The organism is Sagittula sp. SSi028, from assembly GCF_048553715.1.
Taxonomy (GTDB): Bacteria; Pseudomonadota; Alphaproteobacteria; order Rhodobacterales; family Rhodobacteraceae; genus Sagittula.
Genome location: NZ_JBLZNC010000002.1, coordinates 169,633 through 224,886 on the forward strand (window position 1 = coordinate 169,633; position 55,254 = coordinate 224,886).

At 63.5% G+C, this 55,254-nt stretch carries 54 protein-coding genes (2 of these 54 cut by a window edge); 32 read left to right on the plus strand and 22 right to left on the minus strand.

Annotation, left to right across the window (positions count from 1 at the left end):
- From argC to ACN5AZ_RS04310, 4 genes are all read right to left on the minus strand, one after another.
- A protein-coding gene (gene argC / locus ACN5AZ_RS04295; RefSeq protein WP_419427625.1) for an N-acetyl-gamma-glutamyl-phosphate reductase crosses the window boundary here: on the minus strand, positions 1-663 show its 5' portion. The gene continues 366 nt to the left of window position 1, outside the view; only the first 663 of its 1,029 coding nucleotides appear in the window; it begins with the start codon at positions 661-663; the stop codon falls past the left edge of the window.
- 198 nt (positions 664-861) lie between these two features.
- The gene (locus ACN5AZ_RS04300) at positions 862-1,674 is read right to left on the minus strand and encodes a glutamate racemase (protein ID WP_419427626.1); all 813 of its coding nucleotides are present in this window, start codon (positions 1,672-1,674) and stop codon (positions 862-864) included.
- A gap of 25 nt (positions 1,675-1,699) precedes the next feature.
- Complete coding sequence (locus ACN5AZ_RS04305; RefSeq protein ID WP_419427627.1) at positions 1,700-2,584, minus strand: lysophospholipid acyltransferase family protein; 885 nt, start codon at positions 2,582-2,584, stop codon at positions 1,700-1,702.
- Between the two features lie 120 nt (positions 2,585-2,704).
- A complete protein-coding gene (locus tag ACN5AZ_RS04310; protein ID WP_419427628.1) occupies positions 2,705-6,121 on the minus strand; it encodes an indolepyruvate ferredoxin oxidoreductase family protein in 3,417 nt (1,138 codons plus the stop codon).
- Positions 6,122-6,288: 167 nt separating this feature from the next.
- On the opposite strand from ACN5AZ_RS04310, the gene ACN5AZ_RS04315 reads away from it, so the two are divergent.
- From ACN5AZ_RS04315 to ACN5AZ_RS04335, 5 genes are all read left to right on the plus strand, one after another.
- The gene (locus tag ACN5AZ_RS04315) at positions 6,289-7,197 is read left to right on the plus strand and encodes a LysR family transcriptional regulator (protein WP_419427629.1); all 909 of its coding nucleotides are present in this window, start codon (positions 6,289-6,291) and stop codon (positions 7,195-7,197) included.
- A 357-nt stretch (positions 7,198-7,554) separates the two neighbouring features.
- Positions 7,555-7,911: a YbaN family protein gene (locus tag ACN5AZ_RS04320; RefSeq protein WP_419427630.1), complete on the plus strand. Its 357-nt coding sequence runs from the start codon at positions 7,555-7,557 to the stop codon at positions 7,909-7,911.
- 40 nt (positions 7,912-7,951) lie between these two features.
- Positions 7,952-8,521, plus strand: coding sequence for a DUF6151 family protein (locus ACN5AZ_RS04325; RefSeq protein ID WP_419427631.1), 570 nt, complete (start codon positions 7,952-7,954; stop codon positions 8,519-8,521).
- Between the two features lie 72 nt (positions 8,522-8,593).
- Positions 8,594-10,759 (plus strand): phosphoribosylformylglycinamidine synthase subunit PurL, encoded by a 2,166-nt coding sequence (gene purL / locus ACN5AZ_RS04330; RefSeq protein ID WP_419427632.1) that lies wholly within the window; start codon positions 8,594-8,596, stop codon positions 10,757-10,759.
- Positions 10,760-10,882: 123 nt separating this feature from the next.
- On the plus strand, positions 10,883-11,569 hold the full coding sequence (locus tag ACN5AZ_RS04335; RefSeq protein ID WP_419427633.1) for a M48 family metallopeptidase: 687 nt from the start codon (positions 10,883-10,885) through the stop codon (positions 11,567-11,569).
- A gap of 20 nt (positions 11,570-11,589) precedes the next feature.
- Here the strand turns inward: ACN5AZ_RS04335 and ACN5AZ_RS04340 are convergent, their stop codons facing one another.
- Together ACN5AZ_RS04340 and ACN5AZ_RS04345 are read right to left on the minus strand one after the other, a co-directional pair.
- Positions 11,590-12,741 carry a DNA alkylation repair protein gene (locus ACN5AZ_RS04340; protein ID WP_419427634.1) on the minus strand — a complete coding sequence of 384 codons (1,152 nt, stop codon included), beginning with the start codon at positions 12,739-12,741 and terminating at the stop codon, positions 11,590-11,592.
- Between the two features lie 2 nt (positions 12,742-12,743).
- Positions 12,744-13,523, minus strand: a complete 780-nt coding sequence (locus ACN5AZ_RS04345; RefSeq protein ID WP_419427635.1) for an SDR family oxidoreductase — start codon at positions 13,521-13,523, stop codon at positions 12,744-12,746.
- Between the two features lie 125 nt (positions 13,524-13,648).
- Here ACN5AZ_RS04345 and ACN5AZ_RS04350 point away from each other — a divergent pair, with 125 nt between their 5' ends.
- Complete coding sequence (locus ACN5AZ_RS04350) at positions 13,649-14,644, plus strand: Hint domain-containing protein (protein WP_419427636.1); 996 nt, start codon at positions 13,649-13,651, stop codon at positions 14,642-14,644.
- A 2-nt stretch (positions 14,645-14,646) separates the two neighbouring features.
- Here the strand turns inward: ACN5AZ_RS04350 and ACN5AZ_RS04355 are convergent, their stop codons facing one another.
- On the minus strand, positions 14,647-14,910 hold the full coding sequence (locus ACN5AZ_RS04355; RefSeq protein ID WP_419427637.1) for a DUF7218 family protein: 264 nt from the start codon (positions 14,908-14,910) through the stop codon (positions 14,647-14,649).
- A gap of 184 nt (positions 14,911-15,094) precedes the next feature.
- On the opposite strand from ACN5AZ_RS04355, the gene ACN5AZ_RS04360 reads away from it, so the two are divergent.
- On the plus strand, positions 15,095-16,705 hold the full coding sequence (locus ACN5AZ_RS04360) for a peptide chain release factor 3 (protein WP_419427638.1): 1,611 nt from the start codon (positions 15,095-15,097) through the stop codon (positions 16,703-16,705).
- Between the two features lie 112 nt (positions 16,706-16,817).
- Complete coding sequence (locus ACN5AZ_RS04365; RefSeq protein ID WP_419427639.1) at positions 16,818-17,243, plus strand: hypothetical protein; 426 nt, start codon at positions 16,818-16,820, stop codon at positions 17,241-17,243.
- Positions 17,244-17,310: 67 nt separating this feature from the next.
- On the opposite strand, the gene ACN5AZ_RS04370 is transcribed toward ACN5AZ_RS04365, so the two are convergent.
- The 3 genes from ACN5AZ_RS04370 to ACN5AZ_RS04380 all read right to left on the minus strand — a co-directional run bounded on the left by ACN5AZ_RS04370 (position 17,311) and on the right by ACN5AZ_RS04380 (position 21,751).
- Complete coding sequence (locus ACN5AZ_RS04370; RefSeq protein WP_419427640.1) at positions 17,311-19,392, minus strand: OmpA family protein; 2,082 nt, start codon at positions 19,390-19,392, stop codon at positions 17,311-17,313.
- A 123-nt stretch (positions 19,393-19,515) separates the two neighbouring features.
- The gene (locus tag ACN5AZ_RS04375) at positions 19,516-20,766 is read right to left on the minus strand and encodes a vWA domain-containing protein (RefSeq protein WP_419427641.1); all 1,251 of its coding nucleotides are present in this window, start codon (positions 20,764-20,766) and stop codon (positions 19,516-19,518) included.
- A gap of 76 nt (positions 20,767-20,842) precedes the next feature.
- Positions 20,843-21,751, minus strand: a complete 909-nt coding sequence (locus ACN5AZ_RS04380; protein ID WP_419427642.1) for an AAA family ATPase — start codon at positions 21,749-21,751, stop codon at positions 20,843-20,845.
- 199 nt (positions 21,752-21,950) lie between these two features.
- Between ACN5AZ_RS04380 and ACN5AZ_RS04385 the strand changes: the two genes are divergently transcribed.
- The 6 genes from ACN5AZ_RS04385 to ACN5AZ_RS04410 all read left to right on the plus strand — a co-directional run bounded on the left by ACN5AZ_RS04385 (position 21,951) and on the right by ACN5AZ_RS04410 (position 28,957).
- Complete coding sequence (locus ACN5AZ_RS04385) at positions 21,951-23,000, plus strand: glycosyltransferase family 2 protein (RefSeq protein ID WP_419427643.1); 1,050 nt, start codon at positions 21,951-21,953, stop codon at positions 22,998-23,000.
- Positions 22,997-23,626 (plus strand): hypothetical protein, encoded by a 630-nt coding sequence (locus tag ACN5AZ_RS04390; RefSeq protein WP_419427644.1) that lies wholly within the window; start codon positions 22,997-22,999, stop codon positions 23,624-23,626. The genes ACN5AZ_RS04385 and ACN5AZ_RS04390 overlap by 4 nt, the downstream gene beginning before the upstream one ends.
- A complete protein-coding gene (locus tag ACN5AZ_RS04395; protein ID WP_419427645.1) occupies positions 23,626-26,067 on the plus strand; it encodes a glycosyltransferase family 2 protein in 2,442 nt (813 codons plus the stop codon). The genes ACN5AZ_RS04390 and ACN5AZ_RS04395 overlap by 1 nt, the downstream gene beginning before the upstream one ends.
- A gap of 1 nt (position 26,068) precedes the next feature.
- Positions 26,069-26,776, plus strand: coding sequence for an FkbM family methyltransferase (locus ACN5AZ_RS04400; RefSeq protein ID WP_419427646.1), 708 nt, complete (start codon positions 26,069-26,071; stop codon positions 26,774-26,776).
- Between the two features lie 22 nt (positions 26,777-26,798).
- Complete coding sequence (locus ACN5AZ_RS04405; protein ID WP_419427647.1) at positions 26,799-27,848, plus strand: glycosyltransferase family 2 protein; 1,050 nt, start codon at positions 26,799-26,801, stop codon at positions 27,846-27,848.
- Positions 27,849-27,988: 140 nt separating this feature from the next.
- Positions 27,989-28,957, plus strand: a complete 969-nt coding sequence (locus ACN5AZ_RS04410; protein ID WP_419427648.1) for a phosphoadenosine phosphosulfate reductase — start codon at positions 27,989-27,991, stop codon at positions 28,955-28,957.
- Here the strand turns inward: ACN5AZ_RS04410 and ACN5AZ_RS04415 are convergent.
- Positions 28,954-29,217 carry a hypothetical protein gene (locus ACN5AZ_RS04415; protein ID WP_419427649.1) on the minus strand — a complete coding sequence of 88 codons (264 nt, stop codon included), beginning with the start codon at positions 29,215-29,217 and terminating at the stop codon, positions 28,954-28,956. The genes ACN5AZ_RS04410 and ACN5AZ_RS04415 overlap by 4 nt on opposite strands.
- A 96-nt stretch (positions 29,218-29,313) precedes the next feature.
- Here ACN5AZ_RS04415 and pyrC point away from each other — a divergent pair, with 96 nt between their 5' ends.
- On the plus strand, positions 29,314-30,348 hold the full coding sequence (gene pyrC / locus ACN5AZ_RS04420; protein ID WP_419427650.1) for a dihydroorotase: 1,035 nt from the start codon (positions 29,314-29,316) through the stop codon (positions 30,346-30,348).
- Positions 30,349-30,589: 241 nt separating this feature from the next.
- The gene (locus tag ACN5AZ_RS04425) at positions 30,590-31,060 is read left to right on the plus strand and encodes a DUF6647 family protein (RefSeq protein WP_419427651.1); all 471 of its coding nucleotides are present in this window, start codon (positions 30,590-30,592) and stop codon (positions 31,058-31,060) included.
- Here ACN5AZ_RS04425 and ACN5AZ_RS04430 read toward each other — a convergent pair.
- A complete protein-coding gene (locus ACN5AZ_RS04430; protein ID WP_419427652.1) occupies positions 31,045-31,518 on the minus strand; it encodes a thiol-disulfide oxidoreductase DCC family protein in 474 nt (157 codons plus the stop codon). The genes ACN5AZ_RS04425 and ACN5AZ_RS04430 overlap by 16 nt on opposite strands.
- A gap of 112 nt (positions 31,519-31,630) precedes the next feature.
- On the opposite strand from ACN5AZ_RS04430, the gene ACN5AZ_RS04435 reads away from it, so the two are divergent.
- Positions 31,631-32,296: an orotate phosphoribosyltransferase gene (locus ACN5AZ_RS04435; RefSeq protein WP_419427653.1), complete on the plus strand. Its 666-nt coding sequence runs from the start codon at positions 31,631-31,633 to the stop codon at positions 32,294-32,296.
- Positions 32,297-32,589: 293 nt separating this feature from the next.
- Positions 32,590-34,071, plus strand: coding sequence for a replicative DNA helicase (locus ACN5AZ_RS04440; protein WP_419427654.1), 1,482 nt, complete (start codon positions 32,590-32,592; stop codon positions 34,069-34,071).
- Here the strand turns inward: ACN5AZ_RS04440 and ACN5AZ_RS04445 are convergent.
- A complete protein-coding gene (locus tag ACN5AZ_RS04445) occupies positions 34,068-34,835 on the minus strand; it encodes an adenosylcobinamide-GDP ribazoletransferase (protein WP_419427655.1) in 768 nt (255 codons plus the stop codon). The genes ACN5AZ_RS04440 and ACN5AZ_RS04445 overlap by 4 nt on opposite strands.
- Positions 34,836-34,944: 109 nt before the next feature.
- Here ACN5AZ_RS04445 and alr point away from each other — a divergent pair, with 109 nt between their 5' ends.
- From alr to ACN5AZ_RS04505, 12 genes are all read left to right on the plus strand, one after another.
- Complete coding sequence (alr, locus tag ACN5AZ_RS04450; protein ID WP_419427656.1) at positions 34,945-35,982, plus strand: alanine racemase; 1,038 nt, start codon at positions 34,945-34,947, stop codon at positions 35,980-35,982.
- A gap of 67 nt (positions 35,983-36,049) precedes the next feature.
- On the plus strand, positions 36,050-36,436 hold the full coding sequence (locus ACN5AZ_RS04455; RefSeq protein WP_419427657.1) for a hypothetical protein: 387 nt from the start codon (positions 36,050-36,052) through the stop codon (positions 36,434-36,436).
- 204 nt (positions 36,437-36,640) lie between these two features.
- Positions 36,641-38,008 (plus strand): DNA repair protein RadA, encoded by a 1,368-nt coding sequence (radA, locus tag ACN5AZ_RS04460; protein WP_419427658.1) that lies wholly within the window; start codon positions 36,641-36,643, stop codon positions 38,006-38,008.
- A 51-nt stretch (positions 38,009-38,059) separates the two neighbouring features.
- On the plus strand, positions 38,060-38,620 hold the full coding sequence (locus ACN5AZ_RS04465; protein WP_419427659.1) for a CvpA family protein: 561 nt from the start codon (positions 38,060-38,062) through the stop codon (positions 38,618-38,620).
- 3 nt (positions 38,621-38,623) lie between these two features.
- Complete coding sequence (locus ACN5AZ_RS04470) at positions 38,624-39,289, plus strand: hypothetical protein (RefSeq protein WP_419427660.1); 666 nt, start codon at positions 38,624-38,626, stop codon at positions 39,287-39,289.
- Between the two features lie 15 nt (positions 39,290-39,304).
- Positions 39,305-40,825: an amidophosphoribosyltransferase gene (gene purF, locus ACN5AZ_RS04475; RefSeq protein ID WP_419427661.1), complete on the plus strand. Its 1,521-nt coding sequence runs from the start codon at positions 39,305-39,307 to the stop codon at positions 40,823-40,825.
- A gap of 81 nt (positions 40,826-40,906) precedes the next feature.
- Positions 40,907-41,455: a DUF2199 domain-containing protein gene (locus ACN5AZ_RS04480; protein ID WP_419427662.1), complete on the plus strand. Its 549-nt coding sequence runs from the start codon at positions 40,907-40,909 to the stop codon at positions 41,453-41,455.
- A 180-nt stretch (positions 41,456-41,635) separates the two neighbouring features.
- A complete protein-coding gene (locus ACN5AZ_RS04485) occupies positions 41,636-41,896 on the plus strand; it encodes an amidophosphoribosyltransferase (protein ID WP_419427663.1) in 261 nt (86 codons plus the stop codon).
- A gap of 53 nt (positions 41,897-41,949) precedes the next feature.
- Entirely contained in the window at positions 41,950-42,588 is a 639-nt protein-coding gene (locus ACN5AZ_RS04490) for an SDR family NAD(P)-dependent oxidoreductase (protein WP_419427664.1), read from the plus strand.
- Positions 42,589-42,723: 135 nt separating this feature from the next.
- Entirely contained in the window at positions 42,724-43,506 is a 783-nt protein-coding gene (surE, locus tag ACN5AZ_RS04495; RefSeq protein WP_419427665.1) for a 5'/3'-nucleotidase SurE, read from the plus strand.
- Positions 43,506-44,147, plus strand: a complete 642-nt coding sequence (locus tag ACN5AZ_RS04500) for a protein-L-isoaspartate(D-aspartate) O-methyltransferase (RefSeq protein WP_419427666.1) — start codon at positions 43,506-43,508, stop codon at positions 44,145-44,147. Before surE ends, ACN5AZ_RS04500 begins: the two co-directional genes overlap by 1 nt.
- 64 nt (positions 44,148-44,211) lie before the next feature.
- Positions 44,212-45,411, plus strand: coding sequence for a peptidoglycan DD-metalloendopeptidase family protein (locus tag ACN5AZ_RS04505; protein WP_419427667.1), 1,200 nt, complete (start codon positions 44,212-44,214; stop codon positions 45,409-45,411).
- Between the two features lie 64 nt (positions 45,412-45,475).
- Here the strand turns inward: ACN5AZ_RS04505 and ACN5AZ_RS04510 are convergent, their stop codons facing one another.
- The 4 genes from ACN5AZ_RS04510 to ACN5AZ_RS04525 are packed head-to-tail and all read right to left on the minus strand — an operon-like array spanning position 45,476 to position 47,939.
- Positions 45,476-46,318, minus strand: a complete 843-nt coding sequence (locus ACN5AZ_RS04510) for an ATP-binding protein (RefSeq protein WP_419427668.1) — start codon at positions 46,316-46,318, stop codon at positions 45,476-45,478.
- Entirely contained in the window at positions 46,315-47,244 is a 930-nt protein-coding gene (gene tatC, locus ACN5AZ_RS04515; RefSeq protein WP_419427669.1) for a twin-arginine translocase subunit TatC, read from the minus strand. Before tatC ends, ACN5AZ_RS04510 begins: the two co-directional genes overlap by 4 nt.
- On the minus strand, positions 47,241-47,714 hold the full coding sequence (tatB, locus tag ACN5AZ_RS04520) for a Sec-independent protein translocase protein TatB (RefSeq protein ID WP_419427670.1): 474 nt from the start codon (positions 47,712-47,714) through the stop codon (positions 47,241-47,243). The genes tatC and tatB overlap by 4 nt, the downstream gene beginning before the upstream one ends.
- A gap of 6 nt (positions 47,715-47,720) precedes the next feature.
- Complete coding sequence (locus ACN5AZ_RS04525) at positions 47,721-47,939, minus strand: twin-arginine translocase TatA/TatE family subunit (RefSeq protein WP_419427671.1); 219 nt, start codon at positions 47,937-47,939, stop codon at positions 47,721-47,723.
- A gap of 200 nt (positions 47,940-48,139) precedes the next feature.
- Here ACN5AZ_RS04525 and ACN5AZ_RS04530 point away from each other — a divergent pair, with 200 nt between their 5' ends.
- Positions 48,140-48,796: a helix-turn-helix transcriptional regulator gene (locus tag ACN5AZ_RS04530; RefSeq protein WP_419427672.1), complete on the plus strand. Its 657-nt coding sequence runs from the start codon at positions 48,140-48,142 to the stop codon at positions 48,794-48,796.
- A gap of 49 nt (positions 48,797-48,845) precedes the next feature.
- On the opposite strand, the gene ACN5AZ_RS04535 is transcribed toward ACN5AZ_RS04530, so the two are convergent.
- The 4 genes from ACN5AZ_RS04535 to ACN5AZ_RS04550 form a co-directional block, all read right to left on the minus strand.
- Positions 48,846-49,742, minus strand: a complete 897-nt coding sequence (locus ACN5AZ_RS04535; protein WP_419427673.1) for a fructose bisphosphate aldolase — start codon at positions 49,740-49,742, stop codon at positions 48,846-48,848.
- A 154-nt stretch (positions 49,743-49,896) separates the two neighbouring features.
- Positions 49,897-51,252: a cytochrome P450 gene (locus tag ACN5AZ_RS04540; RefSeq protein ID WP_419427674.1), complete on the minus strand. Its 1,356-nt coding sequence runs from the start codon at positions 51,250-51,252 to the stop codon at positions 49,897-49,899.
- A complete protein-coding gene (locus tag ACN5AZ_RS04545) occupies positions 51,249-52,508 on the minus strand; it encodes a hypothetical protein (RefSeq protein ID WP_419427675.1) in 1,260 nt (419 codons plus the stop codon). Before ACN5AZ_RS04545 ends, ACN5AZ_RS04540 begins: the two co-directional genes overlap by 4 nt.
- A gap of 58 nt (positions 52,509-52,566) precedes the next feature.
- Positions 52,567-53,316 carry a cytochrome c biogenesis CcdA family protein gene (locus tag ACN5AZ_RS04550; RefSeq protein WP_419427676.1) on the minus strand — a complete coding sequence of 250 codons (750 nt, stop codon included), beginning with the start codon at positions 53,314-53,316 and terminating at the stop codon, positions 52,567-52,569.
- A 93-nt stretch (positions 53,317-53,409) separates the two neighbouring features.
- Here ACN5AZ_RS04550 and ACN5AZ_RS04555 point away from each other — a divergent pair, with 93 nt between their 5' ends.
- Positions 53,410-53,631 carry a sulfurtransferase TusA family protein gene (locus tag ACN5AZ_RS04555; protein WP_419427677.1) on the plus strand — a complete coding sequence of 74 codons (222 nt, stop codon included), beginning with the start codon at positions 53,410-53,412 and terminating at the stop codon, positions 53,629-53,631.
- A gap of 83 nt (positions 53,632-53,714) precedes the next feature.
- Here ACN5AZ_RS04555 and ACN5AZ_RS04560 read toward each other — a convergent pair whose 3' ends face one another.
- Positions 53,715-55,254, minus strand: the 3' portion of a protein-coding gene (locus ACN5AZ_RS04560) for an Rne/Rng family ribonuclease (RefSeq protein ID WP_419427678.1). It continues 1,523 nt past the right edge of the window; the window shows 1,540 of its 3,063 coding nt (coding positions 1,524-3,063); its start codon lies beyond the right edge, outside the window; the stop codon is at positions 53,715-53,717.

Sequence of the window (55,254 nt, forward strand, 5' to 3'; positions counted from 1 at the left end):
CGCGCTGAACTCCTGATCGAATTCGCCCAAGTGGCGGTGGGTGCCCCCTACGGCATAGGCGTTGGTGCCCTCGGACAGTTCGGCATGCAGTAGATTCTCCTTGAGTGACCGCCCCGCCCCGGACACGCCGCATTGCAGGTCCAGAATGATCTCGTCGAGGTCGATCACGCCAGCCTGTATCAAAGGGCGGAGAATGTACTGGCCGGTCGCGGCATTGCAGCCTGTACCTGCGACCAGCCGCGCGGATTTGATGTCCTCGCGGTAGAATTCGGTCAGCCCGTAGACCGCTTCTTTTTGCAGGTCCGGCGCGGCATGGGTATTGCCGTACCATGTCTTGTAATCTTCCGGGTCGCGCAGCCGGAAATCCGCCGACAGATCCACGATCTTTACTGTTTTGGGCAGCTTGGCGATCACCTCTTGCGAGGTCTTATGAGGCAAGGCGCAAAAGCACAGGTCGATTTCGGAGAAATCGATCTGTTCCCATGTGACCAGATCCGGCAGGGTGAGATGGCGCAGATGCGGGAACACGGCGCCGACGCTTTGCCCGGCCTTGGAATTCGCCGCCAGTGCCGCGATCTCAAAAGAGGGGTGTGTGGCAATCAGGCGGATCAGCTCGGCCCCAGTGTAGCCGGACGCACCGATGATGGCGATGGAATGGGTCATGGGACACCTCGGATTTTCGAAAGAACAGGACAGGCAGCAGCGGCGCGCAAAGGCGCGCGGGGGGCGTTATCGTCGGCCAAGGGGGGCGGTTGCGCCATACATGCTGTGTCTCCTTGTCTCACCGCTTAGCCAAAACGACAGCGGGAATCAATGCACAAGCAAGTCGGCGCCCAGCCTTGGGTCGCGACACCTGCCCCCTTAGACGGATTCGAACGTAATCTGACGCTTGAGAAAGCTGGTGGCGTGGCGCGACACCTTCTCCGGCGTGCCCGTGGTCAGGAACCGTGTGCTTTGTCCCTGCCCCAGCATATTGGGATGGCGGCCGAGATAGTCCGCCAGACTGTCGGGCACCAGATCCGCCTGGCTGAGCAGTTGCACATCGGCGCCCAGCGCATCCTGGAAGATGTCGAACATCAACGGGTAATGGGTGCAGCCCAAAATCGCCGCCTGCGGCTTTGGCATCTTGCGTTTCAGCGCGTCCACATGACTGCGCACAAGCGCCTCTGCCAGGATCATGTCGCCTTCTTCGATGGCATCCACCAGACCGCCGCAGGCCTGCGCCTCCACATCGACGCCGATGGCGCGGAAGGCCAGTTCCCGCTGAAAGGCCCGGCTGCTGACGGTCGCGGGCGTTGCAAACAGCGCCACATGTTGCACGGCCACCTCGCGCGGGGGGGAGTTGTCGCCCCATTGGCGTTCGGTGAGCGCCTCGATCAGCGGAACGAAAACCCCCAGCACGCGCTTGTCCGACGGGATCCAGCTTTCCTGCATCCGGCGCAGCGCCGCAGCGCTGGCGGTGTTGCAGGCCAGCACCACCAGATCGCAGCCTTCGTCCCACAGACGTTCCACCGCGCGGGTCGTCAGGTCGTAGATGTCATCGGCATCGCGCACCCCGTAAGGCGCATGAGCGCTGTCGGCGAAATAGACAAAGGGCACATCCGGCAGGCGCCGCTGCACCGCATCCAGAACCGTCAAGCCGCCCAGACCCGAATCGAACACACCAACTGCCATCTGCCTGCCCTTTTTATGCGCGGATCTAATGCCGCGATCTGTGTCTTTCCTCGAACTCGAAGCCGTAGTCAAAGCTCGGCAAGGGAGTCGGCGACAACTCATAGGTGCTCTTGCGGAGGAAATCCATCATGGCGCGCGGATCTTTGGCGCGCGACGTGATGTCATCCTGTGCGATGGGTTCGCCGATGGCCACCCGCACCGGACTGTCGACGCGCTTGCGGAATTCCTTGATCAGCAGCCCCATGCGCAGCGTGTAATGCATGTGCGAAGCCAGCTGGAACAGGCGCGAGGTATGGCCGTCGAAGTAGATCGGCACCACCGTCGCACCTGATTTCGCGATCATCTTGGCGGTAAAGGTGCGCCAGCCCGGGTCCATCGGTTGACCAAAGGGTTTTTCCGCAGTGGCCACCGTGCCGCCGGGAAAGATGCCGATACAGCCGCCCTGCCCCAGATAGTTCAGGCAGTTGCGGCGCGTCTCGATGTTTTGGGCCACCGCCTCGCGGGTCTCGTCAAAGGAGATCGGCAGGATGATGCGATCCAGTTCAGCGGCCTTGCGAAACACCTTATGGGCCAGAATGCGGAAATCGCCCCGTGCCACGGACATGATATGGCCCAGCATCAGCCCGTCGAGAATGCCGTAGGGGTGGTTTGCGATGACCACCAGTGGCCCGTCTTTTGGCAGATTGGCAAGGCTGCCGCCAATCACCTCCAGCTGCAGACCGTAGCGGTTGACCATGACCTCCCAGAAATCGCGGCCCTGTGCCACTTCCTGATCGTAGCCGGCTGCGCGTTTGATCAGCCCCAGCCGCCCTGTGGCATTTTCCATCAGGCGGATCATGGCCCGCCCGCCACGGGACTGCGCGGAGTGGGCATAGGAAATGTCACGGGTGACATCGCGGTGGTTCTGCATCGTCAATATCTCATAGGCGGCCAAGGGGCCGAGTGTCGCGGTTCATGCGTTCTGGACATGTCATGTAACAGCTTCATGACAGTTTCATGACACATCCAGCAACCGCGACACCAGCTTTGCCTATTCTGCGGCCTTGGCCAAGCCTTTCCCGCCATCGCGCAAACTGGCCAGCAGCTCTTCGCGGCGTTTTTCGGCACGGGCGGCGTTCGCCTGTTTCACCGGACCAAAGCCACGGATCGTCAGCGGGAGTTCCGCAAGGGCGATCAGCGGCTCCATGATCTTTGGCGCCGCGCGCGGCAGCCATTCGGCCATATCCGCCTCGTATTGTGCGATCAGGGCGCGTTCCATGCGGCGCTCTTCAGTGCGGCCAAAGGGGTCAAGGGCTGTGCCGCGCAGCCCCTTCATCCGCGCCAGCCAGCGAAAGCCGGTCAGCATGCGCGGGCCAAAGGCTTTCTTGCGCGGACGACCGTCGCTGCCCTCCTCGCTCAGGATCGGCGGGGCGAGATGGAACTGCATCTCGAAATCCCCGTCAAAGGCGGCGCGGGCCTTGGCTTCGGTCTCCAGATGCAGGCGCGCGACTTCGTATTCGTCCTTGTAGGCCAGCAGCTTGTGGTATCCCAATGCCACAGCTTCTTTCAGGCGCGGGTCATCAATCGGGCGCAGCATATCACGGTAGCGCGCGGCGAGCGCCTCGTTCTGATAGGCGGTCAGATGGCGCGCACGAAAGGCGATGCGTTCGTCCAGCGTCTTTGGTTTGTCCACCACCACAGGGGCCATCACCGCCGCCGCCTGCTCAGGGTGCAGCACCGCCCAGCGCCCGATGTCGAAGGCGCGCAGGTTGCCCGCCACCGCCGCGCCATTGAGCTCAATTGCCTGCTGGATCGCGGACAAAGACAGCGGCACCAGCCCCTGCTGCCACGCCGCCCCAAGGATCATGACGTTGGAAAAGATCGAATCCCCCATGGTGGCCCGCGCCAGTTCCGAGGCATCGAAAAAGCGCACACGGTCTTTCAGACGCGCCTGAAGCGCCATCTGCAAGCGGTCCGTGGGCAGGGTGAATTCCGTGTCGCGGGTAAAGGCGCCGGTGACGATCTCGTGGCTGTTGACCACCGCGCCTGTGCGCTCTGTGCGGGTCAGGCCCAGCGTCTTGGCCCCGGCCGACACCACCAGATCGCCGCCGATCAGCGCGTCGGCCTCGCCTGTGGCCACACGCACGGCGCTGATGTCCTCGGGGGCGTTGGCCAGCCGCAGATGGATGTGCACCGCGCCGCCCTTTTGCGCCAGACCGGCCATCTCCATCATGGCAGCGCCCTTGCCGTCGATCTGCGCCGCCTGCGCCAGAACCGCGCCGATGGTGACAACGCCCGTGCCACCCACGCCGGTAACCACCACATTCCATGTGCCGTCAATCGCGGGCAGCACCGGTTGCGGCAGATCCGGCAGGTCCAGTTCGCGGGTCTGGGCCTTTTTCACCTTAGCCCCTTTCAGGGTCACAAAGGACGGGCAGAACCCCTTGAGGCAGGACAGATCCTTGTTGCAGGCGCTTTGGTCAATGGCGCGCTTGCGACCCAACTCGGTCTCTTGCGGGACGATGGCCACGCAGTTGGACTGCACCCCGCAATCGCCGCAACCCTCGCAGACATCGGTGTTGATGAACACCCGCGTGTCGAGGTCGGGAAAGGTGCCACGCTTGCGGCGGCGGCGTTTCTCGGCCGCACAGGTCTGGATGTACAGCAGCACTGACACCCCCTCGAAACCGGCCAGATCGCGCTGGACCGCGTCCAACTCGTCGCGCTCGTGCAGGGTGATCCCGTCAGGAAAGCCCGGGCCCAGATCCTCCTTGTCGTCATAGACGACGGCGAGCCGTTCCACGCCCATGGCGCGCACCTCGGCGGCGATGCGCTGCGGGCTAAGCCCGCCCTCGTTCGCTTGCCCGCCGGTCATCGCCACCGCGTCATTGTACAGGATCTTGTAGGTGATGTTCACATTCGCGGCCAAAGCCGCGCGGATCGCAAGCGAGCCGCTGTGGTTGTAGGTGCCATCGCCAAGGTTCTGGAAGACATGGCCGCGCTTGGAAAACGGCGCCTCGCCGACCCAGTTGACCCCTTCGGCCCCCATATGGGTAAAGCCCTCGGTCTCGCGGTCCATCCATTGCACCATGTAATGACAGCCGATGCCCGCATAGGCGCGCGATCCATCAGGCACCTTGGTCGAGGAATTATGCGGACAGCCCGCACAGAACCACGGGGTGCGCGTGGCAATCTCTTCGGCATTGTCGGCGCGGTTGGCCTCGGCAATTTGGGTCAGACCGGCCTTGATGCGGTCGGTGTCGCGCCCCTCTTCGATCAGGATCTCGCCGAGCTTTTGCGCGATCCATACGGGATCAAGCGCCCCTTTGGTGGGAAACAGCTCTTCGCGGTGCATGTTGCCTGCGCCGCCCTTGTACCAGCCATAGACCCGCCGCCCGCGCCGGTCGTCAAAGATCGCCTCTTTGACCTGCACTTCGATCAGCTTGCGCTTTTCCTCGACGATGACGATCAGTTCCAGCCCCTCGGCCCAGTCGTGAAAGCCCTGCATATCCAGCGGAAAGGGCTGGCCCACCTTGTAGGTGGTGATGCCCAGCCGCTCGGCCTCGGCCTCGTCGATGCCCAAAAGCGCCAGCGCGTGCTGCAGATCCAGCCAGTTCTTGCCCGCAGAGACAAAACCGATCTTGGCCCCCGGTTTGCCCCACATCCGCTTGTCCATGCCATTGGCGCGCGAGAACGCCTCGGCGGCAAAGCGTTTATGGTCGATCATGCGCGTTTCCTGCGCATGGGGCGTGTCGCCCAACCGGATGTTCAAACCCCCTTCGGGCATGGGGAAGTCGGGCGTGACCAGTTGCATGCGGTCCACCCGCCCATCGACCACGGCGGTGGCCTCGACCGTGTCCTTCATCGTCTTCAGCCCGACCCAAAGTCCGGAAAACCGGCTGAGCGCATAGGCGTAGATCCCGTAATCAAGGATCTCCTGCACACCGGCGGGCGAGACCACCGGCATATAGGCATCGACCAAGGCCCATTCCGATTGATGCAGCACGGTGGAGGATTCGCCCGTGTGGTCATCGCCCATCGCCATGATCACACCGCCAAACTGCGATGTGCCGGCCATATTGGCGTGGCGCATGGCATCGCCGGACCGGTCCACCCCCGGCCCCTTGCCATACCACAGGCCAAAGACACCGTCGTATTTGCCTTCGCCACGCAGCTCTGCCTGTTGGGCGCCCCATAGGGCCGTGGCGGCGAGATCCTCGTTCAGCCCCTCTTGGAAAAGAATGTCGGACTGCACCAGATGTTTCTCGGCCCGGCGCATCTGCAAATCAACCGCGCCCAAGGGCGAGCCGCGATATCCGGTGCAAAATCCGGCGGTGTGTAACCCTGCCGCGCGATCGCGGGCCTTTTGCGTCAGCAACAGCCGCACCAGCGCCTGCGTGCCGTTCAACAATACCCTACCCCGTCCCAGATCGAAACGGTCCTCCAGAGTGATGTTCTGCTTGTTCATCTCGCGCCTCCCAACGCTGAAATTACAAGCAGTGTACACCAGAATTAGGTCATTACTACTGACCTTAACGTAATTTTTTTTCGAGAGCGCTGGATGTTACGTCAACATAATGTTCCTTTGTTCCATTCGTGCTAGTATGTGGTGCCCAAAGGCGGAAAGTGGACGGTATGGACTGGGATAAGCTTCGAATATTTCATGCGGTGGCTGATGCGGGCAGCCTGACCCATGCGGGTGAGGCGCTGCATTTGTCGCAATCGGCGGTGTCCCGACAGGTGCGCGCGCTCGAAGAGGCGTTGAACACCACCCTGTTCCACCGGCATGCGCGCGGGCTGATTCTCACCGAACAGGGCGAGCTTTTGTTCGATGCCACGTCGTCGATGAACAAGCGCATCGACAGCGCCACCGCCCGCATCCGCGATTCCGAGGAAGAGGTGTTCGGCCAACTGCGCGTCACCACCACCCATGGCTTTGGCGCCATGTGGCTGGCCCCGCGTCTCGCGAAGCTCTACGAGAAATACCCCGAGCTCAAGATCGACCTGATGCTCGAGGAACGCGTGCTGGACCTGCCCATGCGCGAGGCCGATGTGGCCATCCGCATGAAGGAACCCAGTCAGGCCGATCTGATCCGCAAACGCCTGATGACCATTCGCATGCGCATGTATGCCTCGCCCGATTATCTCGCAGCCCACGGCGAGCCGAAGTCCATGGAGGACATGCGCGATCACAGGCTGATCTGTCAGAAACCCGGCGCGCCGCAGGTCATGGCAGGTGAACAACTGGTGGATTCGCTGCTGGCGCATGACGCGCAAACCGCGCTGACCGTGAACAACTACTTCGGGGTTTTGCAGGCTGTGGTCGCCAATTTGGGAATTGGCGTGCTTCCCGATTATATTATCGAGGACTTCCCGACGATGGTCCGCGTCCTACCTGATGTAGAAAGCATCGAAGTGCCTGTTTTTTTGGCATATCCAGAAGAGTTGCGCCAATCCAAGAGGGTATCGGCCTTCCGCGACTTCGTTCAGGAGGAAATCATAGCCCATCGCCGTCAGTTAAAGGCGATTGTCAGCGACACCTAACAACCCAGAGTTTACAAAATTCCTGTGTTATGCGCGCCACGCATGGCAGCAATGCTGCACTTGCGGCACGGTTTCTCTTGATCGACTCAACTTCGATGATTTAATCGGCACTCGACGGTGCGACGCAGGCTTCTGCGTAGCATCTTCAACCTCCCTGTTGGACTTCGGCCGAGCTTTGTGCTCGGCCTTTTTTTTGGCCAAAGGGAATCACACGCTGATTGTGGGCCTCAATGTCTTACCAAAGGCTTTCCACATTCGCCCTTCGCCCTAAGCTTTGCCATCATGTGACCGATAGGATCTGACCGCGTGCCGCCCCCGCCCCCACAGCCCACCCCACGCCACAAAAAGGCGCACCCGATGGCCCGCCCGCTTTGGGCCACAGCGGGGGCCGTTTGCGTGGTGCTGGGAGTGATCGGCATCGCCCTACCTATCCTGCCCACCACACCGTTTTTATTGCTGGCAGGGATCTGCTTTGGCAAAGGCTCCCCCCGCCTGCGCCGCTGGCTGGAAACCCATCCGCGATTGGGCCCGCCCGTGCTGGATTGGGAAACACGCGGCGCCATCGCGCGGCGACACAAGCGTATGGCACTAGGCATGATGGGCGTGACCTTTGCCTTGGGGCTGATACTGGGCCTGCCCGCGCATGTGCTGGCCATTCAGGCGGCCTGTTTTGCGGGTGCTGGCACTTACGTCTGGACACGCCCCGACGCATGATCCCTATTGGGCTGGCTCTAACCCGCCAAGGATCACGCCCATGCCCAATATCCACAGCTTTGAATGCGCCTGCCAGTCGATGGCATGGCAGGTCGATCTGGGACGAAGCGGGACCCATGTCGTGTGCTATTGTCGCGATTGCGCCAGCCACGCGCGTCATCTGGGGCACGGTGCCATGCTGGACGCCCACGGCGGGGCGCATATCTGGCAAACCCTGCCCGACGCCTTTCGCCTGACAAAAGGGGCCGAACATCTGGCTGCGCAACGCCTCTCGCCGCGTGGATTGCTGCGCTGGTACGCGGGCTGCTGCAACACACCTATCGCCAATACACTGCCGCAGAACCGGCTGCCCTTTATCGGCATTCTGGCACCCGCGCCCGCCCCCGCCTTTGGCCGCGCGGCGGGCCACGTCCAGACCGCACAGACACATGGCGCGGTGCGCGAGCACGGGTTTGCCGCGGCGGGGGCCAAGCTGATGCTGCGCGGTCTGGGCGCCCTGTGTCGTGGCGCGCGGGACAACCCGTTCTTTGACGCAGACGGCCAACCGATCCGCGAAGCGCGCATTCTGACGCGCGAAGAACGCACTGCCGCGCAAAGCCTGCGATCCTGACCGCCTTCCCTCTTTCTTCCTTGACGGCCATAGCTTAAAGAGCGCGGCAAATGCCATCTTAGGGGAAAGACCATGCAGGAACCGGCCATCACCGAAGAGCTTATCGAATCCCACGGCATCAAGCCTGATGAATACGCCGAAATCCTGCGCATCCTGAACCGGGAACCCACGTTCACCGAACTGGGCATCTTCTCGGCCATGTGGAACGAGCACTGCTCCTACAAATCCTCCAAGATCCACCTGAAAAAGCTGCCCACCACCGGCCCGCAGGTCATCTGCGGACCCGGCGAGAACGCGGGCGTGGTGGACATCGGCGACGGTCAGGCCGTGGTCTTCAAGATGGAAAGCCACAACCACCCCTCCTACATCGAACCCTATCAGGGGGCTGCGACCGGCGTGGGCGGCATCCTGCGCGACGTGTTCACCATGGGCGCGCGTCCCATCGCGGCGATGAACTCGCTGTCCTTCGGGGAAAAGGACCACCCCAAGACGCGCCAGCTTGTGCATGGTGTGGTCGAAGGCGTCGGCGGTTACGGCAATGCCTTTGGTGTGCCCACCGTGGGCGGCGAGGTCCGGTTCCACCCCGCCTATAACGGCAACTGCCTTGTGAATGCCTTTGCCGCCGGTTTGGCCGATGCGGACAAGATCTTTTATTCCGCCGCCTCCGGTGTGGGCCGTCCGGTGGTCTATCTGGGCGCCAAAACGGGCCGTGACGGCGTCGGCGGGGCCACCATGGCCAGCGCAGAATTCGACGAAACCATCGAGGAAAAGCGCCCCACCGTTCAGGTCGGCGACCCCTTCACCGAAAAACGCCTGATGGAAGCCACGCTGGAGCTGATGCAGACCGGCGCGGTGATCTCCATTCAGGATATGGGCGCGGCGGGTCTGACCTGCTCGGCGGTGGAAATGGGCGACAAGGGCGGCCTTGGCGTGCGACTGGATCTCGAGAACGTGCCGCAGCGCGAAACCGGCATGACCGCCTACGAGATGATGCTGTCGGAATCGCAAGAACGCATGCTGATGGTTCTCGATCCCGCCAAAGAGGCCGAGGCCAAGGCCGTTTTCGACAAATGGGATCTCGATTTTGCTATCGTTGGGGAAACCATCGCCGAAGATCGCTTTTTGATCATGCACAACGGCACGGTCATGGCCGATGTGCCCCTGTCGAAACTGTCGTCAAGCGCGCCGCAATACGACCGCCCACATGTGCCGACCCCGCAGGCAGAGCCGCTGGACGACAGCGACATCCCGCAGATCGATCCCATCGACGGGCTGCGCGCGCTGCTCGGCACGCCAAACTATGCCTCCAAATCATGGGTGTACGACCAGTATGACAGTCAGGTCATGGCCGACACCATGCGCACGCCCGGCTTTGGCGCCGGCGTGATCCGCGTACATGGCACAGACAAAAAGCTGGCCTTCACCTCGGACGTAACGCCCCGCTACGTCAAAGCCAACCCGGTCGAGGGCGGCAAACAGGCGGTGGCAGAGGCCTACCGCAACCTGACCGCCGTGGGCGCGCTGCCGCTTGCCACGACCGACAACCTCAACTTCGGCAACCCCGAGAAGCCCGAGATCATGGGCCAGTTCGTCGGTGCGCTGGACGGGATCGGTCAGGCGGTGGCCGCGCTGGACATGCCCATCGTGTCGGGCAACGTGTCGCTGTATAACGAAACCGACGGTCAGGGCATCCTGCCCACGCCGACCATCGGTGCCGTGGGCCTGATCAAGGCCGACGAGGAGCCGATCCTCGACACCCCGCGTGAGGGCCATGTGGCGCTGCTGCTGGGGGCCGCAGGCACCCACCTTGGCCAATCCGCCCTGCTGGCGGAAGTGTTCAACCGCGAAGACGGCGATGCCCCGCATGTGGATCTGGCCGTGGAAAAGGCGCATGGCGATTTCATCCGCGCCAACCGTGAGTGGATCAAATCCTGCACCGACCTCAGCGACGGCGGCTTGGCGATGGCGGCCTTTGAAATGGCTGCCGCGGGCGAGGTCGGCGTGCAACTCGACAGCGCCGACACCCAAGAGCTGTTTGGCGAGGATCAGGGCCGTTACCTGATCGCCTGCAACTTCGATCAGGCAGAGGCGCTGATGCTGGCCGCCGGTCAGGCCGGTCTGACGCTGACCACCGTGGGCAAATTCACCGGCGACAGCGTCCGCATGGGCAGCTCCGAGACCCCGCTGGCCGAGCTGGTCGAGGTCTCCAAGGCGACCTTCCCCACCGCCTTCGGCTAAGCGCGTCACTTACACAGCTTTGGAACAGCCGCCCCATCCACGGGCGGCTGTTTTGCATTTTGCCGCAGGGTTTCGCGCAGGCAGGGGCTTTCCCCGCCGCGCCGCAGGACCCATATTCACCACATGTTGAAATTCCTGCCGATCCTGCTTGCCATTCTCTATGGCCTCGCGATGTACCAGATCTCTGCCGGGCGCACGCGGCGCGAACTGGACCAGAAATCCTCTCCGCTGGTGGACCCGGTGCTCAAACGGCTGACCGACCAGATGGCGCAGGCTTTGGACCTGCCGCAGATCAAGGTAAACATCTACGAGATCGATCCGGTCAACGGCTTGGCCGCCCCCGATGGCCGGATTTTCATCACCCGCGGGTTCTATCGCAAGTATCAGTCGGGCGAGGTCAGCGCGGCGGAGATGGCCTCCGTCATCGCGCACGAACTCGGTCATGTGGCGCTGGGGCATTCGCGCCGCCGCATGATTGATTTTTCCGGCCAGAACGCGATCCGCACAGCGATGATGATGGTGCTGGGGCGGTTCTTGCCCTTCGGCTTTGGGGCCTATGTGGCCAATTTCGCGATGACATTGCTGATGGCGCGCCTGTCGCGCGGCGACGAATACGAGGCAGACGCCTACGCCAGCGCGCTGTTGCACAAATCCGGCATCGGCACCGCCCCGCAAAAGGATCTGTTCCGCAAGCTCGAGGCGTTGACCCAATCGCGTAGCGGCGCACCGGCATGGCTGTTGTCCCATCCCAAAACATCCGAACGCATCGCCGCCATCGAAGCCATGGAGGCCCGCTGGGCCAAGGTCTGACATTTACGTAGGTCGGGGTTTCACCCCGACACGGATGCCGGCAGCAAATCGAATGTTGCCTCCGCCACATCCTCGCCGTTGACCTGAACGATAATGCCATGCACGCCCGGATGCAGACGGTAGGTTGTGGCATCCCCCTTCAGCCTGTGACGCTTTTCCAGTCGCAGAGGCAGGCCGCCCGTCACCTGCGCCGCCTTCAGCTTGAACACCTTTTCGGCCTCCCCCTTCGGGCGGGCAAAGCGCAGCCGGTAGTCGACCATCACCGGCCTGTCCTGCACGGCCTCCAGCGTGACGGAAAATCGCAGGGTCTCCCCGATCCGCAGCCGCGCCGTCTCGACCGCAATTGCCGCTCGCACACCGCCCGGCCGGTAGCCCAACAGACCCAGCGCCGCTGGCTCCCCCCGCTTGACCGCCGTGCGCAGGGCGTGGCGGGTCATCCAGTCCAACTCGCGCGAGGCCTGCCGCCCTTCGGCCTGCCACGCGCCCAGCCGGTCAATCACCCGATCCGGCATCACCTTGGACAGATCATTCATGTGATTGGCCACCGAACGGGTGACAAACCGCGTGGGATCGCCATGCAGCGCATCCAGAAACCGGATCGGCAGCGCAGGGTCCAAGCTCAGGTTTTTCGCCCACGGCAGGCGCGGTCGCGTGCCCTCGCTCACCAAACGACGCACGTGGTAATTGTCATCTTCGACCCACCGATCAAGACGGCGCAGCGTCTCCTCCGGCCAGCGGTTCAGAAAGGGCCGAATGTAGAATTCCATCGAAAAGCGCTGCGTCGCCGCATGCAGCACGTCCAGCGCCCGCTGCGGATCCTCCATGCCATGGCGCACCACCAGCACGCCAAAGACCGCGTGGATAAACCGGCCAAAGTCATCGTCGCGCAAGCTCGGATCCAGCGGCGGCGGCAACGCGGTCTCAAGCGCCTCTGCCATCGCGGAAAAGTCGCGCGGCAGTTGCGGCTCCAGACAGTCCGCCATCCAGTCCAGACGCTCCAAAAGGCCGCGCCCCGCCAGACCGGGCACGACCTCGGCGCAAAACCGATCAGCATCAAATCCCGGCAGGCGACTGAAATCCTCTGCCAGATCGGCCACAGAGGCCGGATTGAACAGCTGATCGGCCAGCGAAAACCCCGCGCCGCCCCCTGCGCCATCCGGCCCCCGCGCCATCGTCAGATCGTCGCCACGGTGGCGCCGCCATCCAGCAGGATGTTCTGGCCGACCATAAAGCCCGCGTGCTGCGAACACATAAAAGCACACATCTGCCCGAACTCCTGCCGCGTGCCATAGCGCCGCGCGGGAATGCTGGCCTCGCGGTTGGCACGGGCCTGCGCCATCGGGATGCCTTGCGCCTTGCTCACACCGGTGTCCAGCGACAGCGCCCGATCCGTATCATGAATGCCCGGCAACAGGTTGTTCACGATCACACCGTGTTCCGCCACCTGACGCGCCGTGCCTGCGACATAGCCGGTCAGCCCGGTGCGCGCCGCGTTCGACAGGCCCAACACCGGAATCGGCGCCTTCACCGATTGCGAGGTGATGTTGACCACACGGCCCCAGCCCGCCTCGATCATCTTGGGCATCAGCTCCGACATCAACGCGATCGGGGTCAGCATATTCGAATCCAGCGCGCCAAGAAAATCCTCGCGTGACCAGTCCGACCACATGCCCGGAGGCGGCCCACCGGCATTTGTAACCAGAATATCGACGGCACCGGCAGCCTCCAGCACCTTGGCCCGCCCGTCCTCGGACACGATATCCGCCGCAACCGTTGTCACAGCCACCCCGAAACGGTCCCGGATATCCTGTGCTGCGGCCTCAAGCGCCTCCGCCCCGCGCGCATTCATCACCAGTTCAACCCCCGCCTCAGCCAATGCTTCAGCGCAGCCAAGGCCCAAGCCCTTGCTCGACGCACAGACCAATGCGCGTTTCCCTGCAATCCCAAGATCCATGAAATTTATCCCGTTTTGTCCTCGGTCAGCTTGCCAATCGACACAACTCACCTTTTTGATGCCACATTTATTTGTCATAGAGTGGCGGTTGTCACGATCTTGATTTCACTTGTTCAGGGACGTTCATGCCCAGTATCCGCCTTTCCGTCTATCCAGCTGCGGCGCTGCGCGTATCAAACGGCGCAAATCTGGGGGATGCTTTGTCCTGGGCGGATGATCTGGTGCCCGATGATATCTACCGCCTGTCCCCCGCCGCACGACCTCAGGACATCGCGGTTGCAAGCGGCAGCGCCCTGCCATTCCGCATCGCGCGCGGATCCGATCTTGGCGAGCCGGGGCACGAGGTGCATCTGGACTGCTGCGTGACCTTCATGTCCGGCGCGGGCGAAATCACCGAATGTCTGGTGCTCGTGGAAACCGATGCAGATGGCGGCGCGGCCGGTGTCTACGCCATGCCGCTGGCGGAAATGCTGCCAAAGACCGACTACGTCCTCGTCGGCATCTCGACGGAGACCGCGACCCAACGCTATGCCCAAAGCGTCTGCACATCTTTCACAGCGGGCACCATGATCACCCTGTCGAGCGGCGCCCAAAAACCGGTAGAGGAACTGACGGCGGGCGACCGCGTCCTCACCCGTGACGACGGCCCGCAACCCATCCGCTGGATCGGCCATCACACCGCGCGCGCCACCGGCAATTTCGCCCCCATCGTGATCGAGGCCGGCACCCTCAATAATGCGCGCGATCTCTATGTCTCGCCAGACCACCGGCTGTTCATCTACCAGCGCCGCGATGAAATCGGCGCCGGACGGTCCGAGCTACTGATCCGTGCCCGCCATCTGATCAACGGAACCACGGTCCGTCCCGCGCCCGGCGGCTTTGTCGATTACTACCAGATGCTCTTCGACACGCATCAGATCATCTACGCCGAGGGCATCGCCGCCGAATCGATGTTGGTCAACAGCCAGACAAAGGCCGCCCTGCCCGACGCCCTAACAGACCGGCTGACCACGCTGCTGCCCGGCCACAAGCGCAGCGACATTTCCGATCTCGAAATCGGCGAGGCGCTGCGCGACCACCCCGACCTTGTCGAGATGCTGCGCCGCTCCTCATCGGGGTGACGTCAATAGTTGCGCAGCGCGTCGATCAACGCACTCTTATCCATCGTCGACCGCCCGTCGATCCCGATCTCCTGCGCCCGCGCGTATAACTCTTCCTTTGTCCAGTCCTCATAGGCCCGAGCCTTGCCGCCTTTCCGGGACGGATGCATGTCGTCATTCGCCTTGGCATTCGCGATCCGCGCCGCCTTTTGCTTGGACATGCCCTCGTCGCGCAGGTCCTCATACAGTTTGTCATCCTTGATCGACGATCCGTGATCTTTGGTCATATCCGTCTCCCTCTGTCAGCTCACTGCAAACCCGCGGGCGCCGCCGCCGGTTCCCCGCGCGCACAGCCCCCGCCCTGAAAGCGACCCATTGGTTTTTCCTTGGTCCAAATACCTCTGTCCCACTGGCCCGCGCGCGCAACATCCCCGATGGACGACCGGCTGAAATCACGCTAATGGCTGCGCCATGCTGGACAATCGCCCCTCCCTTCCGCCCGAAATCGCCCGCCGCCGCACCTTTGCGATCATTTCGCACCCTGACGCGGGCAAGACGACGCTGACCGAAAAATTCCTCCTCTACGGGGGCGCCATCCAGATGGCCGGTCAGGTGCGCGCCAAGGGCGAGGCACGGCGTACGCGCTCTGACTTTATGCAGATGGAAAAGGATCGGGGCATCTCGGTCTCCGCATCGGCCATGTCGTTCGACTACGCCACCGGCGACCGCGACTTCCGTTTCAACCTTGTCGACACCCCCGGTCACAGCGACTTCTCCGAGGACACCTACCGCACGCTGACCGCCGTGGACGCCGCTGTGATGGTGATTGACGGCGCGAAAGGCGTGGAAAGCCAGACCCAGAAACTGTTCGAGGTCTGCCGCCTGCGCGACCTGCCGATCCTGACCTTCTGCAACAAGATGGACCGCGAGGCGCGTGACACCTTCGAGATCATCGACGAGATTCAGGAAAACCTTGCCATTGATGTGACGCCTGCGGCGTGGCCCATCGGAATGGGCCGCGATTTTCTGGGCTGCTACGACATGCTCAATGACCGTCTTGAGCTGATGGACCGCGCCGACCGCAACAAGGTCGCGGAATCCATTCGCCTCGACGGGCTCGACGACCCGCGGATGGAGGACCACATCCCCGCCGACCTGCTTGAAAAGCTGCGCGAAGAGGTCGAGATGGCCCGCGAATTGCTGCCTGCGCTCGACCCCCAGTCGGTGCTGGAGGGGCACATGACCCCGATCTGGTTCGGCTCGGCGATCAACTCGTTTGGCGTCAAGGAACTGATGGACGGCATCAGCACCTATGGGCCGGAACCGCAGATCCAATCGGCCAGCCCGCGCGAAATCGCGCCCGAGGAAAAGAAGGTCGCCGGTTTCGTCTTCAAGGTTCAGGCCAATATGGACCCCAAGCACCGCGACCGCGTGGCCTTTGTCCGGCTTGCCTCCGGCCACTTCCAGCGCGGTATGAAGCTGACCCATGTGCGTACCAAAAAGCCCATGGCGATCTCCAACCCCGTGCTGTTCCTTGCCGCCGACCGCGAACTGGCCGAGGAAGCCTGGGCCGGTGACATCATCGGCATTCCCAACCACGGCCAGCTGCGCATCGGCGACACGCTGACCGAGGGCGAGGCCATCAAGGTCACGGGCATCCCCTCCTTCGCGCCGGAACTGCTGCAAGGCGTGCGCGCGGGCGACCCGATGAAAGCCAAGCACCTTGAAAAGGCGCTGATGCAATTCGCCGAGGAAGGCGCCGCCAAGGTCTTCAAACCCATGATCGGCTCCGGCTTTATCGTGGGCGTCGTGGGCGCGCTGCAGTTCGAGGTTCTGGGCAGCCGGATCGAGCTGGAATACGGGCTGCCGGTGCGTTTTGACCAGTCGCAGTTCACCTCGGCCCGTTGGGTTCACGGGGAAAAGGACGCGGTGGAGAAATTCATCAACGCCAACAAGCAGCACATCAGCTATGACCACGACGGCGACGTGGTGTATCTGACGCGCCTGCAGTGGGACATCGACCGGATCGAACGGGATTATCCCGATGTCACCCTCTCCGCGATCAAGGAAATGATGGTATAACATCACTCCCGTCGGCCCACCTCGGTCGGCGGGTTTTCTCTACCGGATCGGTGGCCGGTTTCGCCCCGATCCGTGGCGGGCTATGCTTCCCCGTGCAACATCCGGAGACACCATGCGCCCCCTGCCCCTTCTTCTTGGCCTTCTGATCGCGGCCACCCCCGGTCTTGCCAACCCGTGGGAGCTAATCGTCGATATCGAATATGACGAGACGGAAACAGAAACCTCATGGCGGGTCGACAAAAAGATCCCCGAGGCCCTGCGCGCCCAAGCGGATGGGTTCACCATCACCGGCTTCTACGTCCCCGTCGAAGCACAGGCAAAAGTGAGCCAGTTCCTGATCGTCCCCGACCCCGAGGATTGCCCCTTTTGCGGCTCCAACGGCTATGGCCCGACGTTAGAGGTGCATCTGGCTGCACCGATGAACGATGTGCCGGAAGCCACAAAGATCACCGTGCAAGGGCAGCTTCATTTCGATGAAAGCCCTGAGACCTATCGCGCGGTGTTCCTGACGGAAGCGCGATTGGTCGCGAACAACTAGACGCCGACGGGCACGCACAGAAAAAGGGGCCACATCGCTGCGGCCCCCTGATTGACTGTATTGATGATCAATTGCTGCCTTGCAGCAGCGGCGTGATGCGGCGCACGGCGGCGCGACGGTTTTCGCGCGCGGCCTCTTCGGTGCGGATCAACAGATCGCCCTCGCCATAGCCTTGCAGCACCATGTTCTCTGGCGGCACGTCAAAGTATTCGGTCAGGGCCAAGGCCACGGATTCCGCGCGACGGTCCGACAGCGCAAGGTTATAGGGCGCCCGCCCGACAGCATCCGTATGCCCTTCGATCAGGAACACCTCTGACGGGTTTTGCGCAATCGCCTGACGCATGGCGTTGCCGAGGGCGGCAAGGTCGCGGGCCTCGTCAGGGCGGATGGCTGCGCTGTTGGTTTCAAAGTTGATCGTATCCACCGTGATCTCGGGCACCAACTGGCGGACCGCCTTGATGTTGCGGATCTGCGTCAACGAGAAACTGCGGGTCACCCCCTCGGCTTGGGTCGCAGCCAGCGCACGGGCCAGACTGTCCGCATCGGTGGTGTCGCGCAGGTTTGTCCGGGGCCGCGTGTTCGACACTTGCGGCAAGTCATTAACGACCACGGCCTGTGCCTGCTGGGTGTCGTCAAACAGGACCACCTCTTGCCCATCGGCGAGGGTACGGACACGGCGCAGCACCCGCCCGTCATTGGCGCGGATCGTTTCCACGGTGGTGCCGTTGTCATAGACCACCACATTGCGTGTCGACCCGTCGTCGTAACGATAAGTCGTCACGTCCGAGCCCGGACGGCGCAGAAGCACGTCATCGTCGCGCAGGATGCGGTAGCGGCCATTGTTGTCCTCGACCACCACGCGGTCACCGCTGTTGGTGACCACCTGTTCGTCGCCCTTGAGGATCTCGTTCAGCGCCAGCGCGCCAAAGCCCACCAAGGCCCCAGCGATCACCGGATCGATGCGGCGATCATCATCGTCGTCGTCATCCTCGGCCTTAGCGGTGTTTGTGTTGGCGGCAGCGGGCGGGGTGGTGGCCGTCACCGAGGTCGAGAAATCCTCGTCCGAGCGGCGCACCTCGCCCTCGGCCACGGTGTCCTCGGTCACCTCTGCTTCGGCCTGGTCGCCACTGGCGGCGGCGGCTGCGGGCGCTTGGGTTTCCAACTCGGCGGCGGCGTCCGCCTCTGCCTGCGCTTGCGCCTCGGCGGCTTCCTCGGGCTGAGCCTCGGACATGCTGGCCTGTGGCTCCGGCGCGGGGGCCGCGTCCTCTGTCACGGGTTCTGCGTTGCTTTCCGGCTCTGCGGCTTGCTGCTCTGCGCGCAGAGCGTCTTCAAGCGCTTGCGCATCGACCTCGTCCTGCGGGGCGGCGTCGGCAGGCGCTTCAGGGCCAGACGCGGGCGTCTGGCTGTCTGCCGCGTCCGCTCGTGGTGCTTCAGGCTGGGGTTCGGTCGGAGTCTCGGCGGTGTTATCGATTGCGCCCGCAGATGCAGGCTCTTCAGCATCTTGCTGCGCTTGCAGGGCCTCCTCCAACGCGGCCGCATCCGGCACCTCGCCTATCGCGGTGTTATTCGCTGCGGGCTGGGTATCGGCGGCCTCAGGCAAGGCGCCCTCGTCTGCGGGCGTTTCCGCGACACCGTCAGTTGGTGCGGGCGACACCTCAGCCTCAGCAGTTGTGTCATCGGTTGCACTGTCCGGGGCGGCATCCCCTGCGGAGGCCTCCCCGTTCGGGGCGGCCGCTGCTGGAGCGTCCTGTGCTGGCTCTTCCGGTGCCGCCGTCGCGGCTTCCGGCGCTTCGACAATCTCGGGCGCAGGCGGCGTGGGCACCACATCCTCGGCCACATCAGCGGGGGCGGCATCGCCCGACGCCACATCCGGCGAGGATGCCACATCGGCCTCAGCCGCTGCAGACGCACCTGCCAGTTCCGCCACCTCGGCCCGCAAATCCGGTGCGTCCTGCGCCGCTGTGATCATGGCACAGTCCACACCGGCGGCGGTTTCAGCACCGCCCGCGCATTGCTCCGCCAGACCGGCGACAAGCGCGTCGATCCGCGCGCGCTCTGCCTCTGCTCCGGTTTGCTGGGCTTGGGAAATGCTGCCCACGGTCAGGGCAATGGCGGCGGTGGACGCCGTGAATAGGTTGCGTGCAACCATTGTGTTCTCCTCTCACACCCGTCAGGCGGGCAGATCTGCATGTGGTGAAGGAGAACGCCGCCACAAGCCCCCGGGTTGCAAGTGCCGGATCGCACAGGCGCCTTTCCGCCCGTGCAGCCCGTCCTAGAGCAGCGCCATCAGCCGGGCCTTGTCGCCGCTGTCATCGCGAGACGAGATCACGGCCGCCAGATCTTCGAGCGATTGGATCGAATGCCCCGCCCGAAAGCTGTCCACATGCGGCAGCATCTGTCGGATGCCCGCAGCCTTTGGCGCAAAGCCCTGCCAGCGCAGCAACGGATTTAACCAGATCAGCCGCCGCGCCGACAGATGCAGGCGCTGCATTTCATGGCCGAGGTCATGATCGGTGGCGCGGTCCAGACCATCGGTGATCAGCAACACCACCGCCCCCTGCCCCATGACCCGCCGCGACCAGTCGTGGTTGAAGGCGTGCAGGCAATCGGCGATGCGGGTGCCGCCTTCCCAGTCCTGCGCCTGAGCCCCCGCAGCGGCCAGCGCTGCATCCACATCACGGGTGTCAAGATGGCGGGTGATGTTGGTCAGCCGCGTGCCAAAGGTAAACGCATGCACCCGTGCCCAGTCGCGGCCCTTTTCATTGGCGACCGCATGCAGGAAGTGCAGCACCATGCGGCTGTACTGGCTCATGGAGCCGGAGATATCGCACAGCACCACCAGATTGGGCCAGCGCAGGCGCGGCTTTGCCTTGGGCAGGCTGTGCAGATCCCCGCCGCGCCGCATCGCCGTGCGCAGCACCGCCCGACGGTCCAGCCGCGCGCCAGTGGTCGCCGGGGTCAGACAGCGGCTTTGCAGCGGTTTGACCGGCAGTGAGAGCCGGGCGATCATGCGCTTGGCGGTTGCGATCTCATCCACCGACATCTGTTCAAAATCCAGCGTCTTGAGCTTTTCCTCGGCCGAGAGCGTCAGCGTGGCGTCGATTTCTATTTGTTCGGCTGGCGGCTGGTCGTCGGTTTCCGGCAGCGCGGGGAGCTGGTCCCCCAAAAGCGCCTGGGCCGCGCGTTTTTCCGCCGCCTGCGCTGTGCGCTCCTCTGCCACGCCGCGCACAGCGGGCAGCATCATCGACATCATATGTTCGAGAAACTGCGGATCGCGCCAGAACAGCCGGAAGATCTGCGCAAAGATCACCCGATGTTCGGGGCGCGCGACGAAACAGGCGTGCAGCGTCCAGTAAAAGTCCATCCGGTCGGTGAACCCCGCCGCCTGCACCGCGCGGATCGCGTCGACCACCCGCCCCGTGCCCACAGGCACCCCGGCCCGGCGCAGCGCGCGGGCAAAATGCACGATGTTGCGGGCAAGGCGGGGATTTTGTGGCAGGTCTATGGGTGTGTGTTCGGCCACGGGCTGTCCAATGTTGAGGTCGGACCGGGGCGCTGCCCCGGACCCCGAGGTATTTGACCAAGGAAAAGCATGGCGTTCAGGCAGTTTGCAGGGATTGGCGCGCCTCATCGAGAAGGCGGGCGGCGTCAGATCCGGCGATGCGGGCGATGTCATCTTGGTATTTCAGAATGGCGCCAAGCGTGTCCGAGATGACTTCGGGGCTGAGGTCGATCACGTCGAGCGCGAGCAGGCATTTGGCCCAGTCGATGGTTTCGGCGACACCGGGCTTTTTGAAGATGTCTTCGGTGCGCAGCCGGTGGACGAAGGCGATGATTTCGCGGGAGAGCTGTTCGGGCAGCCCCGGGGCGCGGGTGTTCAGGATGGCGATCTCGCGATCCATGTCGGGGTAGTCCACCCAATGATAGAGGCAGCGGCGTTTGAGAGCATCGTGGACCTCGCGCGTGCGGTTGGAGGTCAGGATCACGATGGGAGGTTCGGGGGCTGTGAGCGTGCCGATTTCGGGGATGGTGAGTTGGAAGTCCGAGAGCGCCTCGAGCAGAAAAGCCTCGAACGGTTCGTCGGCGCGGTCGATTTCATCAATCAGCAAAACCGGCGCGCCCTGTTCGTCCGGTCGCATGGCTTGAAGCAGCGGGCGTTCGATCAGGAAGTCCGGCCCGAAAAGTTCGGCTTGTAAGGCCGCGCGGTCGCCGTGTTGCGTGGCCTCGGCGGTGCGGATGGCGATCATCTGGGCGGCAAAGTTCCATTCGTAGACCGCGCTGGCCGCATCGAGCCCTTCATAGCATTGCAGGCGGATCAGCTTGCGGTTCAGGCTTTGTGCCAGCGCTTTGGCGATCTCGGTCTTGCCGGTGCCGGGCGCCCCTTCGAGAAACAGCGGGCGGCCAAGTTTCAGCGACAAGAACACCACCGTCGCGAGGGGGCGCCCGCAGACATAGCCGGTTTCAGACAGCTCAGATTGCACGGCGTCGATGGAATTGGGCAGGGTCATCTTTGGTCTCCTCCGCCGCTGAGCGTCCCTTTTGCCCCGCGATGGGTCAATAGCGCCAAGGTCGCATAGCTGCGCGCTTGTCCCAACAGGTCGTTGACCTGTCGCGGGGGGAATGCGAAAGTGTTAAAAACCAAGACCCGCGCCAAGTCGGGTGATAGCAACAGGCCGAGCAGCCTCAGGACAAGGAAGCGGAGCGCCCATGCGCATCACCGCCGTGACATGCGTTAAAAACGAAGGCCCGTTCCTTTTGGAATGGATTGCCTTTAATCGCCTACTGGGCGTGACCGATCATCTGTTTTATTCCAACGATTGCAGCGATGGCACCGATACCTTGCTGGACGCCTTGGCGCAGCGGGAGGATCTTGGGGATCTGCTGGGGCGCATCGTGCATTTGTCCAACCCCGCCCAAGGGCGCAATTACCAGATGGAGGCGCTGAAGGATGCGGCGCGTCAAAGCGTGGTCAAGCAGGCGGATTGGGTCTGGGTCGCGGATGTGGACGAGTTCCTGAACATCCATGTGGGCGACCATACCATCCCTGCGCTGATTACGGCCTGCGGCGATCCGCAAGCGATTTCCGTGACCTTCCAGTTCTTTGCCAATGGCGGGGTCGAGGGGTTCGAGGACCGGCCAGTGATCGCGCAGTTCGATCGCTCACACAATCCCGATCTGTGGTGCGGTGAAAGCGCAATCGAGGTCAAATCCCTGATCCGCAAGGACTTTCCCTTGCAGTATTACGGGGCGCACCGGCCGTTTTTCAAAAAGGATACGGCCGCAGGGGATCGCCCTGTCTGGACCGACGGGTCCGGCCGCCCGGTGCAGCACAAGTTTCTGGTCGCCGCCAACCCCCGCCGCATTCGCAAGTTTCCCGCCGCAGGCGCGCGCGCCCATGCCACGCTGAACCATTATGCGCTGCGCTCGCTCGACAGTTATCTGGTCAAGAACGACCGTGGCGACGTGAACCGCGAGAACCGCGCCTTTGACGACACCTACTGGCGCGAGCGCAACGACCCCGCGTGGCAGGACCGGTCTATCCTGCGTTATCTGCCGAAACTCGAGGCGGCGCTGGCCGCGCTGAAAGCGGATGCGCAGATCGGCGCGCTGCATGAGGCCGCCGTCACAGCCCATCGCGCCAAGCGCGACGCGCTGATGGCCCAACCTGCCTATGCCGAGATGTTTGCACATCTGAAATCCCTGCCGACGTACCCTCCCGGAGAGTATGAGCTGATGCAGGAACTGGGTCTGGCATGATCAAACTGGTGAACCTCGGGCTGCCGAAGACGGGCACAACCACGCTGGCCTATGCGCTGGCGCAGGCGGGTTGGACCGCCGCCGACCACAAGGTGCGGCGCATCCACACGCGCGAAACCGGACTGGGCGGCACCTTTGTCGGGCGGCAGATGTACAACGGGTATTTCGAGTGCGGCGATCCCTTTGTGCATCTGGACCCCTATTACGATGCCCTGACCGAGATCAGCGCCCTGAACGGGGATGTCTCGCTTTGGCCGCAATGTGACTACGCCATGCTCAAGGCGATGCGCATGGCGCGGTCCGACATGCTGTTCGTGGCCACTTGGCGGCCCGCACAGGATGTGTCTGACAGCATGCGGCGCTGGAACAACCTTGGCACGGATCGCCTGCCTGCAGGCCATATCCCCGGCCTGCCCGGCGGCTTTGGCGCGACAGACAAGGAACGCGTACAGTGGATCGAGGGGCATTACGCCATGCTGCGCGATATTTTCGGCGATGACCCGCGGTATCTGGAACTGTCGGTGGGCGACGCGCGCGCACAGGACCAATTGGCCGCGCATCTGGGGCTGGACCTGCCGTGGTGGGGCCGCAAGAACGTGAACACGGATTTGGAGGGCGCGGCCTGATGCGCATTTATCTGCATATCGGTCCTGACGGGACAACCGCCGACCGGCTGCAACGCATTCTGGACGCAAAGCGCGATCAGTTGATCACCAAAGGCGTGCTGTATGCGCGCTCTCCCGGGGCCAAGAACCACACGCGGCTGTTCATGGCGGTCACCGATCCCGACAATGTGGACAGCCTGCGGTTCAACCGTGGCTATATCGCGCCGGACAAGCAGAAGGTTCTGCATGACGATGTGGCGCGGTCCTTGCGGGACGAGGTGGTGCGTTCCGGCTGTCAGACGCTGATCCTTTCGGCGCATCAGCTGGGGTCATCCCTTGTCAGCCGCAGCGAGCTGGAACGGCTGAAGGCGCTGCTGGCGCCGATCTCGACCGATATCCGCATCGTTGCGCATCTTGACGATCCGGCGCGGTTGGCGATCCGGCGCTATGCTGCGCAACTGCTGGAGGGGCGCAGTACTTCGCTGGAGGCGGAGCTGGCCTGTTGTGATGCGCCGTCCTTTTGGGAGGCCGCCCTTGCCACCCGCCCCGCGCCAGACCCGCAGGCGGGGCAATTCGGCGAGGTACAGGGCGCGCATTTCTGGCTCGATTTCAAACGCATGCAATACGAGTGGGAGGGTGTTTTCGGCCCCGGTTCGATGACCTTCCGCGCGACGGACATGGATCTATTACGTTCAGACAACGCGACCGAGGAATGTCGCGCGGCCTTTGGCATTTCCGATACCATCGGCAAGACCGAAGACTGGGTCCCACCGACCGAGCCTTCGGCGGCGTGGTTGACCCGTTGCCGGCTGTTCAACGACGCAGTTCTGCGGCTGTTGGCCACGAAACAGGTGATCCTGCCGCGCCAGTTGTGGCGAAAGTTTCTAGGCGAGATCAAGGTGCAAGGCCCCGCGATCGCCCCGGGCAGCCTGCATGCGCTGTCAGAACGGTTCGCCAAAGATATCAAACTGTTGTGCGTCGAACATGACCTGCCAGAACATCTGATGGCCCCGGACGCCGCACAAGACACATGGGTCGAGGCAGACCCCACACGGGGTTTCCGCGCCACGCAATATCTGATGGCCTTCCGCTGGCGGATCAATCAGGCCACCAAGGAAGAGCTTGCCAACAAGGCCGCCGATCTCGCGCAACTTGCGGCGACGCCCGCCCCCGTTCCAGCCATGGCCGGAGCAGAAGCCCCCGCGCCGGTGAACGCCACGTTGCGCGCCGCAATGGAGGATGCGCCCCCCACCGCGCCCACGGATGTGGACGCCCTGCTGACGCCCACGGCCCGCGCGCTGATGCCCGACCTGGCCAAGCAGAACTTTGTGAAACTGCAGACCTCGCCCTTTGCGCCGCACAACCGTCTGGGCCGCGTCAACGAAGAGATCCAAGGCCCCGATTTCACCGAAATCACACCGCGCGATTTGCCTGATGGCAACTCGGGCCGCGTGATCGTCGGCTGCATGAAAAACGAAGGCCCCTATATTCTGGAATGGGTCGCCTATCACCGCGCCGTGGGCTTTGACAATTTCCTGATCTACACCAATGACTGCTCTGACGGGACGAGCGAGATCCTCGACCGCTTGCAAGAGCTTGGCATCTTGCAGCATCGCAACAACGACAACTGGTCCGGCAATTCCCCGCAGCAATATGCGCTGGACAATGCGCTGGACGAGCCGGTGATCAAAAACGCCGAGTGGATCGCCCATATCGACGTGGATGAATTCGTCAACATTCGCGTGGGCAATGGCACGCTGGACGATGCCTTTGCCGCTGTGCCGGATGCGACCAATATTGCTATGACCTGGCGGCTGTTTGGCCACAATGATGTGACCACGCTGGTAGACCGTCCGGTGATCGAACAGTTCGACACCTGCGCGCCGAAATTCTGCCCCAAGCCCCATACGGTCTGGGGGTTCAAGACGATGTTCCGCAACATCGGCGCCTATGCCAAGATCTCGTGCCACCGGCCCAACAAGCTGACCGACGGGATGGAGGATAAGGTCAAATGGGTGAACGGGTCCGGTCAGGACATGACCGGCGAGGCGATCAAGAACGGCTGGCGGTCGTCCAAGAAATCCATCGGCTACGACGTGATCCAGTTGAACCACTATGCGCTGCGGTCTGCGGAAAGCTATCTGGTCAAACGCCAGCGCGGGCGCGCCCTGCACGTGGACCGCAACATCGGCATCAACTACTGGATCCGCATGGATTGGTCGGTGCACCGCGATGTCACGATCAAACGCAACCTGCCGCGCCTGCGGGCGGAACTCGACCGGCTGCACGCCGACCCGGTGTTGTCGGACTGGCATCAACGCGCCTTTAACTGGCACCGTGCCAAGGCGGATGAACTGCACGGCATGCCGGAATTCGAGGACCTGTATCAGCAGGCGCTGACGCTCAAGCTGACGGAAACCGAACGGGTCGCCTACGCGCTGTCGCTTGATCTGGAGAACTGACATGGATGGCATGCCCCCACCCGCAAACCGCAAACCGTTTATCATGTCGCGTGGGATGAAGATCCCCAAACACCCGGAATTGACCACGGGAATGGTGCGCGGGGCATTACGCAAAGACACCTATGAGCGAAAGGAATGTGACGCCGTCATGCGCATGGTGCACGAGGGCGACACCGTGCTGGAGCTGGGGGCAGGCATCGGCTACATGTCCACCCTTCTGGTCTCACAGGCCAAGGCGCAAAAGGTGGTGTCCTACGAGGCGAACCCGACGCTGATCGACTATATTGCCTCTGTCCATGCAGCCAACGACGTGTCCCATCGCACGGAGGTACGCAACGCTTTGCTGAACTCCGAGGGCGGCGATCCCGTGCCCTTCTACATCCGCAAGAACTTTCTCGCCTCCTCCATGGACGGCAATGTCGAACAACAGGGCATTATTGATACGGCGATGATCCCGCAGCACGCGATTGCCCCGGTCCTGGCGGAGGTGAAACCGGACGTTCTGGTTTGCGATATCGAGGGCGCCGAGGCCGAGGTACTGGCCGCAGGTGACTGGTCCTGCCTACGCGCGGCGATCATCGAATTGCACCCGCAGTGGATCGGCCAATCCGGCGTGCAGGCCGTGTTCGATGCGATGCATCGCGCGGGCCTGACCTATTTCCCGAAGGCCTCCGAACAGAAGGTCGTGACCTTCCGGCGCGGCTGGTAAGCGCTGCAGCCATGGCCGTGCAATGACCATCACCGCTGTTCTTTGCCTGCGCAACGAGGCCGCCTTTGTGCTGGACTGGATGGCGCATCACCTGACCTGCGGCATTGATCACGTGGTGGCGCTGAGCAATGACTGCGACGATGGCACCGATGCGATGCTGGACCGGCTGGCAGAGATGGGGCTGGTCACACATCTGCGCAACGATGGCCCCTATGACAAGGGCGGCATCCAGTTCACCGGCCTGAAACTGGCGGACAAATGCGACGCAGTGCGCCGCGCGGAATGGCTGCTGCCGCTGGATATCGACGAATACGTCAACGTGCATGTGGGCGACCGGCGGTTGCCTGCCCTGCTCGCGGCGCTGCCCGACGCAGACGCCATCACCCTGACATGGCGGCTGTTTGGCAATGCGGGTGTGGTGCGCTATGCCGACCGCCCCGTCACCGAACAGTTCACCCGCGCAGCACCCGAAATCATGCAATGGCCGTGGCGGGCTGCGATGTTCAAAACGCTCTACCGCAACGATGGCACCTATCGCAAACTGGGGGTGCACCGCCCGCGCAACCCCGATCCGGATCGGGTCGACAATGCCCGCTGGTTTGACGCCCAAGGGCGCGCGCTGGATGCGCAATTCCGCAACCGGCGGATCTTTAGCAACTACGGGCAGCCGATGTACGGGCTGGCGCAGTTGAACCACTATCCGCTGGGCGCGATGGAAAGCTATCTGCTCAAGGCCGATCGGGGCCGCGCCGTGCATTCGGACCACAGTCTCGGGATGGATTACTGGGTGGAACGCAACTGGTGCAGCGAGGACGACAGCAGTGTCCTCGGCCTAGCAGGCGTGGCAGAGCGCCGCGCCGACCTTCGCCGCGATCCCGTGCTGGCAGAGCTGCACGCGCAGGCGGTGCGCTGGCGCCACGCACGGTTCGAGACACTGCTGTCGCAAGAGCCGATGCGCGCCCTGTTTGCACGCCTTTTGATGACACCGCCCGCCCGCCCCGTCGCGCCGGAGGCCGCGCGCTTTCTGGCCCATCACGCCACATTGGCGCGACAGGCCGCAGACGACGCCTAAGGCCGGCGCATTAAATCTTCATAGCGCGGCCATAGTCTTGCCGCAGATCGCTGGCATTGTTTCCGAAGCTTCGCCCTATATGTGGCGTGTAACGGGATCGGCCACTGGTATGGCCACAGCAGACAGCCAAAGGATTTGGCATGACAGCAGAGAACGGCTTTGCTCCGGATTTGAGCGATTTGGGCCGCGGCGAATGGCTGGCGGCGATTAAAACAATTGGGGAAGAACACGGCTTTGCCGAACCTCTGGGCAAGCGCCACGCCGGCGTGTTTGTCGAGGATGGCGATACACTGCTTGTGTCCTTTGAGACCATGGCAGGGATTGAAACCCTGTCGGAAACCCACACACCGCTGGGCTTTGACATGGTGCGCGATCACGGCTGGTCGTCGCTGTCGCTGCTCAGTCACGGGGACACGTGGTTCCGCGACCCGGAGGTGGTGGAGTTCTTTGACCAGTTGCTGGACGACGGGTTCTTTGACGAATTCGACCGCGTGGTGTTTTACGGCGCGGGCCCTTGCGGCTATGCGGCGGCGGCCTATTCAGTTGCCGCACCCGGCGCGCGTTTGTTGCTGTTGCAGCCGCAGGCCACGCTGGACCCGCGTGTGGCCGATTGGGACGACCGGTTTACCGAGATGCGGCGCAGCGATTTCACCTCGCGCTACGGCTACGGGCCGGACATGATCGATGCGGCGGATCAGGTGTATCTGCTGGTCGACCCGCGCCAGCGGCTTGACGCGATGCATGCGGCGCTGTTCACCCGCCCCAACGTGCTCACCCATCGTCTGCCGTTCTTTGGCAGTGCGCTGCAGACAGACCTGCGCATGATGGATCTGTTACCGCGCCTGCTGACCAGCACCGCCGAGGGCAGCCTGACCGTGGCAGAGTTTGCCCAGATGTTTCGGGCGCGGCGCGACTACCCGCCCTATCTGCGACGCCTGTTGGCTCAGGTCGACCAAAACGAGCGCGAGACATTGGCCATCTGGCTGTGCCGCAATGTGGTGGGCCGCATGCATGCGCCACGCTTCCGGCGCAGGTTGGGTCAGCTGGACAACATGGCAGACGACGATCTGCCCGAGGACAGCCCCCCGCCGCAGCAGCAAAAGGGCTAGCCCCGCGTGCCGCGCAGCTCGGCCAGAAAATACCCCAAGGCCGCGCACAGAACATAGACAAACACCCGCCCCCCTTCGCCCAAAAGACTGAGCAGGGACGCGCCCGCAACCAGACAGACCAGCAAGGCCGCCACGCTGCGGTCTTGTTCGGCGATCACGTAACGCCTCCCCAGCCAGCGCGACAGTTGGTCGGTGATCTGCGGCTCGTACTGGCGGGCGGCCCATCCGGCGAGCGCGCCGAACAACAGGGTCAGGATCATCGCGGGCGTCCTTTTGGTCTGCCTCATACTCGTCCGATCAGGCTAACCCGCCTGCCCGCTCTGGTGAAGCCCCGCAGAGCGTGCTAGCGAAATCCCATGACCCAGATCACGCTTCCCCGCCCCGACGATTGGCACCTGCACCTGCGCGATGGCGCAATGCTGCGTGCCGTAGCCCCGGAGACCGCGCGCCATTTTGGTCGTGCGATCATCATGCCCAACCTTGTCCCGCCTGTCGTCACCGGCGCGCAGGCCAGCGCCTACCGTGACCGCATCCGCGCGGCCCTGCCCGAGGGGGCCGATTTCACCCCGCTGATGACGCTTTACCTGACAGAGGAAACAGATCCCGCGGATCTGGTGGCCGCGCATCGCGATGGCATTATCACCGCCGTGAAGCTGTATCCGGCGGGGGCCACGACCAACTCTGCCTCGGGCGTGCGCGATTTCGACAAGGTCCGCCCGGTGCTGGAGGCGATGGCCGAAAACGGTGTGCCGCTGTGTGTTCATGGCGAGGTCGTGGACAGCGACATCGACATCTTTGACCGCGAGGCGGTGTTCATCGACCGCATCCTTGATCCGCTGCGCCGTGCCACGCCCGGCCTGCGCGTGATCATGGAGCATATCACCACCTCGCAGGGTGCCGATTACGCGCGTGAGGGCGGCGACACCCTGGGTGCGACGGTCACCACGCATCACCTTGTGATCAACCGCAACGCCATCCTGGTGGGCGGGATCAAGCCGCATTACTACTGCCTGCCCGTCGCCAAGCGCGAGGAGCACCGGCTTGCCCTGCGCCGCGCCGCGACCTCTGGCGATCCCTCCTATTTCCTGGGCACCGACAGCGCGCCGCACATTGATCCGCTGAAGGAAAGCGCCTGTGGCTGCGCGGGCTGCTTCACCGCCACCAACACGCTGTCGATCCTTGCGGAAGTGTTTGAACAGGAAAACGCGCTGGATAAGCTTGCGGCCTTCGCCTCCGAGAACGGCCCAAGGTTCTACGGGCTGCCGGTCAGCGCGCAGACCGTCACGCTGGAACGGGGCGCGCCGGTGGCCTACCCCGACAAGATCGACACCGAAGACGGCCCCGTCACCGTGTTCGATCCGATGATGCCCCTGCACTGGCGCGTCGTGTAAATCTGCCTGACAGGTCCGCCTCGCGCGGGCCTGTCACCGCAGGGTTACGTTGCACCCCCTCCCCTTGATCGCGAATCTTTGCCACTTTGCGCGCCAAAAGCTGCGCATCGCTGCGGCACATTGTGCTCACGCGGTTGCGAGGTCGTGTGATCATGCGCTAGGCATGAATTACTAAACCTCTCAAACTAGGCTGACCAAAACAACAATCAACACAACAGCCGCATACCAACAGGAGCCGACGATGGAGGCTTTGATAGATCTCATGCTCGACCTTGTGGCCGAGCACACGGATTACGACACCACACGGCTGGACCCGCCCGTGGTCGTCGAGGTGGGGCGCGGTTTCATGACCGACCGGTTCTATGACGGGCGCGCGCACATGATGCCCGCCACCGGGGTCGAGGAACGTTTGAACGCCCTGTATGTCGAGGGGCGCAACGATTCCGCTGACATTATCTTTATCGTGCCTGCGGACCAATTCGCCGGGGCCAGTTACTTCGAGAACCCGCAGGACAATCCGCTGTGGCGCGAGGTGCTGCTGCACGAGATGGTCCACCACGCCCAGAAACACGCTGGCGGTGACACATGGACCTGCGTCGGTCGTGGCGAGGCAGAGGCCTATCAGGTGGGCGCGGCCTATCTTGCGGATCTTGGCCTGCCCGACCCGATGAAAGACCGCACCATCTGGAAGACGCTTTATACCGATTGCTGATCCGCATCGATCAGCCGCTGCCGGACCTGCGGGTCCGGTAGACCGCAAATATCCCCCTGCCCGAACACATAGCGGTTGCGCGCAACGCGGGCGTAAATCCAGTCCCGACAGGCAGGCGGCAGCACCCCCAACAGCCGCAGGGCGCGCGCCACATGCAAGGCGCGGGTGACCTCGACCACCGCATCCAGCGCGCCAAAGGCCCGTCCACCCCGCAGGACCAGCCAGCTTTGCGGATCCTCCGGGTCCAGCCCATAGTGGCGCAGCAAAGCCTGCCCCAAAGGCGTCGCCACCGGAACAAAGCGCACGCTCCGCCCCGGATCACGATGCGCCAGCCAGCGCGCGAAGCCGGAACACAAAGCACAGGCCCCGTCGAGCACCACAACCACGCCACCATCATCGAATGTCGGCACCGCTGGATCGGCACGGTAGCTGTGCAAGGGCTGGGGTTTTGGGTGCATCTTTGCCTCCTGAAGCGCGAAAATATCGCCGCAAAGGCCCAAGACAAGGTCATGAGGCTTCCGTCACGGCACAAAACCCGCTAACCCCGCGCCAAGCAAAGGAGTGCCGCCCATGATCCCCTCGACCTATCCCACCGCCGAAGAAATGGCCCGTCTCACCGCGCGCATGCTGTGGGAGATCGAGGCGGTCAACTTTATGCAGGATGAGCCGTTCAAGCTGGCCTCGGGCGCGCTGTCGCCGGTCTATATCGACTGCCGCAAGCTGATCTCCTACCCGCGGATCCGCGCCACCTTAATGGATTTTCTGACCGTCACGGTCATGCGCAACGCAGGGTTCGAGGCGTTCGACAACATCGCCGGGGGTGAAACCGCAGGCATTCCGTTTTCCGCGCTGGTGGCCGAACGCATGGGGCTGCCCATGACCTATGTGCGCAAAAAGCCCAAAGGCTATGGCCGCAACGCCCGCATCGAAGGCGTGATGACCGAAGGCCAACGGGTGCTGCTGGTGGAAGACCTGACCACCGATGGCGGATCGAAGCTGTCCTTTGTGGATGCGATCCGCGACACCGGTGCGACCTGTGCGCATACGGCGGTGATCTTTTACTACGGCATCTTCCCCGAGACGATCAAAACGCTGGGCGACCACGGGGTCGAACTGCACCACCTGTGCACATGGTGGGAGGTGCTCGCCGAGGCGCCCGCCAAACATCAGGCGGTGCTGGGCGAGGTCGAATCCTTCCTCAATGATCCACACGCGTGGCGCGCCGCCCGCAGCTAAGCTTGTCCGCGCCAGACCTGTGAACGCGGGGCATGACCCGCGCCCTGCTGGGTCCGGCCTATACAATGCGCCTAACGTTACGGCAGGCGCCCGCCCAAATCTCGACCGGCGCAACATTGCCGTTGTCAGATCCCACAGCCCCGGCATATTTTGGGGCTGCGGGTGTGGTCGGGACCAGATCCTGTGGGGTGGCATCCGCCCACAGGTTATCCCCAGAGATATACATTTTGCACCCGTCCGGCTCCATCTGCTAGGTGAGCCGTCTGACGAACAGGTGAGCATCGAGGGTAGTCATGAACGAGATCGCGGCGATCAATCCAACTGGCGTGCAAGTCGACGCAGCCGACACCATGCCGCATTCCATCGAAGCGGAACAACAGCTTCTGGGCGCGATCCTCACCGATAACGAGATCTTTGACCGCGTGGCCACGCTGATCCGCGCGGAGCATTTCTATGATCCCGTGCACGCCCGCATCTTTGAAATTGCCGCCGCGCGCATCGCGAAGAACAACCTCGCCTCGCCGGTCACGCTCAAGGCGTTCATGGCCGATGACGAAGGGCTGGAGGAGCTGGGCGGCGCGGCCTATCTGGCGCGTCTGGCGGCCTCTGCCGTCTCGACCTTTGCCGTGCGTGACTACGCGCAGATGATTTATGACCTATCGATCCGCCGCGACCTGATCCGTCTGGGCCGCGACATCGCCGATCAGGCGGCCAAGGTGGATGTGGCCTCGGAGCCGCGTGAACAGATCGTCTCGGCCGAACAAAAGCTGTATAAGCTGGCCGAACAGGGTCAGGCCGAAAGCGGGTTCCAGTCGTTCCTGCGCGCGGTCACCGAGGCGGTGAACGTGGCCAATGCCGCCTACCAGCGCGAGGGTGGTCTGGCCGGGATTTCCACAGGGCTGATCGACATGGACAAAAAGCTCGGCGGTCTGCATCCGTCCGACCTTTTGATCCTCGCGGGCCGTCCGTCGATGGGGAAAACCTCGCTTGCGACCAACATCGCCTTCAACGTAGCAAAAGCCTATAAAAAGGGGCAAAAGCCCGACGGCTCCAGCGGTGCGCTCGAAGGTGGGGTTGTGGGCTTTTTCAGCCTCGAGATGAGTGCGGAACAGCTCGCCGGTCGTATCCTTGCCGAAGCGTCGGAGATTTCGTCACACAAGATCCGCCAAGGTGACATGGAAGAGGAAGAGTTCCGCCGGTTCGTGCAGGCGGCCAAGGATCTCGAAGCCTGCCCGCTGTATATCGACGACACGCCTGCCCTGCCGATTTCGCAGGTGGCCGCACGGTCGCGCCGTCTGAAGCGGACGCACGGGCTGGACCTGATCATCGTCGACTATCTGCAGCTGCTGCGCGGCACCGCCGACAACCGTGTGCAGGAAATCGCGGAAATCTCCATGGGTCTCAAGGCCATCGCGAAGGAATTGAACATTCCGGTGATCGCCCTGTCGCAGCTGTCGCGTCAGGTGGAAAGCCGCGAGGACAAACGCCCGCAGCTGTCCGACCTGCGGGAATCGGGATCGATCGAACAGGACGCCGACGTGGTCATGTTCGTGTTCCGCGAGGAATACTACGTCGAACGGGAAAAGCCGGGCGAGCACGAGCTGGACAAGATGGTGGAATGGCAGGAACGCATGTCCCGCCTGCACGCCAAAGCCGAAGTCATCATCGGCAAGCAGCGTCACGGCCCGATTGGCACGGTCGAGCTGTCGTTCGAATCGCAATTCACCCGCTTTGGCAACCTTGTGAAGCCGTGGCAGGAGGGCGGTGGCGCTTAAATGGCGGCACCTGCCATCGCGCCCAGCATGGCCATCACCTGCACCGCGCCCAGCGTTTCGCGGGTGTAGCCGCCCATTTCACGCACGCTGAGCCAGCGCATGATCTGCCCGCCAAGAATAGCGCCGGCACAGGCAGACACGGCTCCGCCCGTGTCCAGCACCGGCAGGCACAGCGCCAGCGCAAGCGTGGTGGTTGCCAGCGCCACGCGGTAGCCGTCATCGGTGATCTCGAACAGCTTGGCCTGCATGCCTTCGCGGCGCACCGGCAACGTGGTGGCCTTGATATGGACCTGCGCCATGCCCCCCAGCATCAGTCCCGCCACCAGCAGCGCGCTCCCTTGGCGCAGCGGGACAGTGGCAAGGATCGCCACGATCAGCGCCAGCCCCAAAGCAACACCCATCACGCCGGACACGCCAAGCCGGTCGGTTTGCAAACGGTGCAGCATGCCGCTGTCGCCGGGTGCGGGGCTTAGCCCGTCCAGCGTGGCGGCAAAGCCTTGCCAATTGCGCGCGCCGCTCAGCAACACGATGGTCGCCACCGCCAGAACCGCCGCCACCGGCTGTGCCCAGATCTGTCCCGCCGCCCAAAGCACCACAGCCCCCGCCAGCCCGATGATCCCCTGTGCCAGCGCCAGATAACGCCGCGCGCGGATCTGCAGATCATCCGAGGGCAGAAGCCCGTGGCCCACGGGCAACCAACTGGCCGCCGCCCCCGCACGGCGCAGCAATTCCCATTCCAGCAACAGCTTGTCTTTGAGTGGCATATCGGCTCCACAAGGTTTTGCCCATTATCGCCGCGACGCTGCGCGATAACCAGATCGCAGGGATGCCTTTCCTCTTGACCGTGGCAGGTTTCCTGCGAAACACAGGCCCATGGCACAGGCAAGACTGACAATCGATCTCGACGCGCTCTGTTCTAACTGGCAGAGCCTTAACGCCCTTTCGCAGACGGACACCGGCGCGGTGGTCAAGGCCAATGCCTACGGGCTGGGCATGGACCGCGTGGCCCCCGCATTGGCCAAGGCCGGCGCGCGGAGCTTTTTCGTGGCCGTCGCAGAGGAAGGGGCCGCCTTGCGCCGTATCCTTGGCCCCGATGTGGAGATCAACGTCTTTTCCGGTCACATGGCCGGAGATGTCGCGCTGATCCGCGACGCGAAACTGGTGCCGATGATCAATTCGATCGACCAGATGCTGCTGCATGTGGAAAGCCTGCCCGGCCACCCTTTTGGTATCCAGCTTGACAGCGGGATGAACCGTCTGGGGATGGAGCCTGCGGAATGGTCGGCATTGCGCGACATCGCGCTGGCGCAGAACCCGCGGCTGGTGATGAGCCATCTGGCCTGCGCGGACGAGCCCGATCACGCGATGAACCGTCAGCAGTTGAATGCCTTTGTCGCCATGACCGACGGCATTGACGCGCCACGATCCTTGTCCGCGACGGGCGGTATTCTGTTGGGGTCGGACTATCATTTCGACATGACGCGCCCCGGGATCGGCGTCTATGGCGGCCAGCCTTTTGAGGATGCGCGCCCTGTGGTCGGCCTGCATGTGCCGGTCATTCAGACCCGTGACGTGCAGCCCGGCGAAAGCGTGGGCTACGGCAACACATGGATCGCACAGCAGCCCACCCGCGTGGCCACCATTGCAGGCGGGTATGCCGACGGCATCCTGCGCGCCATGGGGGCGGAAGCCTATGTCCGGGTTGGCGAGCAGCGCTGCAAGGTGCTGGGCCGTATCTCCATGGACCTGATCGGCATCGATGTCACAGAGGTCGATGGCCCCGTGACCGAAGTGTCCCTGCTGTCGCAAGATCAAGGCGTCGACCAACTGGCGGATTGGGCAGGCACCATCGGGTACGAGATTCTGACCTCGCTCGGTGCGCGCTACGCCCGCAGCTACACCGGTGGCTGAATGGGGCGTGTCGAGGCTGATGGCGTTTGGGCCTGGCCGTTTTAGGCACCGATAGGAGAGCCATAGCATGACCCCGTTGTTCCAGCCCCCGCCCGAGGTTCTGGCCTTTCTGTTCGTCAAAAAATTTCTCTACCTCGAGATCCTGACGGTATTGGCGCTGGTGCGGGTGATCGTCGGGCGCGGCATCGCCCGCTGGCCTGCATTGGTGACCCTGCTTTTGGCGGGGGGCGGCGTGCTGACGATCTTTGCCCCTGCGTTGGGGCTGAACGAGGGCAGGCTTTACGGGCTGGCGGCGCAGTACATGGCTGGAAACGGCGGTATGGCGGCGCTGTTGGTGCCGTCGGTGGTGTTTTTGATCTGCTCGGTCACGCCCCGCGCACGCTGGCGCATTCTGGATTGGCTGCATGGCGCCATGATGCTGGCCCTGATCGGTCTGTGGTGGTGGACGTCCTGACCGGCGATCATTGCCTGTCCGGCCTAGGCCATGCCGTCTGAGTTCTGCCTGTCCGCATATCGTGACCGCCTTGCCCGTGGCAACCGCTGTGCCAAGGTATTTTGACCAAGGAAAAACCAGGGCGGCGCCCCGCGCCTTAGGCGGGGGTGGTATTTGCCCGCGCACGGTGCCAAACAGGGGCATTGTCCAAGCGGGGAGTGTTCCATGGCCAAGGCTGCCGCCAGATTTGTCTGTCAGAAATGCGGTGCTGTGACCAATAAATGGGCCGGGCGCTGTGATGGCTGCGGTGAGTGGAACAGCATCGTCGAGGAGACGCCGCTGGCGCAGGGGCCTGCGGGCAAGTCGCTGGGGCAATCGCGCGGGCGCAAGCTGCCGTTGACGGATCTGTCGACCAAAGAGGCGCCGCCGCCGCGCACCGCCTGCAAGATCGACGAGCTCGACCGGGTGCTGGGCGGGGGGCTGGTGCCGTCGTCCGCTGTCCTAGTCGGGGGCGATCCCGGCATCGGGAAATCGACGCTGTTGCTGCAGGCTGCCGCGGCTTTTGCGCGGGTCGGTCTGAAGGTGGTGTATATTTCGGGCGAGGAGGCCTCGGCGCAGGTGCGTCTGCGGGCGCAGCGGCTTGGGCTGCAGGATGCGCCGGTGAAACTGGCGACCGAGACCAACCTGCGCGATATTCTGACGACGCTGGACGAAGAGAAGCCGGATCTGGCGATTATCGATTCGATCCAGACCATGTGGGCGGACAATGTGGATTCGACACCCGGCTCGGTGTCGCAGGTGCGCGCAGCCGCCCATGAGCTGACCAGTTTTGCCAAGCGGCGCGGCTGCGCGGTTGTGCTGGTGGGGCATGTGACCAAAGAGGGCAATCTGGCGGGGCCGCGCGTGGTCGAGCATATGGTCGACACGGTGTTGTATTTCGAGGGCGAGCGCGGTCATCAGTTCCGCATTCTGCGATCGGTCAAAAACCGCTTTGGCCCCGCCGACGAAATCGGTGTTTTCGAGATGACGGGGGGCGGTCTGGCGGAAGTGTCGAACCCCTCGGCCCTGTTTCTGGCGGAACGGGGCACGCCTGCGCCGGGATCCGTGGTGTTTTCCGGCATCGAAGGCACCCGCCCGGTGTTGGTTGAGTTTCAGGCGCTGGTCGCCCCTTCGCCGCATTCACAACCACGTCGGTCTGTCGTCGGATGGGATGGATCGCGGCTGGCGATGATTCTTGCGGTGCTCGAATCGCGTTGCGGCATCCCCTTTGCGGGGCTTGATGTGTACCTGAACGTAGCCGGTGGCATGCGCGTGGCCGAACCTGCGGCCGATCTGGCTGTGGCGGCTGCGCTACTTTCCGCGCGCGAAGACGCGGCCCTGCCGCCCGAGACTGTCGTTTTCGGAGAAATCAGCCTATCAGGTGCCCTGAGACCCGTGGGCCAGACCGAAAACCGCTTGAAGGAAGCGGCCAAACTTGGTTTTTCCACGGCGATTGTGCCACGGGGCGGCAAAGCGCGCGGTGGCAAGGCCATGAAGCTGACCCAGATGAGCGATCTGGCAGGCTTTGTAGGCGAGGTGTTTGGCGCGGGCTGACCCCGTGGCGGATGCAGGATAAGACAGGTCAAGGCGGGAAGGCAGCGACTTATGGAAGGTTTCACAATCGTCGACGGGATCGTCGCAGTGATTATCGTATTGTCGGCGTTGCTGGCCTATTCGCGCGGTCTGGTGCGCGAGGCCATGGCGATCCTTGGCTGGATTGCTGCGGCCATTCTGGCATTCATGTTCGCCGCGCAGGTACAGCCGCTGGTCAAGGAGGCCCCGGTGATCGGGCAATTCCTGTCCGACAGCTGTGAATTGTCGGTGATTGCCGCATTTGCCGCCGTGTTTACGGTCGCGCTGCTGCTGGTGTCGCTGTTCACGCCTCTGTTTTCCTCGATGATCCAGAAATCGGCACTTGGCGCCTTCGATCAGGCCTTGGGCTTTTTGTTCGGGGTGGCGCGTGGCGTGCTGCTGGTGGCGATCGGGTTCTTTGTCTACCAGACCGTCATCACCGCGCAGGACATCGAGATGATCGACGATTCGCGCTCTGCTGCGGTGTTCAGCCAGTTCACCGGCAAGATCGAAGAGCAAAACCCCGAGCGCGCGTTGGGCTGGATCACCGCCCAGTACGAACAGCTCGTCGGCACCTGCGACGCACCGGCCTGAGCCATGAGCACAGAGGCGCTGATACTCCAATGGCAGCGCCTCTGGCATGATCTGTTCGATGCCGATGCTTATGTCGCCGAACAGCGCCCCGCAGCCCTCCCCCCCATCAGCGAAGACACCCGCCTGCATTTCGGCCTGTGGGATGCCGCGCCGGAAACCCGACGCGCGGCCCTGACGCAGCTGCCCGAAGGGGTGGCCATTGCCCGCAGGGTCGAGGAAGGCATGCACGATGTCGCAGCAGAACTGCCGCAGGCCGCAGCGCATGCCATGTTGCGCATGGCGCTGGGGGCGCAGCATGCCTTTGGCATGGGCGACGCACATCCCCCCATCACGGTGGCCAATCGGTTCCCCGAGGATCTGATGGGCTGTGATGCGGTGACGCTCGACCTTGATGATGCGCTGTGGGACATGGCCGAGGCCAAATCCCCCGCCCATCTCGCGGCGCTGGAATTCCTGACAGAGATCTTTTACCGCCACGCGAATGACTATCACATCGCGCACTGGTTGATGTGGCCGCTGGTGGCCCCGCCCAATGCGCCCGATGTCTATGCCCCCTTTGCCCGGCTGACCTATGGTGGCTGGGCCGCTGGGCGCACCGGCGCGGGAGAGGTCATTCTTGTGGCGAAAGAGCCCGCCGAGCCGCCCTTTTGTGATCCTTCCGTGACATAGACGGATTAACGTTTTATGTCAGGCCCACACCCCCCGGAATCGGAGACGTGCCCCTTGTCCGAACCTCAACGTGAAGCCCTGTCCACCAACCCGTTTGACACCGATGATGACGACAAACTGCACGAAGAGTGCGGTGTTTTCGGTGTCGTTGGCGTAACGGATGCGGCCAATTTCGTAGCTCTCGGGCTGCATGCCCTTCAACATCGCGGACAGGAGGCCGGCGGCATCGTCGCCCACGACCCCGAGCTGGGGTTCAACTCGGCCCGCCGCTTTGGCTATGTCCGCGACAACTTTACCCGCGCCTCGCTGATGGAAACCCTGCCCGGGCCGCTGGCCATCGGGCATGTGCGCTACTCCACTGCCGGGTCCAAGGCCGCGGCCATCCGCGATGTGCAGCCCTTCTTTGGCGAATTTTCCATGGGCGGCGCGGCGATTGCCCACAACGGCAACATCACCAATGCGAACTCTTTGCGGCGCGAGCTGATCGAACGCGGGTCGATCTTTCAGTCCTCGTCCGATTCCGAATGTATCATCCACCTGATGGCCCGTTCACTGCAACGCGACATACCCAGCCGGATGGAAGACGCGCTGCGCCGGGTCGAGGGCGCCTTTTCCGTCGTTGCCATGACCCGCACCAAATTGATCGGGGTCCGCGATCCGCTGGGCGTGCGCCCGCTGGTTCTGGGCAAAGTGGGCGACGGCTGGTGTCTGTCGTCGGAAACCTGCGCGCTGGATATTATCGGTGCGGAGTTTGTGCGCGAAATCGAACCGGGCGAGATGGTGGTGATCACCGACAAGGGGGTCGACTCCTCGCACCCCTTCCGCCCCGCCGAGCCACGGTTCTGCATCTTTGAACATGTCTATTTCTCGCGCCCCGACAGCCAGTATGGCGGGCGCTCGGTCTACGAGACACGCTCCTCCATCGGCAAGGAACTGGCCCGCGAGGCGCCGGTCGAGGCCGATCTGGTCTGCCCCGTGCCCGATGGCGGCACCCCTGCGGCCATCGGCTACAGTCAGGAATCGGGCATTCCCTACGGCATGGGCATCACCCGCAACCAATATGTGGGCCGCACCTTTATCGAGCCGACCGAACAGATCCGCAACATGGGCGTGCGCCTGAAGCTCAACGTGAACCGCGCCCTGATCAAGGGCAAACGGATCATTCTGGTCGACGACTCGGTGGTGCGTGGCACAACATCGCGCAAGATCAAGGATATGCTGCTGGATGCCGGCGCGTCCGAGGTGCACTTCCGCATCGCCAGCCCCCCCACGCAATGGCCCTGTTTCTACGGCGTCGACACGCCCAACCGGGACAAATTGCTGGCCGCACAGATGTCCGAGGACGAGATGTGCGAACACCTTGGCGTGGACAGCCTGAAGTTCATCTCGCTCGACGGGCTGTATCGCGCCGTGGGCGAGGTCGAGGGACGCAACCCCAACTGCCCGCAATACTGCGATGCCTGTTTCTCTGGCGAATATCCCGTGACCCCGGCCGACATGGTCGAACAGGGGTTCGAGATGAAGGCCGCTGAATAGGCGATTGCCCCGCCCACTGGGGTGACCTAGATCATGGGGTGGCCCTGCGGGGCCGCCCCTTTTGTTTAGGACAGACCGTTTATGAACCTGCTTGATCTCGATACCCGCTGGAAGCGGTTCAACGATCCCGACCGGATCGACCCGACCTCTGGCGCGGGCTTTGCCGGTGTCTTCGACATCGGGTTCGAGGAGCCACAGGATTGGCTGCACGGCGCGCGCAGCTCCGACGATATGGTTGTGGGCGACGACAGGCTGACGCCGGATCTGTGCCGGATCGGCGGGCGCTATTTCTTGCGCGCCCTGCTTCCGCTGGGCCTGCGTGGCGCGCAAGAGACGTTCCATTTTGTCCTCTGGGTCGAGATCACGCGTGCCGCGTTCGACCACTATCTCGACAGCATCGCCGAGACGTCCGGTTTCACAGCAGAAGGGCTGACCGCAAATGACCTGCCCGGTTTCGACGATGGCCCCGTGCCCGTCGCCCTGCATGCAGACAAAGACGGCAGCCGCCCGATAGCCTCGGCACAAGATGGCCCGCTGGCCGAGGCGCAGCGTGACGGCATCTCCTTTGACGACCTTCTCGATATCTACGCCGCATCAGGCCGCGACATCCGCCCGCATCTGTCTGCCTGACGGGTCGGCGGGTGGGCGCCTTTCGGCGCGGCCGAAACAGTGCCATCCGCCGACATCGGCAGCTTGTTGCCCGCCAAAGATCCAGCGCTGGCAACAGTTCGCACAGGTCCGACACGCCCGCTTTTCACGGCGCCCCGTCCCGTCTAGATGCCGCGCTCGATCCACCACAGGAGACGCGCGATGGCTCAGGAACAGACGCCCGCACAGGTCGCAAAGACCGCAACGACCCAATCGAATGCCACCCTCGACGGATTGATCCTGCTTGGCACCTTCGGCAGCAACGCAGCCCCCCGCGCCATGGTGCGCACCTCCAAGGGCGAGACCGTCACGCTCAAGATCGGCGACCGCATCGGGCGCAACCCCATCGTCGCCATCGAAGACGGCCGTCTGGCCTATGCCAAGGGCGGGGCGATGCAATGGCTGCGCCAGCCGGTGAACTGACCCTCTCGCACAGCGCGCTTGACGCCCCGCAAATTCAGCGTCAAACCGCGCCCATGACAAAGCTTGCCCTTATCACTGGCGCCTCGCGCGGTCTTGGCTATGCCCTCGCGCTGGAACTCGCGCCCGAGTACCACATTCTTGCCGTTGCCCGCACCGTGGGCGGGCTCGAAGATCTTGACGACGCGATCAAGGCAAAGGGCGGCGATGCCACCCTTGCGCCCATGGACATCACCAACGCGGATGCGATGGCCCACCTGTGCCGGTCTGTCTACGACCGTTGGGGCGGCGTGTCGCTTTGGGTCCATACGGCGGTGCACACCGCGCCGCTGACCCCTGCCTGGCAGCTTGACCAGAAGGACTGGGCCAAATCGGTGAACACCAATGTCACCGCCATGGGTCACCTGATCCCCTATGTCGCCCCGCTTTTGGGCACCGAAGGGCGCGCGGTGTTTCTGGACGATCCGCGCGGGGGCGAGAAATTCTACGGCCATTACGGTGCGACGAAGGCCGCGCAAATGGCGCTGGTGCGCAGCTGGCAGGCGGAAACCGCCGCCACCGGCCCGCAGGTCCAGATCCTTGAGCCCGCCGCCGTGGCCACCGCACATCGCGCGCGTTTCTTCCCCGGCGAGGATCGCAATGCCCTGACCCCGATCGACGCCGAGGCTGCACGCCTGCGCGCACAGATCGGCTGAATTGCCCATGGATTAGCGGGTGCGCGACCGCAATCGCGCACTTTGCACCACTGTTTTGGGCCTGCCCGCCTTGCACGGCTTGTAGTAAAAGCCCCTGTCCCGTAGAGAAAACCAAACGGACTTCGGGCGGGCTTTATGCGTATTCTCATTACAAACGACGACGGTATCAACGCACCCGGGCTGGCGGTTCTGGAACAGATCGCCGCTGATCTGGCCGGTCCCGATGGCGAGGTCTGGGTCGTGGCGCCCGCGTTTGAACAATCGGGCGTGGCGCATTGCATCTCTTATGCCCATCCCACGATGATCTCGGAACTTGCAGCGCGCCGCTTTGCCATCGAAGGCAGCCCTGCCGATTGCGTGCTGGCCGGGGTGCATGAGGTGCTCAAGGGACAAACCATCGATCTGGTGTTGTCGGGCGTGAACCGCGGCAACAACTCGGCCGAGAATGCGCTGTATTCGGGCACATTGGGCGGCGCTTTGGAGGGGGCATTGCAGGATCTGCCCGCCATCGCCCTGTCGCAATACCTCGGCCCCGAGAACTACAAGATCGACAACCCGTTCGAGGGCGCCGCGCGCTATGGCGCCGATGTGGTGCGCAAAATTCTGGGCTTTGATCCCGGAGCGCAGGATGGCTATCGGCTGTTCTACAATGTGAATTTCCCGCCCGTTCCCGCCGCCGGTGTCAAGGGCGTCAAGGCCACGCCGCAGGGCAAACGGGAAAACACCCGCTTTGCGGTGCAATCACAGCAGTCGCCTTCGGGGCGGCGGTTCCTGTGGGCCAAAGGCGGCGACCAGCGCGCCCCCGTGGCCAAAGGCACCGATGCCTCCGAGAACATGGACGGCTATATCTCTGTCACGCCCATGCGGGCCGATCTGACATGCCACGACAGCCTCTCCGCGCTGGAGGCCGCGCTCTGATGGGGTTTGACGCGGATGCCAAGATGCAGTTCGTGTTTGCGCTGCGCTCCAAGGGGGTGACGGACAACACGGTGCTCAGCGCGATGGAACGCATCGATCGCGGCCTGTTCATTCAGGGCTATTTCGCCGAACGCGCCTATGAGGACATGCCGCTGCCCATCGCCTGCGGACAGACGATTTCGCAGCCCTCTGTTGTGGGGCTGATGACACAGTCGCTGCAGATCGGTCCGCGCGACAAGGTGTTGGAGGTGGGCACAGGCTCTGGCTATCAGGCCGCCATACTCAGCCAGTTGGCGCGCAGGGTCTACACCGTGGACCGGCACAAGCGGCTGGTGGCCGCCGCGCGCAAGGTGTTTGACACGCTGGAGCTGACCAATATCACCGCCTTTACGGCGGACGGCAGCTTTGGTCTGCCCGATCAGGCGCCGTTTGATCGCATTCTCGTGACGGCAGCCGCCGAAGACCCCCCCGGACCGCTCTTGGCGCAATTGAAGATTGGCGGTATTATGGTCGTGCCCGTGGGCCAATCGGACGCGGTGCAACATCTGATCCGTGTGACGCGGACGGAAACCGGTTTTGAGTATGACGAGCTGCGCCCCGTGCGGTTCGTTCCATTGGTAGAGGGGCTGGGGAAGGACTGATCCCCAGCTGAAACAGAGACGTGACGCCCCGGTGACAAGGGACGCATGAGACGAGGACATCGAGATGACCACCCCTTCCATTTACCGGGCGCGCCCGCTGTCGATGCTGGCGCTGGTTGCCGCGCTGGGGGCCTGTAGCGACGGGCTTGATCTGGACATGCGCGGCCGCATTGGCGGCCCCGTGGACACCTCGGATGCGGCGCTGAAGGCCACGGCCAACCGCCCTGCCCCCGATGATCGTGGCGTCATCTCCTATCCCAGCTATCAGGTCGCTGTGGCCCGCCGCAACGACACCGTGGCGCAACTGGCGCAACGTCTGGGCGTCGATGCCACCGAGCTGGCCCGCTACAACGGATTGAAGGCCGATGACCCGCTGCGCCGGGGCGAGCTGGTGGCCCTGCCCAACCGCGTGGCGGAACCTGCAGGCACCACCGGCGGGCTGCAGTCGCCGGCGGCGGTGGATGTGGCGACACTGGCGGGCAATGCCATCGACCGCGCGCCCTCGACCACCCCTGCGGCCACGGCCAACACCGGCGGGGTCGAGCCGATCCGTCACCAAGTGGCCCGAGGCGAGACCGCATTCACCATCGCGCGGCTGTACAACGTCAGCCCGCGCAGCCTGTCGGAATGGAACGGTCTGGATCAGGACTTCTCCGTCCGCGAAGGTCAGTTCCTGTTGATCCCGACGGGGCGCGAAATCGCCTCTGCCGCGACTACGGACACGGTCTCGCAGCCCGGCACCGTATCGGCCACGCCGATCCCACCGTCTGCGGCGACACCGCTGCCCGCCGAGACGCCAGAACCCATCGCCACACCGCAGGTGACCACCACGGCGGCCCCTGCCCCGACCGCCGCCCCCAAACCCGCAGAGCCCGTGGCAGACATCGGCCAGACCGCCGCCGCAAGCAGCGCAAGTGCCAAAATGGCAATGCCGGTGTCCGGCTCGATCATCCGCGAGTTCAAGGCAGGCGTGAACCCCGGCATCGATATCAGCGCCTCGGCAGGGCAGCCCGTTGTGGCCGCCGACGCGGGCAAGGTCGTGCATATCAGCGAAAAGACCGACGGCACCCTGTTCATGATCGTGCGCCACAGTGGTGAGCTCAGCTCTGTCTACATGAACATTGCCGACGCCAGCGTGAAATCCGGCGACAGCGTCAGCCGTGGCCAGACCATTGCGCGTGTGGGAGCGGGCTCTCCGGCCTTCTTGCACTTCGAGGTGCGTAAGGGGCTGGATGCGGTGGACCCGATCAGCTACGTCCAGTAAGCCACTGGAATGACGAAAAAAGGGGCCGCTTGGCCCCTTTTGTTTGCCCTGTCTATAGCGCGGGTTAGGCGGTCAGCGACACGCCCTTGCGCCCGGCCAGATCGACAAAATACTGCCAAGCCACCCGACCCGAGCGCGCGCCGCGTGTGGCCTGCCATTCGATGGCTTCGGCCTGTAGCGTGCCTGCGTCGATCTCGACCCCGTAGTGGTCGCAATAGCCACGGATCATCCCGAGGTATTCGTCCTGCGAACAGGGATGAAAGCCCAGCCACAGGCCAAAACGGTCGGACAGGGACACTTTCTCTTCGACCGCCTCGGAGGGGTTGATCGCCGAGGAACGTTCGTTCTCGATCATATCGCGGGGCATCAGGTGCCGCCGGTTCGACGTCGCATACAGCACCACATTGTCGGGACGCCCCGCCACGCCGCCATCCAGCACCGCCTTGAGGCTTTTGTAATGCGCGTCGTCATGGCCAAAGGACAGGTCATCGCAAAACAGCACAAAGCGGTAAGGCGCGTGGCGCAGCAAGTCTAGAAGCCGCCCCACCGTGGGCAGATCCTCTCGCTGAAGTTCCACCAGTTTGAGGTCCAGCCCCTCGGCGCGCACAGCGGCGTGCACCGCCTTGACAATGGACGATTTGCCCATGCCGCGCGCGCCCCAAAGCAGCGCATTGTTTGCAGGCAGGCCGCGCGCAAACTGGAGGGTGTTGGCCAGCAACGTGTCACGGGCGCGATCGACCCCGATCAGCAGGTCCAGATCGACCCGAGACACCTGTGTCACAGCCATCAGGCGGTCCGGATCGGTCTGCCAGACAAAGGCCTCTGCCCCGAAATCGGGCGCGCCAAGCGGCGGGGGCGACATGCGCTCCAGCGCCGCGGCGATGCGTTCCATCGGATCGGTGATCATGGCCTGTCCGCGTCTGTGTCGGCCAGATCTTCGGCCTCGTCCTCGAACCACAGCCCTTCGGCACGCAGTTCCTTTTCGCGCTTTTTCTCGACGCGGCGAACCAGCAGGATCGACACCTCGTAAAGACCGTAGACCACGGTAAACAGGATCATCTGGGTGACCACATCCGGCGGCGTCACCACAGCGGCCAGCACCAGAATGGCAACCATGGCGTATTTACGCACGCTGCCCAGCCCCTCGGCTGACACCAGACCCGCCTTGCCCATCAGCGTCAGCAGAACCGGCAGCTGAAAGCACAGCCCGAAGGCCATGATAAACACCAGCGAGGTCTGCAGGCTTTCGTTCACCTTCCCGAAGAAGGTGATTTTCAGCCCGCTGGATGTCTCCGGCACCACTGCCGTGGCCGGTGCATCCACCGCGCCGGACAGCATATTGGCGAAGATCGACGGCGCATCGGTGAAGCCCAGAAAGAAGGTCATCGCCAGTGGCGTGACCACGAAATGGGCGAAAGCCGCGCCCAGCAGGAACATCACCGGCGAGGCGATCAGAAACGGCAGAAAGGCGCCCTTTTCGGATTTATACAGCCCCGGCGCCACAAAGCGCCACAGCTGGAAGGCAATGACCGGAAAAGCCATGGCAAAGCCAAAGACCATCGAGATGCGGAACAGCACGAACAGGTATTCCTGCGGGCTGGTGTATTGCAACGTGGGCGAGGGATCGCCCATCGCGCGCAGGGTCGCCTCGATCGGGCCAAGCATGAAACGCAGCACATGTTCGGCCAGAAAATCCCCCTGAATGGGGATGAACATGATGCAGATGCCGACAAACAGCGCAAAGATAGACCGGATCAGCCGCGTGCGCAATTCTGCCAGATGTTCGATCAGCGGCGCGGCACTGTCGTCCATTTCGTCATGGGTCTGGCTCATGCCTTGGTCCCCTCATCACCTGCCTGCCCCGCGTCCGATGCGAGATCGTTCTCAAGAGCTGCGGCTTTCTTGGCGGCCTCTTCGGCCTCGCGCGCCTTGCGGTCGGCTGCGGCGCGGGCGGCGTTGGCCTCGATCTTGCGGCGGGCGTCCTCACGCTCTGCGGACAGCGTGTCATTGCCAGCCGGCGCTGTGACATCGGTCATCGATTTCGCCGCGTCGCGGACCCCGTCCATCGCGCTGCCCACCGGGTTGGTGGCCGATTTGATGGTTTTCTGGATGTCCTTCACGCCCGCCTCGTCGGCGGCATCATTCATGGCGCGGGAAAACTCACGGGCCATGCCGCGCGCCTTGCCCATAAAGCGGCCCACGTTGCGAAACAGCACCGGAAGATCCTTTGGCCCGACAACGATCAACGCCACAATGCCGATGACCAGAAGCTCACCAAAGCCGAAATCGAAAACCATGGGCATGGTGAATTACACCTTGTCCTTGTCTTCGGCGGGGGTGACGTCTTTGGCCTCTTGGGCGTTTTGCTCTTCAAGCTCTTTGCCGCCTTCGCTGACGCCCTGTTTGAAAGCGGTGATGCCCTTGCCCACTTCGCCCATCAGCGACGAAATCTTGCCGCGGCCGAACAGCACCAGCACAACGACAGCGATCAGCAGAAGGCCCGGCAGGCCGATGTTCCCGATTCCCATGGTCTTGTCTCCGTTGTCTTGGGGGGGCGTCTGCCCCCCGCATGTAAATCCCGTTCTGTTCCATACGTCAGGATGCGCCCCCGTAAAAGCGGCAAAGCGACGCCGCACGGGGTTGAAAATGTCATGAGGTTGTCAGTTGTCAGGTTTATGTCAGTATAGGCGCAACTTTTTGCGCATATCGCGTGGGGACAGGGCAGATCATGAACCGAAAAGACCGGCTATATGCCCTGACGCAGGCGCTGCGTGACGGGCAGTTGCACACCGCCGAGGCGCTGGCGCAGGATCTGGGCGTCTCCGTGCGCACGATCTACCGCGATATGGAGGTCTTGGCGGCCTCCGGCGTGCCGGTGGAGGGCACGCGGGGCTATGGCTACACCGTTCAGGCGGCGATCACCCTGCCCCCGTTGAACCTGACAGAGGCCGAGCTGGAAGCGCTGCATCTGGCGCTCGCGGTGCTGGGCAATTCCGAGATGGTCGACCATGCCGCCGCGGCACGTGATCTGGCCGCCAAGATCGAGGCCGTTCTGCCAGAAGAATCAGGCCCCGCCCCCGCCCCGTTTGGCTTCGCCACCGATGCCTTTGCCGATGCGGCGCAGGGGTTTGTGCATATGCCCGCGATCCGCGCGGCGATCCGCGCGCGACAGAAGCTGAGGGTCGCCGTGGGGGGGCTGGATCATGACCTGCGCCCGCTGACGCTGGATTATTTCGGCCGGGTCTGGACCTGTGTGGGGTGGTCGGAAACCACCGGCGATTTCCTGTCCTTTCGGGTGGACCGGATCACGGCGCTCAAGGCGCTGCCCTCGCTGTTTGTGGATGAGGCCGGGCGCACCCTGTCAGACTGGCGCGCCCGTGGCTGAGCGCGGGGCAAAAGGCGGGGCACAGCCCCGCCCTACGCTAGGTCTCGCCTCAGGCGGAGGCCTGATAGATCTTGGTGATATTGGCACCAAGGGCCGCGTTGAAATCCGCGTCAGATTGCTGTTTCGACAGCCCCTCGGTCAGCGCACGGCTGAAGGAGGCGATCATCTTCGGCTGTTTGGCCAGCAGGCTACAGGCCTCGTCCGTGGAATAGCCGCCCGACAAGGCCACCACGCGCAGAACGCGCGGGTGATCGGCAAGGCTGTCGTAGAGGCCCGCAACCGTCGGGATCGACAGCTTGAGCATGACGTCCTGCCCCTCGTCCAGCGTGTCGAGGTGCTTGGCGATCTCGGCTTTGACCATATCCTCGGCCTCGGCCTTGGTGGTGGATGTGATGTTCACCTCCGGTTCGAGAATCGGCACCAGCCCGCAAGACAGCACAGTGCGCGCCACATCGAACTGCTGGGCGACAACCGCCGCAATGCCCGCCGCATCGGCGCTGTGCACCACCGAGCGTTCCTTGGTTCCGAAGATGCCGTAACCGGCGGCCTCTTTCAGCGTCTCTTCGAGACCCGGGATCGGTTTCATCAACTGGACGCCATTGGCCTCGGCCTCCAGCCCTTTGTCGATCTTCAGAAAGGGGACGATGCCGCGCTTTTCCCAAAGAACCTGTGCCACCGGGGTGCCGTCGATGGTGCCGCGCATGGTGCGGTCAAACAGGATCGCGCCGATCACCTTGTCCGAGGTGAACTCCGGCGCGAGGATGATGCGCGTGCGCATGGCGTGGATCTCGTCGAACATGGCGGCCTCGCCGTCGTACATATCCTCGGTCACGCCGTACAGGCCAAGCGCCTTCGGGGTCGATCCGCCCGACTGGTCCAACGCGGCGATGAACCCCGTCGCAGCGGCCATCTGTGATTTCATATCCTTGAATGCGTCGAACGCCATGGAACTCTCTCCCGTGTTAACTCTGGCTTCGAGTTAACCCGTTATTTCCCGTAAACCTAGAGCAAGATCAGGATGTTATCGCTAACCGAAGCAAAGCTTATGCATCTTGGATCCAAACCGTGCCAAAAAGGCAGCGCAAGGTCCGGTTGCGCGGTCAGCGGCGCGTCACATGCAGCCAGATTCCGTCACGGGCGCGCACGGTCAGATGTGCCTCTGGCACCGGGGTTTTGCCCGCGACCGGGGCCACGCGCAGATCGCGCAGCACTGTGGACAGCAAAAGCACCCCCTCGATCATGGCGAAACCTGCACCAGGACAGACCCGCGCACCGGCGGAAAACGGCATGTAGGCCTCGCGCGCGCAGTGCCGCCCCGCATCGGTTTGCCAGCGCGCGGGGTCGAAATCGTCCGGCCGGTCCCAGATGCGCGTGTGCCGGTGCAGGTGCCAAGGGCTCAGCACCATCTGCGCGCCCACCGCAATATCGCGGTCGCGGAACCGTTCGGGGCAGGTCGCCTCGCGCACCATCATCGGCACGGGCGGATACAGGCGCAGGGTCTCGCGGAACACATCGCGCGACAGGCGCAGCTGGGCCACCTCGGCAAAGCTGCCCCCGGTCAGGGTGCTGCGCGCCTCTGCGGCCAGTTTGTCCTGCCAGTCGGGGTAAAGCGCCATGAGATAGAGCGCCCACCCCAGCGCCGAGGCCGAAGTCTCGTGCCCCGCAAGAAAGAAGATCGCCACTTGGTCGACCATCTCGGCGGGGGTGAATGTCTCGCCGGTCTCGGGGTCGCGGGTGGTCATGATCTTTGTCGCCAGATCGTCGGGGGCGGTGCCTGCGGCGATCTCGGCGGCGCGCCGTTCGGTCAACTGCGTGATCAGCGCGCGAATCCGCCGTGCCGCACGTTTGGTGTCGCGTCGGAACAGACGCGGCATCCAACGCGGACCTTTGACAAAAGCGGCGAGGTTCAGGATCGGCTGGGTGCGCTGATAGGCGCGGAATTCGTGAAACACCTTGGTGGCCAGCGCGTCCTCGATCGGCAGGCTGAACAGGGTGCGAAAGATCACATCGGCGGCGACATGGCTGGCGGCCTCTTCAATTTCGACGGTGGTGCCCGCCTGATCGGTCAGACGCGCGGCCATTGCTTCGGCCGCAGCCTGCATCGCGGGAAAGGTCTCGCGCAGGCGCCCTCCCTCAAAGGCGGGGTCGATGATGCGTCGCTGCCGCTGCCACGTGGCGCCGTTGGTGACAAAGACGGACTCGCCCAAAAGCGGGCGCAGCCCCGCACCGATCCGGTCCGATTTCGGGAAATCCATCGGCCGCGCCTTCAGGATCTCTGCCACCAGATCCGGTTGGTTCACCAGATACGACCGAAAGAAGGGGGTGCGGAATTCGGCCATCCAGGCGCGGTACAGCCGAGCGGGTTGAGCCGACAGGATGTCCTGCCGGAACAGTTTGGCATAGCGCCACAGCGACACGCGGTCGGGGCGGGCTGCGGGCTTGGGCGGTTGGGTCATGCGATATCCGTGAATTTGGACACCGCGTGATCGATGCGGCTGGCCGAGGGCGGACGCCCGTCGTAGCGCTGCCTCAGATTCATTGGCCCCGCCGTGATCTGGAAGTAATCGTAATCCAAGGGGCGATCAAAGGCGCAGAGATATTGGAAATGCAGGCGGAAAAACCGCCAGCGCAGCGTCTTCCACCGCGCGGGGCTGAGCGATTTGGTGAACTGCGCCGAAAACACCAAGGGCCAGCGTTTGTCTGCGGGTGCAACACCAGAGACGCTGACCGGATCGCATAGGGCAAAGGCACAGCCGTCGCCCGGTGCCGTGACATCGACCCATGCCAGCTCGTTTCGCGCCGACAGATATTGAAGATCGCCGCGCAAGCGTTTGGCATCGCGTAGAAAAGACACCATGGGCACGACTTGGCCGAGGCTGAGAAACCCCAGTTTCGGGCCCCTATCGGGCACCCGACCCGCGCGGATCAGATCGGCCAGAATGGACACCGCCAGATGCGCGCCGGAGGAATGGCCCACGACCAGCACCTCGTCCACATCGTCGCGCAAGGCCTGCGCAATGGTGTCTGCGAACGCGGCCATGCGGCGTTCCAGATCCGGCGGATTGGCCCCACGGTAGCGTGCCGAATAGGCGTAGTCATGCATGAGGTAGTAGACAAATGTCTTGGCGTCCTTGGATTTGAACCAGCGCAGCGTGCCCACGAACAAAACCAGTCCCAGCGCCCCCCCCAGACCCGCAGCCCATCCCCCGATCATGTCGGACAAGCCGCCACGGATCAGCGCAAACAGCCCCCAGCCCAGACCCAGCGCCACCAAAAGCTGCAGGATCAGCGCCCCTACCGGGTAAAGCGCCGCGATCACCGGTCCTTTGCGCAGCTTCATCAGCCGCCAAAGCGCGCCGGTGGCGATATATTCCCATGCGGTGCGCGCAAGCTGGGCATAGGTCGCGGGGATCGTGTTCGACATGCTGTCGCGCACGATATCGGACCAGACCAGCACATCGACATCTACGGCGACATCCTCGCCGTCAATGGTGGCATCCACATGCCAGCCATAGGCCCCGCCGCCACGTTTCGGCGACAGGTTCAGCGTGTAGCCGGAGATGCGCGCCTGTTCCGCGCCTTCTTTACGGTAAAGTTCGCGGTAGCGTCGGGGGTGGATCGGGTCATAGCCGGGGATGTAGAACACACGCCGCCTGCGCACGCCGCCCTCGGGCGCGCCGGTCTGTGCGGTTTTCTCCGCTGCGTGGTCCACTCGTATCCCTCACCTTTTGGCGCAGCCTATCGCGGCTTTGCGGCAAGAGTAAGACCCGTCAGCCAACCCGTGTCAGGGCAGGGAAGGTTTCCAGCAACCAAAAGCTGAAGGCAGAGAACGCACCGGTCAGCAGCGCCAGACCCACACAGATCAGCAAAACCCCCATCGCTTTTTCGATCACGCCCATCCAGCGCTTCAGGCGGTTCATCACCCCCACCGCGCGGCTGAGGAACAGCGCCGCCAGCAAGAAGGGAATGCCCAAGCCCGCCGCGTAGACCGCCAAAAGCAGGGTGCCGCGCGTCACGGAGGCCTCTGTCATGGCCATGCCGATGATTGCCCCAAGGATCGGTCCCATGCAGGGCGTCCAGCCAAAGGCAAAGGCCAGCCCGAGGATATAGGCCCCGAAGGCCGACCCGCCCGCATCGCCCGCGTCCAGTCGCGCCTCGCGGTTCAGAAAGCCGATCCGGAAAACGCCCAAAAAGTGCAGACCGAAGACGATCACCACCACACCGGCGACACGCCCCAGAAGCACCTGATTTTGCAAAAAGAACTGTCCCAGCCAGCTTGCGGTGAAGCCAAGGAAGATAAAGACCGTCGACAGCCCCAGCACGAAAAACAGCGCGGCCAGCATGACCTTGGCCCGGCCCCGCCCGGCCTGCATGTCGCCAAGGCTGACGCCGGACATGAACGCCAGATACGGCGGCACCACCGGCAGCACACAGGGGCTGATAAAAGACACAAGACCCGCCGTCAGGGCGATGAACATGGCGGGCAGCAACGAGGCATCAAAGATATCGAATCCGAACATGGGATTGTGCTTAGGGCAATTCCCGCGCCCCGTCACGTCGCGCGCGCTCACATCCCCGTGGACGCATTGACACACAAGCGCTAAACGGTTGGCATGACACAGCATCTCGACGCTTTGGGGCTGCTATGCCCCCTCCCCGTCCTGAAGGCGCGCAAGCGTTTGTCAGGGCTGGCCTCCGGCGACGTTCTGACCGTTGCCACCGATGATCCCGCCGCCGTGGTGGACATGCCGCATTTTTGCGCCGAAGCCGGTCACACGCTGGTGGACCACCGCGAGGATGGCGCGGCCATCCTGTGGACAATCCGCAAAGGGTAGCGCCGCCCCATCCCACGCCACGGCAACAAAAAGCCCGCGTTCATCGAACGCGGGCTTTGTTGTTTGTCAGCGACTGCGCCGGTTTATCGGCCCAGCGACCACCAGCCGCGCCGTTTCTTGGCGGGCTCGGCCTCCTCGGCCTTAGGTGCCGCTTCTGTCGCATCAGACACCGGCTCTGCGGTCTCGACCACGGGTGCGGCTGCTTCCTCGGCCTGGGCAGGCTCGGGCTCGGGTGCGGATTCAGCCGCGGCCCCCATGCCCATCTGCGCGATGATATCCGACGCCTTGACGCGTGTGCGGGCGGGGCGCGGAGCCTCTTCGCTTCCGGCCTCAACCGGGGCCTCGACGGCTGGTGCTTCGGGCTTTGCCTCAGCGGCTGCCGGCTCCGGCGTGGTCGGCGCGGCAGAGGAGGCCTCCGCTTCGGGGCTATCTGTTGCCTCGGTCGCAGTCTCCTTGGCCTTCGACTTACTGCTGCTGCGCGAACGCGACCGCGAGCGGCTGGAGGTCGATTTCGGCTTGGCCTCAGTCGTATCCTCCGCGGCTTTGACCTCTGCGGGCTCCTCGGTGGGTGCGTCACCCTCCGCAGGCGCCTCGGTCGTCTCGGGTTTCACCTCGGTGTCGCCCTCGACAGAGGTCGTCTCCGCCCCCGTATCGCTGTCGCTGCTGTCCTTCGACTTGGGCTTGCGGCGGCGACGGCGGCGCTTTTTCTTGGGCTTCTCGTCGCCTTCTTCCGAGGTCGATGTCTCTGTCTCAGTGGTCTGGGCCTCTTCGACCTCGGCCTCGTCTGCGGCCTCGTCGATGGCATCCATGATGGACGTGTCGACCGATACCACCGGCGCGGTGGCGTCCGGAACAGCACGGGTCGCGGTCTTGAACTTCTCCATCGAGAAATCAGGCGCGATCAGATGCGGATCCCCTTCGATGCGCACAGCCATTCCGTAGCGCGATTCGATCATCGCGATATGTTCACGCTTTGCGTTCATCAGGTAGTTGGCGATGCCCACGGGGCATTTGACCAGAACCTCACGCGAGCGACGGCGCACGCCCTCTTCCTCGATCTGGCGCAGGATCTGCAGCGCCATGTTGTCGTCGGAGCGGATCAGGCCCGTGCCGTGGCAGGCCGCGCAGGGCTGGGTCGTGGCCTCGATCATGCCGGGGCGCAGACGCTGGCGCGACATTTCCAACAGGCCAAAGCCCGAAATGCGGCCCACCTGGATGCGCGCGCGGTCGGTTTTCAGCTTGTCTTTCAGACGCTTCTCGACGGCGGCGTTGTTCTTGCGCTCGTCCATATCGATGAAGTCGATGACGATCAGACCGGCGAGGTCGCGCAGACGCAGCTGGCGCGCCACCTCCTCGGCGGCCTCCAGGTTGGTCTTGACGGCGGTCTCCTCGATGGAGCCTTCCTTCGTCGCGCGGCCAGAGTTCACGTCGATGGCCACCAGCGCCTCGGTCACGCCGATCACGATGTAGCCGCCGGATTTCAGCTGCACGGTCGGATTGAACATCCCGCCGAGGTAGCTTTCGACCTGATAGCGCGCGAACAGCGGCATCGATTCGTTGTAGTGTTTCACGTTCTTGGCGTGGGACGGCATGATCATTTTCATGAAGTCCTTGGCCACGCGA

Excerpts from the sequence above, each read along its gene's own strand:
- ACN5AZ_RS04300 (WP_419427626.1), bottom strand. The coding sequence starts at position 1,674 with ATGGCAGTTGGTGTGTTCGATTCGGGTCTGGGCGGCTTGACGGTTCTG.
- ACN5AZ_RS04305 (WP_419427627.1), bottom strand. The coding sequence starts at position 2,584 with ATGCAGAACCACCGCGATGTCACCCGTGACATTTCCTATGCCCACTCC.
- ACN5AZ_RS04310 (WP_419427628.1), bottom strand. The coding sequence starts at position 6,121 with ATGAACAAGCAGAACATCACTCTGGAGGACCGTTTCGATCTGGGACGG.
- ACN5AZ_RS04315 (WP_419427629.1), top strand. The coding sequence starts at position 6,289 with ATGGACTGGGATAAGCTTCGAATATTTCATGCGGTGGCTGATGCGGGC.
- ACN5AZ_RS04320 (WP_419427630.1), top strand. The coding sequence starts at position 7,555 with ATGGCCCGCCCGCTTTGGGCCACAGCGGGGGCCGTTTGCGTGGTGCTG.
- ACN5AZ_RS04325 (WP_419427631.1), top strand. The coding sequence starts at position 7,952 with ATGCCCAATATCCACAGCTTTGAATGCGCCTGCCAGTCGATGGCATGG.
- purL (WP_419427632.1), top strand. The coding sequence starts at position 8,594 with ATGCAGGAACCGGCCATCACCGAAGAGCTTATCGAATCCCACGGCATC.
- ACN5AZ_RS04335 (WP_419427633.1), top strand. The coding sequence starts at position 10,883 with ATGTTGAAATTCCTGCCGATCCTGCTTGCCATTCTCTATGGCCTCGCG.
- ACN5AZ_RS04340 (WP_419427634.1), bottom strand. The coding sequence starts at position 12,741 with ATGGCGCGGGGGCCGGATGGCGCAGGGGGCGGCGCGGGGTTTTCGCTG.
- ACN5AZ_RS04345 (WP_419427635.1), bottom strand. The coding sequence starts at position 13,523 with ATGGATCTTGGGATTGCAGGGAAACGCGCATTGGTCTGTGCGTCGAGC.
- ACN5AZ_RS04350 (WP_419427636.1), top strand. The coding sequence starts at position 13,649 with ATGCCCAGTATCCGCCTTTCCGTCTATCCAGCTGCGGCGCTGCGCGTA.
- ACN5AZ_RS04355 (WP_419427637.1), bottom strand. The coding sequence starts at position 14,910 with ATGACCAAAGATCACGGATCGTCGATCAAGGATGACAAACTGTATGAG.
- ACN5AZ_RS04360 (WP_419427638.1), top strand. The coding sequence starts at position 15,095 with ATGCTGGACAATCGCCCCTCCCTTCCGCCCGAAATCGCCCGCCGCCGC.
- ACN5AZ_RS04365 (WP_419427639.1), top strand. The coding sequence starts at position 16,818 with ATGCGCCCCCTGCCCCTTCTTCTTGGCCTTCTGATCGCGGCCACCCCC.
- ACN5AZ_RS04370 (WP_419427640.1), bottom strand. The coding sequence starts at position 19,392 with ATGGTTGCACGCAACCTATTCACGGCGTCCACCGCCGCCATTGCCCTG.
- ACN5AZ_RS04380 (WP_419427642.1), bottom strand. The coding sequence starts at position 21,751 with ATGACCCTGCCCAATTCCATCGACGCCGTGCAATCTGAGCTGTCTGAA.
- ACN5AZ_RS04385 (WP_419427643.1), top strand. The coding sequence starts at position 21,951 with ATGCGCATCACCGCCGTGACATGCGTTAAAAACGAAGGCCCGTTCCTT.
- ACN5AZ_RS04390 (WP_419427644.1), top strand. The coding sequence starts at position 22,997 with ATGATCAAACTGGTGAACCTCGGGCTGCCGAAGACGGGCACAACCACG.
- ACN5AZ_RS04395 (WP_419427645.1), top strand. The coding sequence starts at position 23,626 with ATGCGCATTTATCTGCATATCGGTCCTGACGGGACAACCGCCGACCGG.
- ACN5AZ_RS04400 (WP_419427646.1), top strand. The coding sequence starts at position 26,069 with ATGGATGGCATGCCCCCACCCGCAAACCGCAAACCGTTTATCATGTCG.
- ACN5AZ_RS04405 (WP_419427647.1), top strand. The coding sequence starts at position 26,799 with ATGACCATCACCGCTGTTCTTTGCCTGCGCAACGAGGCCGCCTTTGTG.
- ACN5AZ_RS04410 (WP_419427648.1), top strand. The coding sequence starts at position 27,989 with ATGACAGCAGAGAACGGCTTTGCTCCGGATTTGAGCGATTTGGGCCGC.
- ACN5AZ_RS04415 (WP_419427649.1), bottom strand. The coding sequence starts at position 29,217 with ATGATCCTGACCCTGTTGTTCGGCGCGCTCGCCGGATGGGCCGCCCGC.
- pyrC (WP_419427650.1), top strand. The coding sequence starts at position 29,314 with ATGACCCAGATCACGCTTCCCCGCCCCGACGATTGGCACCTGCACCTG.
- ACN5AZ_RS04425 (WP_419427651.1), top strand. The coding sequence starts at position 30,590 with ATGGAGGCTTTGATAGATCTCATGCTCGACCTTGTGGCCGAGCACACG.
- ACN5AZ_RS04430 (WP_419427652.1), bottom strand. The coding sequence starts at position 31,518 with ATGCACCCAAAACCCCAGCCCTTGCACAGCTACCGTGCCGATCCAGCG.
- ACN5AZ_RS04435 (WP_419427653.1), top strand. The coding sequence starts at position 31,631 with ATGATCCCCTCGACCTATCCCACCGCCGAAGAAATGGCCCGTCTCACC.
- ACN5AZ_RS04440 (WP_419427654.1), top strand. The coding sequence starts at position 32,590 with ATGAACGAGATCGCGGCGATCAATCCAACTGGCGTGCAAGTCGACGCA.
- ACN5AZ_RS04445 (WP_419427655.1), bottom strand. The coding sequence starts at position 34,835 with ATGCCACTCAAAGACAAGCTGTTGCTGGAATGGGAATTGCTGCGCCGT.
- alr (WP_419427656.1), top strand. The coding sequence starts at position 34,945 with ATGGCACAGGCAAGACTGACAATCGATCTCGACGCGCTCTGTTCTAAC.
- ACN5AZ_RS04455 (WP_419427657.1), top strand. The coding sequence starts at position 36,050 with ATGACCCCGTTGTTCCAGCCCCCGCCCGAGGTTCTGGCCTTTCTGTTC.
- radA (WP_419427658.1), top strand. The coding sequence starts at position 36,641 with ATGGCCAAGGCTGCCGCCAGATTTGTCTGTCAGAAATGCGGTGCTGTG.
- ACN5AZ_RS04465 (WP_419427659.1), top strand. The coding sequence starts at position 38,060 with ATGGAAGGTTTCACAATCGTCGACGGGATCGTCGCAGTGATTATCGTA.
- ACN5AZ_RS04470 (WP_419427660.1), top strand. The coding sequence starts at position 38,624 with ATGAGCACAGAGGCGCTGATACTCCAATGGCAGCGCCTCTGGCATGAT.
- purF (WP_419427661.1), top strand. The coding sequence starts at position 39,305 with ATGTCAGGCCCACACCCCCCGGAATCGGAGACGTGCCCCTTGTCCGAA.
- ACN5AZ_RS04480 (WP_419427662.1), top strand. The coding sequence starts at position 40,907 with ATGAACCTGCTTGATCTCGATACCCGCTGGAAGCGGTTCAACGATCCC.
- ACN5AZ_RS04485 (WP_419427663.1), top strand. The coding sequence starts at position 41,636 with ATGGCTCAGGAACAGACGCCCGCACAGGTCGCAAAGACCGCAACGACC.
- ACN5AZ_RS04490 (WP_419427664.1), top strand. The coding sequence starts at position 41,950 with ATGACAAAGCTTGCCCTTATCACTGGCGCCTCGCGCGGTCTTGGCTAT.
- surE (WP_419427665.1), top strand. The coding sequence starts at position 42,724 with ATGCGTATTCTCATTACAAACGACGACGGTATCAACGCACCCGGGCTG.
- ACN5AZ_RS04500 (WP_419427666.1), top strand. The coding sequence starts at position 43,506 with ATGGGGTTTGACGCGGATGCCAAGATGCAGTTCGTGTTTGCGCTGCGC.
- ACN5AZ_RS04505 (WP_419427667.1), top strand. The coding sequence starts at position 44,212 with ATGACCACCCCTTCCATTTACCGGGCGCGCCCGCTGTCGATGCTGGCG.
- ACN5AZ_RS04510 (WP_419427668.1), bottom strand. The coding sequence starts at position 46,318 with ATGATCACCGATCCGATGGAACGCATCGCCGCGGCGCTGGAGCGCATG.
- tatC (WP_419427669.1), bottom strand. The coding sequence starts at position 47,244 with ATGAGCCAGACCCATGACGAAATGGACGACAGTGCCGCGCCGCTGATC.
- tatB (WP_419427670.1), bottom strand. The coding sequence starts at position 47,714 with ATGCCCATGGTTTTCGATTTCGGCTTTGGTGAGCTTCTGGTCATCGGC.
- ACN5AZ_RS04525 (WP_419427671.1), bottom strand. The coding sequence starts at position 47,939 with ATGGGAATCGGGAACATCGGCCTGCCGGGCCTTCTGCTGATCGCTGTC.
- ACN5AZ_RS04530 (WP_419427672.1), top strand. The coding sequence starts at position 48,140 with ATGAACCGAAAAGACCGGCTATATGCCCTGACGCAGGCGCTGCGTGAC.
- ACN5AZ_RS04535 (WP_419427673.1), bottom strand. The coding sequence starts at position 49,742 with ATGGCGTTCGACGCATTCAAGGATATGAAATCACAGATGGCCGCTGCG.
- ACN5AZ_RS04540 (WP_419427674.1), bottom strand. The coding sequence starts at position 51,252 with ATGACCCAACCGCCCAAGCCCGCAGCCCGCCCCGACCGCGTGTCGCTG.
- ACN5AZ_RS04550 (WP_419427676.1), bottom strand. The coding sequence starts at position 53,316 with ATGTTCGGATTCGATATCTTTGATGCCTCGTTGCTGCCCGCCATGTTC.
- ACN5AZ_RS04555 (WP_419427677.1), top strand. The coding sequence starts at position 53,410 with ATGACACAGCATCTCGACGCTTTGGGGCTGCTATGCCCCCTCCCCGTC.